Annotated in this window: 51 protein-coding genes and 2 tRNA genes (1 of these 53 only partly in view); 34 read left to right on the forward strand and 19 right to left on the reverse strand. The window is 71.1% G+C overall.

All coding sequences use genetic code 11. The annotated features are described in order from the left end of the window. Positions 1–93 precede the first annotated feature (93 nt). Entirely contained in the window at positions 94–786 is a 693-nt protein-coding gene (gph, locus tag ACFSOX_RS17870; RefSeq protein ID WP_378479175.1) for a phosphoglycolate phosphatase, read from the reverse strand. Between the two features lie 194 nt (positions 787–980). Here gph and rpiA point away from each other — a divergent pair, with 194 nt between their 5' ends. From rpiA to ACFSOX_RS17905, 7 genes are all read left to right on the forward strand, one after another. Continuing rightward, on the forward strand, positions 981–1691 hold the full coding sequence (gene rpiA, locus ACFSOX_RS17875; RefSeq protein WP_378479176.1) for a ribose-5-phosphate isomerase RpiA: 711 nt from the start codon (positions 981–983) through the stop codon (positions 1689–1691). 32 nt (positions 1692–1723) lie between these two features. After that, a complete protein-coding gene (locus ACFSOX_RS17880; protein WP_378479177.1) occupies positions 1724–2263 on the forward strand; it encodes a DUF2059 domain-containing protein in 540 nt (179 codons plus the stop codon). After that, a complete protein-coding gene (gor, locus tag ACFSOX_RS17885) occupies positions 2260–3651 on the forward strand; it encodes a glutathione-disulfide reductase (protein ID WP_378479178.1) in 1392 nt (463 codons plus the stop codon). Before ACFSOX_RS17880 ends, gor begins: the two co-directional genes overlap by 4 nt. Positions 3652–3795: 144 nt before the next feature. Further along, positions 3796–4050: a type II toxin-antitoxin system VapB family antitoxin gene (locus tag ACFSOX_RS17890; RefSeq protein ID WP_378479179.1), complete on the forward strand. Its 255-nt coding sequence runs from the start codon at positions 3796–3798 to the stop codon at positions 4048–4050. Beyond that, the gene (locus ACFSOX_RS17895) at positions 4047–4451 is read left to right on the forward strand and encodes a type II toxin-antitoxin system VapC family toxin (protein ID WP_378479180.1); all 405 of its coding nucleotides are present in this window, start codon (positions 4047–4049) and stop codon (positions 4449–4451) included. Before ACFSOX_RS17890 ends, ACFSOX_RS17895 begins: the two co-directional genes overlap by 4 nt. Before the next feature lie 158 nt (positions 4452–4609). Further along, complete coding sequence (locus ACFSOX_RS17900; protein WP_378479181.1) at positions 4610–5998, forward strand: class II 3-deoxy-7-phosphoheptulonate synthase; 1389 nt, start codon at positions 4610–4612, stop codon at positions 5996–5998. A gap of 740 nt (positions 5999–6738) precedes the next feature. Beyond that, positions 6739–7836, forward strand: a complete 1098-nt coding sequence (locus ACFSOX_RS17905) for a hypothetical protein (protein ID WP_378479182.1) — start codon at positions 6739–6741, stop codon at positions 7834–7836. A gap of 197 nt (positions 7837–8033) precedes the next feature. Here ACFSOX_RS17905 and ACFSOX_RS17910 read toward each other — a convergent pair whose 3' ends face one another. Beyond that, entirely contained in the window at positions 8034–8336 is a 303-nt protein-coding gene (locus ACFSOX_RS17910) for an HU family DNA-binding protein (RefSeq protein WP_378479183.1), read from the reverse strand. A gap of 295 nt (positions 8337–8631) precedes the next feature. On the opposite strand from ACFSOX_RS17910, the gene ACFSOX_RS17915 reads away from it, so the two are divergent. Further along, positions 8632–8708 (forward strand) — tRNA-Asp (locus ACFSOX_RS17915). Positions 8709–8991: 283 nt separating this feature from the next. Then, the gene (locus ACFSOX_RS17920; protein WP_378479184.1) at positions 8992–9228 is read left to right on the forward strand and encodes a hypothetical protein; all 237 of its coding nucleotides are present in this window, start codon (positions 8992–8994) and stop codon (positions 9226–9228) included. A gap of 242 nt (positions 9229–9470) precedes the next feature. On the opposite strand, the gene ACFSOX_RS17925 is transcribed toward ACFSOX_RS17920, so the two are convergent. Together ACFSOX_RS17925 and ACFSOX_RS17930 are read right to left on the reverse strand one after the other, a co-directional pair. Beyond that, positions 9471–10475 (reverse strand): Bug family tripartite tricarboxylate transporter substrate binding protein, encoded by a 1005-nt coding sequence (locus ACFSOX_RS17925; protein ID WP_378479185.1) that lies wholly within the window; start codon positions 10473–10475, stop codon positions 9471–9473. A gap of 65 nt (positions 10476–10540) precedes the next feature. Then, positions 10541–11407 carry an amidohydrolase family protein gene (locus ACFSOX_RS17930; protein ID WP_378479186.1) on the reverse strand — a complete coding sequence of 289 codons (867 nt, stop codon included), beginning with the start codon at positions 11405–11407 and terminating at the stop codon, positions 10541–10543. A 147-nt stretch (positions 11408–11554) separates the two neighbouring features. On the opposite strand from ACFSOX_RS17930, the gene ACFSOX_RS17935 reads away from it, so the two are divergent. Beyond that, positions 11555–12772 carry a LysR family transcriptional regulator gene (locus tag ACFSOX_RS17935; protein ID WP_378479187.1) on the forward strand — a complete coding sequence of 406 codons (1218 nt, stop codon included), beginning with the start codon at positions 11555–11557 and terminating at the stop codon, positions 12770–12772. A gap of 141 nt (positions 12773–12913) precedes the next feature. On the opposite strand, the gene ACFSOX_RS17940 is transcribed toward ACFSOX_RS17935, so the two are convergent. From ACFSOX_RS17940 to ACFSOX_RS17965, 6 genes are all read right to left on the reverse strand, one after another. Beyond that, a complete protein-coding gene (locus tag ACFSOX_RS17940; RefSeq protein ID WP_378479188.1) occupies positions 12914–13450 on the reverse strand; it encodes a hypothetical protein in 537 nt (178 codons plus the stop codon). A gap of 11 nt (positions 13451–13461) precedes the next feature. Continuing rightward, entirely contained in the window at positions 13462–13989 is a 528-nt protein-coding gene (locus ACFSOX_RS17945; protein WP_378479189.1) for a hypothetical protein, read from the reverse strand. A 31-nt stretch (positions 13990–14020) separates the two neighbouring features. Continuing rightward, positions 14021–15214, reverse strand: a complete 1194-nt coding sequence (locus ACFSOX_RS17950) for an NnrS family protein (RefSeq protein ID WP_378479190.1) — start codon at positions 15212–15214, stop codon at positions 14021–14023. Then, on the reverse strand, positions 15211–15933 hold the full coding sequence (locus tag ACFSOX_RS17955) for an ABC transporter ATP-binding protein (RefSeq protein ID WP_378479191.1): 723 nt from the start codon (positions 15931–15933) through the stop codon (positions 15211–15213). Before ACFSOX_RS17955 ends, ACFSOX_RS17950 begins: the two co-directional genes overlap by 4 nt. A gap of 74 nt (positions 15934–16007) precedes the next feature. Continuing rightward, positions 16008–16841: an ABC transporter permease gene (locus tag ACFSOX_RS17960; protein WP_378479192.1), complete on the reverse strand. Its 834-nt coding sequence runs from the start codon at positions 16839–16841 to the stop codon at positions 16008–16010. Beyond that, positions 16838–17863 (reverse strand): ABC transporter substrate-binding protein, encoded by a 1026-nt coding sequence (locus ACFSOX_RS17965; RefSeq protein ID WP_378479193.1) that lies wholly within the window; start codon positions 17861–17863, stop codon positions 16838–16840. The genes ACFSOX_RS17960 and ACFSOX_RS17965 overlap by 4 nt, the downstream gene beginning before the upstream one ends. A 316-nt stretch (positions 17864–18179) precedes the next feature. On the opposite strand from ACFSOX_RS17965, the gene ACFSOX_RS17970 reads away from it, so the two are divergent. Next, on the forward strand, positions 18180–19046 hold the full coding sequence (locus ACFSOX_RS17970) for a DMT family transporter (protein WP_378479194.1): 867 nt from the start codon (positions 18180–18182) through the stop codon (positions 19044–19046). Between the two features lie 517 nt (positions 19047–19563). On the opposite strand, the gene ACFSOX_RS17975 is transcribed toward ACFSOX_RS17970, so the two are convergent. Next, complete coding sequence (locus ACFSOX_RS17975) at positions 19564–21192, reverse strand: UbiD family decarboxylase (RefSeq protein ID WP_378479195.1); 1629 nt, start codon at positions 21190–21192, stop codon at positions 19564–19566. A 221-nt stretch (positions 21193–21413) separates the two neighbouring features. Here ACFSOX_RS17975 and ACFSOX_RS17980 point away from each other — a divergent pair, with 221 nt between their 5' ends. From ACFSOX_RS17980 to ACFSOX_RS17990, 3 genes are all read left to right on the forward strand, one after another. Beyond that, positions 21414–22418 (forward strand): zinc-binding dehydrogenase, encoded by a 1005-nt coding sequence (locus ACFSOX_RS17980; RefSeq protein ID WP_378479260.1) that lies wholly within the window; start codon positions 21414–21416, stop codon positions 22416–22418. 121 nt (positions 22419–22539) lie between these two features. Beyond that, a complete protein-coding gene (locus ACFSOX_RS17985) occupies positions 22540–22965 on the forward strand; it encodes a PaaI family thioesterase (protein ID WP_378479196.1) in 426 nt (141 codons plus the stop codon). Between the two features lie 124 nt (positions 22966–23089). Further along, positions 23090–24637: a class I adenylate-forming enzyme family protein gene (locus ACFSOX_RS17990; RefSeq protein ID WP_378479197.1), complete on the forward strand. Its 1548-nt coding sequence runs from the start codon at positions 23090–23092 to the stop codon at positions 24635–24637. A 144-nt stretch (positions 24638–24781) separates the two neighbouring features. Here the strand turns inward: ACFSOX_RS17990 and ACFSOX_RS17995 are convergent, their stop codons facing one another. From ACFSOX_RS17995 to ACFSOX_RS18010, 4 genes are all read right to left on the reverse strand, one after another. Next, on the reverse strand, positions 24782–25765 hold the full coding sequence (locus tag ACFSOX_RS17995; RefSeq protein WP_378479198.1) for a Bug family tripartite tricarboxylate transporter substrate binding protein: 984 nt from the start codon (positions 25763–25765) through the stop codon (positions 24782–24784). Between the two features lie 177 nt (positions 25766–25942). Next, the gene (locus ACFSOX_RS18000) at positions 25943–26749 is read right to left on the reverse strand and encodes an ABC transporter permease (RefSeq protein WP_378479199.1); all 807 of its coding nucleotides are present in this window, start codon (positions 26747–26749) and stop codon (positions 25943–25945) included. Beyond that, positions 26746–27726 carry an ABC transporter substrate-binding protein gene (locus tag ACFSOX_RS18005; RefSeq protein ID WP_378479200.1) on the reverse strand — a complete coding sequence of 327 codons (981 nt, stop codon included), beginning with the start codon at positions 27724–27726 and terminating at the stop codon, positions 26746–26748. Before ACFSOX_RS18005 ends, ACFSOX_RS18000 begins: the two co-directional genes overlap by 4 nt. A 62-nt stretch (positions 27727–27788) precedes the next feature. Next, a complete protein-coding gene (locus tag ACFSOX_RS18010; RefSeq protein ID WP_378479201.1) occupies positions 27789–28649 on the reverse strand; it encodes an ABC transporter ATP-binding protein in 861 nt (286 codons plus the stop codon). 298 nt (positions 28650–28947) lie between these two features. On the opposite strand from ACFSOX_RS18010, the gene ACFSOX_RS18015 reads away from it, so the two are divergent. Beyond that, the gene (locus ACFSOX_RS18015) at positions 28948–29859 is read left to right on the forward strand and encodes a VOC family protein (RefSeq protein ID WP_378479202.1); all 912 of its coding nucleotides are present in this window, start codon (positions 28948–28950) and stop codon (positions 29857–29859) included. Positions 29860–30296: 437 nt separating this feature from the next. After that, the gene (locus ACFSOX_RS18020) at positions 30297–34214 is read left to right on the forward strand and encodes a tetratricopeptide repeat protein (protein WP_378479203.1); all 3918 of its coding nucleotides are present in this window, start codon (positions 30297–30299) and stop codon (positions 34212–34214) included. A 63-nt stretch (positions 34215–34277) separates the two neighbouring features. Here the strand turns inward: ACFSOX_RS18020 and fliP are convergent, their stop codons facing one another. Both fliP and ACFSOX_RS18030 read right to left on the reverse strand, forming a co-directional pair. Further along, positions 34278–35135 carry a flagellar type III secretion system pore protein FliP gene (fliP, locus tag ACFSOX_RS18025; protein ID WP_378479204.1) on the reverse strand — a complete coding sequence of 286 codons (858 nt, stop codon included), beginning with the start codon at positions 35133–35135 and terminating at the stop codon, positions 34278–34280. Continuing rightward, entirely contained in the window at positions 35132–36499 is a 1368-nt protein-coding gene (locus ACFSOX_RS18030; RefSeq protein WP_378479205.1) for a flagellar biosynthetic protein FliO, read from the reverse strand. Before ACFSOX_RS18030 ends, fliP begins: the two co-directional genes overlap by 4 nt. Positions 36500–36783: 284 nt before the next feature. Here ACFSOX_RS18030 and flgB point away from each other — a divergent pair, with 284 nt between their 5' ends. The 9 genes from flgB to ACFSOX_RS18075 all read left to right on the forward strand — a co-directional run bounded on the left by flgB (position 36784) and on the right by ACFSOX_RS18075 (position 44150). Then, entirely contained in the window at positions 36784–37170 is a 387-nt protein-coding gene (flgB, locus tag ACFSOX_RS18035; RefSeq protein WP_378479261.1) for a flagellar basal body rod protein FlgB, read from the forward strand. 38 nt (positions 37171–37208) lie between these two features. Continuing rightward, positions 37209–37619, forward strand: a complete 411-nt coding sequence (gene flgC, locus ACFSOX_RS18040) for a flagellar basal body rod protein FlgC (RefSeq protein WP_378479206.1) — start codon at positions 37209–37211, stop codon at positions 37617–37619. Positions 37620–37636: 17 nt separating this feature from the next. Further along, positions 37637–37957: a flagellar hook-basal body complex protein FliE gene (fliE, locus tag ACFSOX_RS18045; protein ID WP_378479207.1), complete on the forward strand. Its 321-nt coding sequence runs from the start codon at positions 37637–37639 to the stop codon at positions 37955–37957. Between the two features lie 61 nt (positions 37958–38018). Continuing rightward, entirely contained in the window at positions 38019–38282 is a 264-nt protein-coding gene (gene fliQ / locus ACFSOX_RS18050) for a flagellar biosynthesis protein FliQ (protein ID WP_378479208.1), read from the forward strand. Positions 38283–38360: 78 nt separating this feature from the next. Continuing rightward, complete coding sequence (gene fliR, locus ACFSOX_RS18055) at positions 38361–39131, forward strand: flagellar biosynthetic protein FliR (protein WP_378479209.1); 771 nt, start codon at positions 38361–38363, stop codon at positions 39129–39131. Between the two features lie 15 nt (positions 39132–39146). Further along, entirely contained in the window at positions 39147–40214 is a 1068-nt protein-coding gene (gene flhB, locus ACFSOX_RS18060; protein WP_378479210.1) for a flagellar biosynthesis protein FlhB, read from the forward strand. A 187-nt stretch (positions 40215–40401) separates the two neighbouring features. Next, positions 40402–42969, forward strand: a complete 2568-nt coding sequence (cckA, locus tag ACFSOX_RS18065; RefSeq protein WP_378479211.1) for a cell cycle histidine kinase CckA — start codon at positions 40402–40404, stop codon at positions 42967–42969. Between the two features lie 118 nt (positions 42970–43087). Continuing rightward, positions 43088–43303 carry a hypothetical protein gene (locus ACFSOX_RS18070; RefSeq protein WP_378479212.1) on the forward strand — a complete coding sequence of 72 codons (216 nt, stop codon included), beginning with the start codon at positions 43088–43090 and terminating at the stop codon, positions 43301–43303. An 88-nt stretch (positions 43304–43391) separates the two neighbouring features. After that, positions 43392–44150, forward strand: coding sequence for a GntR family transcriptional regulator (locus ACFSOX_RS18075; RefSeq protein WP_378479262.1), 759 nt, complete (start codon positions 43392–43394; stop codon positions 44148–44150). Positions 44151–44308: 158 nt separating this feature from the next. Here ACFSOX_RS18075 and ACFSOX_RS18080 read toward each other — a convergent pair whose 3' ends face one another. Then, the gene (locus tag ACFSOX_RS18080) at positions 44309–44746 is read right to left on the reverse strand and encodes a nuclear transport factor 2-like protein (RefSeq protein WP_378479213.1); all 438 of its coding nucleotides are present in this window, start codon (positions 44744–44746) and stop codon (positions 44309–44311) included. A 291-nt stretch (positions 44747–45037) separates the two neighbouring features. Between ACFSOX_RS18080 and ACFSOX_RS18085 the strand changes: the two genes are divergently transcribed. Together ACFSOX_RS18085 and ACFSOX_RS18090 are read left to right on the forward strand one after the other, a co-directional pair. Beyond that, complete coding sequence (locus ACFSOX_RS18085) at positions 45038–46297, forward strand: ABC transporter substrate-binding protein (protein WP_378479214.1); 1260 nt, start codon at positions 45038–45040, stop codon at positions 46295–46297. A 195-nt stretch (positions 46298–46492) separates the two neighbouring features. Next, on the forward strand, positions 46493–47365 hold the full coding sequence (locus tag ACFSOX_RS18090; RefSeq protein WP_378479215.1) for a branched-chain amino acid ABC transporter permease: 873 nt from the start codon (positions 46493–46495) through the stop codon (positions 47363–47365). A gap of 231 nt (positions 47366–47596) precedes the next feature. Here the strand turns inward: ACFSOX_RS18090 and ACFSOX_RS18095 are convergent, their stop codons facing one another. Continuing rightward, positions 47597–48553 (reverse strand): IS110 family RNA-guided transposase, encoded by a 957-nt coding sequence (locus ACFSOX_RS18095; RefSeq protein ID WP_378479263.1) that lies wholly within the window; start codon positions 48551–48553, stop codon positions 47597–47599. A 323-nt stretch (positions 48554–48876) separates the two neighbouring features. Here ACFSOX_RS18095 and ACFSOX_RS18100 point away from each other — a divergent pair, with 323 nt between their 5' ends. From ACFSOX_RS18100 to ACFSOX_RS18130, 7 genes are all read left to right on the forward strand, one after another. Further along, positions 48877–51384: a branched-chain amino acid ABC transporter ATP-binding protein/permease gene (locus ACFSOX_RS18100; RefSeq protein WP_378479216.1), complete on the forward strand. Its 2508-nt coding sequence runs from the start codon at positions 48877–48879 to the stop codon at positions 51382–51384. A gap of 183 nt (positions 51385–51567) precedes the next feature. Next, positions 51568–52809: an amidohydrolase family protein gene (locus ACFSOX_RS18105; protein WP_378479217.1), complete on the forward strand. Its 1242-nt coding sequence runs from the start codon at positions 51568–51570 to the stop codon at positions 52807–52809. Between the two features lie 72 nt (positions 52810–52881). Then, positions 52882–53256, forward strand: a complete 375-nt coding sequence (locus ACFSOX_RS18110) for a hypothetical protein (RefSeq protein WP_378479218.1) — start codon at positions 52882–52884, stop codon at positions 53254–53256. Further along, on the forward strand, positions 53247–53861 hold the full coding sequence (locus ACFSOX_RS18115) for an alpha/beta fold hydrolase (protein ID WP_378479219.1): 615 nt from the start codon (positions 53247–53249) through the stop codon (positions 53859–53861). Before ACFSOX_RS18110 ends, ACFSOX_RS18115 begins: the two co-directional genes overlap by 10 nt. A gap of 172 nt (positions 53862–54033) precedes the next feature. Then, positions 54034–54110 (forward strand) — tRNA-Trp (locus tag ACFSOX_RS18120). Between the two features lie 503 nt (positions 54111–54613). Then, complete coding sequence (locus ACFSOX_RS18125; protein WP_378479220.1) at positions 54614–55900, forward strand: hypothetical protein; 1287 nt, start codon at positions 54614–54616, stop codon at positions 55898–55900. Beyond that, positions 55897–56091, forward strand: partial view of a protein-S-isoprenylcysteine O-methyltransferase gene (locus ACFSOX_RS18130; RefSeq protein WP_378479221.1) — the 5' portion only. The gene runs 390 nt beyond the window's last position; the window shows 195 of its 585 coding nt (coding positions 1–195); the start codon lies at positions 55897–55899; its stop codon lies off the right edge, out of view. Before ACFSOX_RS18125 ends, ACFSOX_RS18130 begins: the two co-directional genes overlap by 4 nt.

Consider the following 56091-nt stretch of genomic DNA (forward strand, 5'->3'; position numbering starts at 1 on the left):
TACTGCGCCCAGATCCTCGGACATCGGACGCGTTAACCTGGATTCGGAGCCCTGCTGTTGGTGGTGCGACGGGAAGGCGGGGGCGGTGGACGGTCAGCCGACGCGAAGGCCCAAAATCTCGGCGACGACGGCCGGCAGGTCGTCGTACCGGCCGATCACCCGGTCCGGCGCGAGGGTCTCGACCGGCACCTCGGTGTAGCCGAAGTCGACCGCCACCACGGGCACGCCGGCCGCCTTGGCCGTGACGATGTCGGTCCCCGAGTCGCCGACCATCACGGTCAAGGACGGCGAGCCGGCCGCCGCCGCGATGGTGCCGAGCAGGGCGCGCGGGTCGGGCTTCATGGCCGCGAAGGTGTCCTGGCCGCAGATCGCGGCGAACCGATCGGCGAGGCCGAGCGCCCCGAGCAGCTTCACCGACAGCCGCTCGAGCTTGTTGGTGCACACGGCGAAGCGGCAGCCGGCCGCGTCGAGCCTGTCGAGCGCATCGACGAGGCCGGGAAACGGTCGCGACAGCGCGGCGATGCGCTCCGCATAGTCGTCGACATAGACGGCGTAGAGACGGTCGATCTCGGTCGCACCGCAATCACGCCCGCGGGCGCCGAGGGCGCGCTCGATCAGCAGGCGGGCACCGCCGCCGATGAAGCGGCGCGCCTCGTCGAACGGCACGGCGGCGAGCCCCTCGCGGACCAGGAGACCGTTGAGCGTGTCGATCAGGTCCGGCGCGGTGTCGACCAGGGTGCCGTCGAGGTCGAACACGACGAGCGGGGACGGCGCGGGCTGGTGCATGGCGGTCTCGGCTGGCCCGGCGATCGCGGCACGGGGCCTCCCGTTCCGGTCTAGGCCGGGCCGGGGCGCCGGCGCAAGCGGTCCGGTCGCCGCAGCGCCGTCGCTGGATCGTGCTCTAGGCGAGGCGGCGGAACGGGGCTACATAGCGGGCCGGCACACCACATGCGACCCACGACCCCCGTCCGGGCAAAGCGATGAATCCTGACTCCCTCAAGCGCGAGGCGGCCGCTCGCGCCGTCGATCTCGTCGAGCCCGGCATGCGGCTCGGCCTCGGCACCGGCTCGACCGCCAAGCACTTCGTCGCGCTGCTCGGCGAGCGGGTGCGGGGCGGCCTCGACGTGATCGGCGTGCCGACCTCGGAGGCGACGCGGGCCGACGCCGAGGCGGCCGGCATCCGCCTGTCGACGCTCGAGGAGACCCCGGCCCTCGACCTCACGGTCGACGGCGCCGACGAGATCGCCCCCGACCTTTCCGCCATCAAAGGGGGGGGCGGCGCGCTGCTGCGCGAAAAGATCGTCGCCGCGGCCTCGGCCCGCATGGTGGTCATCGCCGACGAGAGCAAGTGGGTGGAGACGCTCGGCCGCTTTCCGCTGCCCGTCGAGGTGGTGCCGTTCGGGGTCGCGCCGACGACGATCGCGGTCGAGGCGGCGGCCGTCGCGGCCGGCTGCGCCGGGCGGGCGGTGCTGCGGCGCACCCGCGAGGGTCACGCTTTCGTCACGGACGGCGGGCACCTGATCCTCGATCTCGCGCTCGGCCGCATCCCGGATCCGGCGGCGCTCGCCGAACGCCTCGCCGCCGTTCCGGGCGTCGTCGAGCACGGCCTGTTCATCGGGCTGGTGCGCACCGCGATCCTCGCGGGCAGCGCCGGCATCCGCATCGAAACCGCCCGCGTCGTCCGCGGGTAGACGACCCGCAGCGTCGCCAACAGGGGGCTCCCATGCCGTTCGCCAGTTCGCTCGTCACGCTCTTTCGCGCCACCGCCGCGGCCGCGCTGGTCGCCGGCACGGTCGGCCTCGTCCCGGCGCAAGCTCAGGCGCAGGCCCCGCAGCCGGCCGATCCGTCGCCCGCCGCCGTCGCGGCGGCGCGCGAGCTGATCATGGTCAAGGGCGGCAACGCCGTGTTCGACCCGATCGTCAACGGCGTCATCGAGTACGTGAAGAACGCCTTCCTGCCGACCAACCCGCAGCTCGGCAAGGAGCTCGGCGAGGTCGCGCTGCAGCTGCGCAAGGACTACGAGAGCAAGCGCGCCGAGCTGCTCGGCGAGGTCGCCAAGGTCTATGCCCAGAAGTTCTCCGAGGCCGAGCTGAAGGAGCTCGTGACGTTCTACAAGTCGCCGCTCGGCAAGAAGATGGCGACCGAGGAGCCGGGCGTGATCGACCAGGGCCTGAAGAAGGCGCAAGTGTGGGCCGACGCGTTCTCGGAGCAGGTGATGAGCCGGTTCCGCGAGGAGATGAAGAAGAAGGGCCACACCCTGTGACCACGACCGAACGCCGCGTCGACCTGTTCGTCATCGGAGCCGGCTCGGGGGGCGTGCGCGCCGCCCGCATCGCCGCCGGCTACGGCGCCCGCGTGATGGTCGCCGAGGAGTACCGGGTCGGCGGCACCTGCGTGATCCGCGGCTGCGTGCCCAAGAAGCTCCTGGTCTACGCGGCGCGCTTCCGCGAGGCGTTCGAGGACGCGGTCGGCTTCGGCTGGAGCGACACGGCGCCGACCTTCGACTGGGCGCGCCTGATCGCCGGCAAGGACCGCGAGATCGGCCGCCTCGAAGCGGCCTACAAGGCGACCCTCGGCAAGGCCGGGGTCGAGATCGTCGAAAGCCGCGCCGTGCTGCACGACGCAAAGACCGTGCGGCTCGAGCCCTCGGGCGAGCTGATCCGGGCCGAGCACATCCTGATCGCCACCGGCGCGACGCCCTCCCTCGGGCCCTCGATCCCCGGCATCGAGCACGTGATCTCGTCCAACGAGGCGCTGGCGCTCGATCATCTGCCGGCCCGGGTGCTGGTGCAGGGCGGCAGCTACATCGCGGTCGAGTTCGCTTCGATCTTCGCCGGGCTCGGCAGCCAGGTGTCGCTCGTCTATCGCGGCGAGAACATCCTGCGCGGCTTCGACGACGACGTCCGCCAGCAGCTGCGGATGGAGCTGGAGAAGCGCGGCATCCACGTGATCACGGGCGCGACCGTGACGGCCGTGGAGCCGCACGGCAAGCACTACACGGCGCATCTCTCCTGCGACATGCAGGTCGCCGCCGACGCCGTGATGTTCGCCATCGGCCGGCCGCCCAACGTGCGCGGCCTCGGGCTGGAGACGGTCGGCGTGACGATCGCGCCGAACGGCGGCATCGCGGTCGACGAGTTCTCACGGACCTCGGTGCCCGGCATCTACGCGGTCGGCGACGTGACCAACCGCATCAACCTGACGCCGGTCGCGATCCGCGAGGGGCACGCCTTCGCCGACACGGTGTTCGGCAGCAAGCCGACCAAGGTCGATTATCGCTGTGTTCCGACCGCGGTGTTCTCCGAGCCGGAGGTCGGCACGGTGGGCCTTTCCGAGACGCAGGCGATCGCGGAGTTCGGCGACGTCGACGTCTACAAGACCAGCTTCCGCCCGATGAAGGCGACGCTGTCGGGGCGCGACACCACGGTGCTGCTCAAGCTCGTGGTCGACGCCGCGAGCCAGCGTGTGCTCGGCTGCCACATCGTCGGCGAGGGGGCGGGCGAGATGATCCAGCTGGTCGGCATCGCGGTGCGGATGGGCGCGACCAAGGCCGACTTCGACGCCACCATGGCGGTGCACCCGACCGCCGCCGAGGAACTCGTCACCATGCGCCAGCCGACGCTGCGCCACCGCCGCAAGGCGGCCGAGTAGGGCGCTCGCGCAGGGCGAGCGGCCGGCGGAGCAGGGCGCACATCCGCGGCTCCACCACGGGCGTGCAGGCTGTCGGGCGCGCAGCCGTTGATGCGGCGGGGCTGTCGCCTTACACTCGGTCGCTCCGGACCGAGGGAGCCTCGCATGGGCCTCAACATCGACACCGAGGAGGCGTTGCGCCTCGCCGAGGAACTCGCCCGGATCACGGGCGAGAGCCTGCCCGACGCGGTCACGACGGCGTTGAGGGAGCGGCTGGAGCGGGTCCGGCCGCAGGACGGCCGCGGCCTGTCGGAGCGGCTGATGGCGATCGGACGTGATTGTGCGGCTCACATGAGTGAGCCGTGGAAGTCGATGGACCCGGACGAGTTTCTCTACGACGAGAACGGGTTGCCGAAGTGATCATCGACTCTTCGGCTCTGGTCGCGATCCTCCGGGCGGAGCCGGAAGGTCCGCGTTTTGCGGAGGCGATCGCGGCTGCGCCGACCAGGAGGGTTTCGGCGGTGGGCTATCTCGAGACCTCGATCGTCATCGACAGCGCACGTGATCCGGTCGCGAGCCGCCGCGTCGACGAGCTGCTCGCCGAGGCCGCCGTGGTCATCGAGCCGGTCACCGAGCAGCACGCCCGCATCGCCCGGCAGGCCTATCGCGACTTCGGGCGGGGCAGCGGGCATCCGGCGCGGTTGAACTTCGGCGACTGCTTCAGCTATGCGCTCGCCAAGGCGACCGGCGAGCCGCTGCTGTTCAAGGGCGACGACTTCCGTCGCACCGACGTCGCGACGGCGCTCGCCGCCGGGGCGTGACCGCCGCCGGGACGACTGCGCCGACCCGCGAGGGTCCGGCCCGCCGCCTCTGGCCTGCGGCTCTGGCCTGCCGCGGCGTCCCTCGTGTATAAGGCGTCCCGCGCGGAACGAGAGACCTCCGGGACGAGACCCGGCCGGCGCGCGACGAGGACGAGATCATGCCCGAGCGGTGGACCCCCGAGAGCTGGCGCAGGAAGCCGATCCAGCAGGTGCCGGACTTCCCGGACCTGGACGCGCTGTCGGCCGTCGAGAAGCAGCTTTCGACCTTTCCGCCGCTGGTTTTTGCAGGCGAGGCGCGGAGCCTCAAGCGCCAGCTCGCCAAGGTGGCGGCCGGCGAGTGCTTCCTGCTGCAGGGCGGCGACTGCGCCGAGAGCTTCGCCGAGCACGGCGCCAACAACATCCGCGACTTCTTCCGCGTGTTCCTGCAGATGGCGGTGGTGCTCACCTATGCGGCGGCGTCGCCCGTCGTGAAGGTCGGCCGCATCGCCGGCCAATTCGCCAAGCCGCGTTCCTCGCCGACCGAGACGCAAGGTGGCGTGTCGCTGCCGAGCTATCGCGGCGACATCGTCAACGGCAACGACTTCACGGCCGAAGCGCGCATCCCCGATCCGCGCCGCCAGCTGGAAGCCTATCGCCAGTCGGCCGCGACCCTGAACCTCCTGCGCGCCTTCGCGCAGGGCGGCTACGCCAATCTCGCCAGCGTGCATCAGTGGATGCTCGGCTTCGTGAAGGACAGTCCGCAGTCGCGCCGCTACATGGAGCTCGCCGACCGCATCTCCGAGGCGCTCGGCTTCATGCAGGCCTGCGGGCTCGATCTCGAGCGGCATCCGGAGCTGCGCGGCACCGAGCTCTACACCAGCCACGAGGCGCTCCTCCTCGGCTACGAGGAGGCGCTGACCCGCATCGATTCGACCAGCGGCGACTGGTATTGCACGTCCGGCCACATGCTGTGGATCGGCGACCGCACCCGCCAGCTCGATCACGCCCATGTCGAGTACTGCCGCGGCATCAAGAACCCGATCGGGCTGAAATGCGGGCCGTCGATGAAGGCCGACGACCTGATGCGGCTGATCGACGTGCTGGATCCGGAGAACGAGCCGGGCCGCCTCACGCTGATCTGCCGCATGGGCGCCGACCGGGTCGGCGAGCTGCTGACTCCGCTCGTCCGTGCCGTCGCGCGGGAGAAGCGCAACGTGATCTGGTCGTGCGATCCGATGCACGCCAACACGATCTCCTCGGCGTCCGGCTTCAAGACCCGGCCGTTCGACCGCATTCTCCAGGAGGTGAAGGGCTTCTTCGCCGTCCACGCGGCCGAGGGCACGATCGCCGGCGGCGTCCATCTCGAGATGACGGGGCAGAACGTCACCGAGTGCACGGGCGGCGCCCGCGCCATCTCGGACGAGGATCTGAACAACCGCTATCACACCTTCTGTGATCCGCGGCTCAACGCCGAGCAGTCGATCGACCTCGCCTTCCTGCTCGCCGAGCTCCTCAAGAAGGAGCGCCTCGCCCGCCACGTCCCGATGCCGGCCGCCGCGAGCTTGTGATGCTCGGTCTTTCCGGGGCGCGGACCGCAGGTCCGCGAGCCCGGAATCCATGGCCCCGGGGTGGATGGCTCGCGAGAGACAGGGCGTATGGATCCCGGGTTCGGCGCACGGAAGTCGGCTTCAGCCGACTTCGGCACGCGATAAGACGGATCCCGGGCAGGCCCGGGATCCGGCGCGCCGCCCCGGGACGACAGGCGTGGTGCGGTCCGGTTCTCTTCACGCCGCGTTAACCGCGCCGGCGAACTCGCGTCGTCGCGTCGGCGCGTTCGGCAATGAATCGATAACAAACAGGTTCAAATTGTCCCTGTTCACGGTGGCACAGGGAGCCGGGAGTGGCAGGGGACAGGGGTCGCTCGTTTCACGCCGCGACGGCGTTGGCGACCCTGGTGATCTCGATTCCCCTCTCGATCCTCGGTCCCGCTGCCGCCGCCGAATGGCCGCGCCTTCCGTCCGGACCCACGGGCGAGGTCACGGTCTGGGATCCGGGGCCGCGCTGGCCGAGCCTTCCGTCCGACGAGGCGGAAGCGATGCCCGCCGGCTCCACGGTGGACCCGCGACGGGCACAGCCGTCGCCGACCGCCGACGTTTCGGCCACGCAGGAGAGGCGGGCACAGCCGTCGTCTCCTGCGGCCGACCCGGACGTCACCGGATCCATTCCCGCACTCTCGGCACCCGCGACCATTCCGGCGCGTGATACGCGCTCGGCGCCCGACGCGCGTACAGTGCGCGACACGCGCGCGGTGCGTGACACGCGCCCCGCCGGCGCCGCTCCGGCGGAGGCGAACTGGGGGCCGGCCTGGCCGAATGTCTCCGACGGCGCCGACCCGGTGCCGGCCGACCCGGTGCCGGCCGACCCGGCGCCGCGCGCCACCGGCGCGATCTCGTCCGCTTCGGCGCCGGTCACCAAGGCGCCCCCGATGCGGCCCGCCTATGTGGTTCCGATGGCGCCGGCGCCGTTCAAGGTCGACGTCGGGGCCCGCTACTGGTACTCGACCGGCAAGGTCGATTTCGGGTTCCGCAACGGCGTCGCCGGCTACGGCGACCCGACCTCGACGCTCGACTGGACCGGCATGCACGGCCATTCGGGGGAGGCGTTCGCGCGCATCTCCCACCAGCCGACGCGGCTGTTCGTGAAGGGCGTCATCGGCGCCGGCACGCTCGACGGCGGCACCATCGTCGACCGCGACTTCTTCGCCGGCCAATGGAAATTCTCCGACACGACCAGCACCGTGACGGGCGACAGCCTGCGCTACGGCATCGTCGACGTCGGCTGGTCGTTCGACGTGCCGAAGGCCGGCTGGCGGGTCGGCGGCTTCGTCGGCTATCACTACTGGAACGAGAAACTCGGTGCCTCGGGCCTGATCACCAACCCGGACGATTTCGGTGGCGCCTATTGGGGCGTGCCGGCCGGCACCCGGTTCGCGAGCGACGCCACCGCCGTGTTCGTCTACGAGCCGACTTGGCACGCGCTGCGCCTCGGTATCGACGGCCGCTGGGAGTTCCTGCCGGGCTGGTCGGTGTCGGGCGAGGTCGCCTGGGTGCCGATCGCCAGCGTGGAGAACAAGGACAGCCACCTGCTGCGCCAGGGCATGAACGATCTCGGCCCGGCCCCCAACGTGATCTCGCGCTCGTCGCGCGGCTTCGGCGTCGAGGCGGAGCTGTTCGTCCACTACGCCGTCACGCCGTTCCTGGAGATCGGCGTCGGCGGGCGCTACTGGGGGCTCGACGCCGACACCGGCACGGTGACGTTCGGCCCGAGCTTCGCCGGCTCCTACGACCTCACCAAGTTCGAGCAGCAGCGCTACGGCCTGCTGCTGGAGGCCAAGGGCCGATTCTGAGCGGCGAGCGAACAATGCGGCTCGCCCGTCGTGCGCGCCGCTGCAGCCGATCGACACCCCCCGACTCACGACGCGTCATGCCCGCGCCCGTCGCGGGCATCCACGATTCTGCGGCGATGCCGGCAGGACGAACGGGGATGGCCGGGACGAGCCCGGCCATGACGAAAACAAGGGGAGCAGCCCCGTCCTCTCGCGACTCAGATCGAGTCCTTGAGCTCCTTGGCGGGCCGGAAGGCGACCTTCTTGCTGGCCTTGATCTTGATCGCCTCGCCGGTGGCCGGATTGCGGCCCATGCGGGCGGCGCGCTTCTTGACCTGGAGGATGCCGAGGCCGCCGATGCGCAGGCGGTCGCCCTTCTTGAGGTGCTTCACCACGAGACCGACGAAGTCGCCGAGAATCGCCTCGGACTGCTTCTTGGCGATCTCGTGCTCGCCGGCGAGCGTCGCGGCGAGGTGCTTGAGCGTGATGGTCGGGGTCGTCGTGGTCGCTGCCTTGGCCATCTCTTATCCCTCCTCTGCGGATCGATGGACGCCGAAACTGCCCGTCACATAGACGATTCTTCGGCCTTGGCCAGCCGCAATCGACGAAAGTGCCCATGTTTTCTGGGTTTCCGTGAGCTGCAGCCGCGAATCCGCCCGTCTGACGGCACTTTTCGGGATGCTGCGCGGGCGAAATCGTGTCCCGCCGCAGCGCCGTTCCGGCACGCTTCCGGGACGCTTCCGGCGCGCTTTCGACCGTCGCGAAGTGCGCTTGACTTCGATCCGGGAGCGCCCTAGGAGAACGGCTCCGAAGTTCGGGGGCGTAGCTCAGTTGGTTAGAGCGCCGGCCTGTCACGCCGGAGGTCGCGGGTTCGAGCCCCGTCGCTCCCGCCAGCTTGTCGATGCTGGCTCTCCGAACAGCATTCCCTGAAAACAGCGATCTGCCGGAACCCGACCCCCGCACGATGTGGGCGGCGCCGCGGCATGGGCGTGGCCCGGTCGTGTGCCGTGGCTGCCGGCCGGGTCGGCGCGCCGACCTGATCGTCGGTCGCCGACGTGTTCGGCCGGGCGCCGGCGCGCATGGCGGGCCCCGGAAAACCACCGGCTGTCAAACCGCCGCGGCCGATGTTAGTCTTCGCACGGGGAGGGGATGACCACGCTTCGAGGTGTGATCCCCATGCGGAATGCCGTCGGCCTACTCTGCGCGGTCGTCCTCGGCCTCACGGCCGCGGCCTGCACGCGATCGACGTCGCCGGCCGGACAGGTGGTGGCATCGGCCGGTCCCGGCGAGATGCTGCGCGACGAGCTCGCCGCGAGGCGCGAGCGGCGCCCCGCCTGCGAGCAGCAGGCGCGCGAGCTCGCCCTCAGCCCCTCGCAGCGCGCGAGCTTCGTCTGGAGCTGCGTGAACCGCTGAGCGGGGCGTCTCCGGCTCGCTGCCCGGTATTCTCGGCTTCGTGCCCCGGACAAGGCCCGTCGAGCCAGCGACTCGGCGTGCCGCAGAGCCGAACCCAGGGGCCGCAAGGCGAGCACCGGGGCGCAAGACGATCACTCCCGCTCCGTCCGCTCGTCCGGGGGCCGGCTCGCGGTGCGTCGCACCGTGTCCGGCACACGAGTCTGCGGCCGCCGACGCGACGCCGCGCCGGGCGGAGCCTCCGCCTACTTCTTCTCGATGCCGGCGGCTTCCACCACCTTGGCCCACTTCGCCACCTCGCGGGCGATGCGGGCCTTGAAGTCCTCGACCGAGCAGCCCTGCGCCGCCATGCCGTACTTGGTGGCGGCGGCCTGGATGTCGGGCAACGCCAGCACCTCGACCACGGCCTTGTTGAGCGTCGCGACGATGTCGGGCGGCGTCGCCGCCGGGGCCGCGAGGCCGTTCCAGCTCGTCACCTCGTAGCCCGGCAGGCCGCTCTCGGCGACGGTCGGGACGTTCGGCAGCGAGGCGGCGCGCTGCGTCGCGGTCGTCGCCACGGCGACGATCTGGCGCTCCTCCAGCGGCCCCTGCAGGGCGGCCTGGTACTCGAACAGCACGTCGACGTCGCCCTGGATCATCGCGGTGACGAGCTGCGGCGTCGTCTTGAACGGGATCGCCGTGACGGTGATGCCGGCCATCGACTTGAACAGCTCGCCGCCGAGATGCTGGTTGCTGCCCGGATTGATCGAGCCGAAATTGAGCTTGCCGGGCGACGCCTTGGCGGTCGCGATGATGTCCGCGACGGTCTTGAGCGGCGACCCGGCCTTGGTGGCGACGACGAGGCCGTAGGCGGCCGTGGTCGAGATCGGCACCAGGTCGCGCTCGAGGTCGTAGGGCAGCGACTTGAACAGCGACTTCGCCGCCGTGAGCCCGCCACCGATCATCGCCAGCGTGTAGCCGTCCGGGGTCGAGGCGACCACCGAGTTGATGCCGATCACGCCGGCGGCGCCCGGCCGGTTGTCGATGATGAACTGCTGGCCGAACTTGTCGGAGAGCTTTTGCGCGACCATCCGCATCGTCACGTCGGCGATGCCGCCGGCGCCGTAGGGCACGATGATGCGGACCGGCCGGTTCGGGTAGCCGGCCTGCGCCCGTGCGGCCGCCGGCAGCAGCGTGGCGAACGCTCCGGCGAGGCCGCCGAGGAGCAGCCGGCGGCGGTCGGGGTGCAGCAGGGCGAGGGGGGCGGTCATGGTGGTCCTCCGGTCGTTGTTGTTGCCCGGCGACGGCTGCGGCGCCAGGGAGGCGGTCGGGTGGGTCAGGCCGGCACCGGCGCGGCGGCGAGGGCGGGATAGAGCCGGCGCGCCGTCCCGGCGAAGATGTTTGCGCGGTCGGTGTCGGAGAGGCAGGCGAGGGCGGTGCGGGCGGCAGCGACGATGCGGCGCATCGGCCCCGGCTCGGCCGGGAAGTTGGAGCCCCAGGCGATGCGCTCCGCACCGTACACGCGGACCAGTCGCGGGAAGAAGTCCTCCGGCCGCGACGCGCCCGACGACGCCTCGCGCACCGTCCGGCTGGTCAGCTTCAGCACCACGTTGGGCCGCTCGGCGAGACGCCACAGCCAGTCGGCCTTGCGGTAGGGAGCGCCGTCGGAGAGGTCGACGCGGGCGAGATGATCGAGCACCACGGGCACGGTGCGGAAGCGGTCGAGCAGCACGACGAGCTGGTCGACGCCCTCGGGGCGCATCTGCACGCACACCGGCAGGCCGGCCGCCTCGGCCCGCTCCCAGATCGGGAAGGTGCGCGGATCGGCGAGCCAGCCGGCCTGGCCGGGCTGCGTCGTCCCGGTGGTGAACAGGCGCAGGCCCGAAAAACCCTTCGCCACCCAACCGTCGAACACGGCCGCGGCGTCGGGCGCGAACAGGTCCATCGAGAACACGCCGGTGAATCGGTCCGGAAAGGTCGCGATCGCGTGAGCCGCGTAGGAATTGTCGAAGCCGTAGGCCGTGGAGGCTTGCACCACGGCGGCCTTGTCCACGCCGGCCTCGTCGAGCGCCGCGACCAGCGCCTCGGCCGTGCAGGGATGCGCATGCGACCAGTCCGACTGCTTGCCACCGAGCGGTGCCAGCGGATAGCGCGCCGTGTCCGGCGAGATCACATGCGTGTGGGTGTCGATGATGGCGGTCATGGGCGGCTCCTCGGAGCGTCAGTCGAGCATTTTTCGGGCGTGCGACCGGCATTCCAACGCTGCTGCGCTCCATGAATTCATGCTAAGTCGAATTTAAGGAAACGCCCCTCCGGTAGGGCCGGCGGCGGCCGCGACGGGATACGTCGGGTGGACAGGACCAGGATCGGGCGGCTGCGTGCCTTCGATCAGGTGGCGACGACCGGCGGCATGACGGCCGCGGCCGCCGGTTTGCGGCTGACTCAGCCGGCGGTGAGCCGGGCCGTCCGCGCCCTGGAGGTGGAGCTCGGCACGACCCTGCTCGAACGGCGCGGCGACGGCGCCGTGCCGACCGAGGCGGGCCGGCTGCTGGCGCGGCGGACCGCGCGGCTGTTCGCGCAGCTGCGCGCCGCCGTCGGTGCCGCGACCGGCGCCGATCCCGGCGGGGATGCGGCGAGCCGGATCGTGCGGGCGCTCGCCGACGCGCATCTGCGCGCCCTCGCGGCGGTGTGGACGGCGCAGACGTTCCGGCGCGCCGCAGCGGCGCTCGGCATCGCCGAGCCGACCCTGCACCGGGCGGCGCGCGATCTCGAGAAGCTGATCGGGGTCGCCCTCTACCGCCGCACCCGCGACGGCGTCGGCCTGTCGGCCACGGGGGCCGAGCTCGCCCGGCGGTTCGCGCTCGCCGTGGCCGAGGTGAGGGCGGCGCGCGAGGAGCTGGCGCTCCTGCGTGGCAGCGCGGCCGCCACAGTGGTGATCGGCGTGCTGGCGCTCGCCCCGGTGCGGCTCGTGGCGCGGGCCGCCGAGGGCGTGCTGCGCGCGCATCCGGGCGCCCGCGTCACCATTCGCGAGGCGCCGTATGCGAGCCTCGCCGAAAGCCTGCGCAGCGGCGCCCTCGACCTGATCTTCGGCGCGCTGCGGGCGCCGCCGCCGTTCGACGATCTCGCCGAGGCGGCGCTGTTCGACGACCCGTACCGGATCGCCTGCCGGCGCGGCCATCCGCTCGCCGGCCGTCGTGATCTCACGCCCGCCGACCTGCGGCCCTATGGCTGGGTGGTGCCGACCGCGCCGCTGCCGCGCCGCGCCGTGGTCGATCGCGTGCGCGCCACCTGGGATCTGCCGGACCGAGTCGACGTCGAGGCGGACTCGCTCGGCGGCATCGTCGCCGTGCTGGCCGAGACCGATCGGCTCAGCCTGCTGCCGCGGGCCGGCGTCGCCGGTGCGGGCGGCGATGGCGCGGCCGACGCGCTCGCGGTGCTGGACCTGCCGGTCCCGCAACCTCGCCGCGCCGTCGGCGTCACGACCCGCGCCGACTGGCTGCCGACCGCCTTGCAGGCGGAGTTTCTGGAGCAGCTGCGGGAGGCCTCACGCCCTGCGGTCGCGCCGTGATCCGTCATTCCGGGTTCGCGGCTTCGCCGCGCTCCGGAATGACCGGCAACGCGAACGTGCCCCGGACGCAGCGGAGTGCGCCGCGCCCGGGACACGAGGTCACGCACGGGGCCGTGCTCACGGCCCCGCAAAGCAACGATCTCAGGCCACCATCCGCCGGCTCGCGATCGGGCGCAGCTCGAGGATGTCCTCGGGCTTCATCGGGATCATGGCGACACCGACGTCGCGCTTGTAGCCGGTCCAGCGGGCGATCTCGGCCTCGGTGCCGAAGCCGGCCTCGACCTTCTTGCCGGTGGTCGCGAAATCGTCCGGCAGCAGGCCCTCGCGCACCCACAGGGCGACGGCGCCACAGGGGCGGTGGACCTCGAAGCAGAAGCGGCCGAACGGCGAGGCCGGACCGTGCGTCAGCGTCCGGTCGACGACGAGCCGCTTGCGCGACACGGCGCGAAGCATGAACTCGAAACTGTCGATCAGGCCCGGCGGGTCGAGGCCGGCCACGATGGCGACCTCGTCGCGATGCGGGATGCCGGCGCCCGGGAAAGCGGCGAAGGCGCGCTGCAGCACCTTGATCGACAGGACGACGCCGCCGAAGTGGTCCTTGTCGTGGAACGCCTCGAGGTCGTCGAGCGTGATGGTCAGCTCGCCCGCAGAGTCGCGGACCTTGATGGACGGGGTCATGGCGATCCTCCTCAGCTCTTCACCACGGGGCCGATCTCGAACAGCTCGGCGGCGGGCGACGCCAGCACGCGGTCCGCCATCTCGTGGCGCAGCGCGTCGAAGCGCGCCACCTCGGCGTCGCTGGCGAGCCCGCCCGCGGTCTTCGAGGCGAGGGCGAGGAACTCGCTCGTCAGCGTGCCCTCCTTGAGCCACAGGCTCACCGCCGTACCCTTGTGGCGGATCTCGAACCAGAAGTGCTCGCCGCACACCGCCTGGCCCTTCTTGGCGCCGTGATCGAGCACGGCGCGCCGGCGGCTGAAGGCGCGGGTGGCGCATTCGAGCCCGTCGACGACGCCGGGGCCGTCGACCCCGATCGCCACCTGGATGGCGCTGCGCTCGGGCGGGCCGTCCGGCGAAATCAGCGGGAAGGCCGTCTCCAGCACCTTGTAGGCGACCGCGACGCCGCCCGGATGCGGGCCGCCGTGGAACGTGAGCATCTGCTCGTAGCTGATCGCGACGGGGTTCTGCTTCGACCCGCGCATCTTCAAAACGTGCGTCATCGTCTCTCCTTTCAAAACGAGTCAACCGAAGTCATGCCGAGCCGCCGTCGACCCGCGGCGCGACGAGCCAGCGGCCGAACACGGCGAGCCAGGCGAGGAAGCCCGCCGCCCACAGCGCGCTCGGCAGCGCGACGCCGAGCCACGGCATCGCCTCGGGCGCGAGCTCCGGCGTGATCACGCGAAGAAGCGTCGCCGCGACGATCAGGACCGGGGCGATCCACACGGCGCGCGGCAGCGGGAAGCTGCGGCCGGTGTGGCGCAGCGACACGATCGACATCACGGTGGCGACCGTGAGCGAGGCGGCGCCCATGCCGACGAGGTGCCGCAGGCCGGTCGGATCGAAGCCGGCGCCGAGCGCCACGGCGCCGAGCCCGGCGAGGCCCGCCGCCAGAAAACCCTGCGTCACCCAGAACAGCAGCACCTGCGGGCGCAGGAGCGCAGGCCCGCGATGCAGCTCGACCATGCGGTCGAGCTGGGCGCAGGCGGCGGCGAGCGCGATCCAGCCGGTCACCGGGTTCTGCGGCGCGACCGTGTCGGCGATCGCGAAAAGCACCAGCGTCGCGACGGCGAGATGGCGACGTCCCGGCGACAGGCGCGGCGGCCCCTTGCGGCCGGTCTCGCGCAGCGCAGCGCCGAGGGCCACCGGAAGAATGCGTCCGAGCGCCAGCGCGATCGCCACCAGCAGGAGATCGAGGCCGAGGATCACGGCGGCGTCCGGCGTGCCGGGCAGCGCGCCGAGCCGCGTCATGTGGAACCAGATGTTCGCCGCCAGCAGGCCGAGCATCACCAGACCGAGGTCGATCGGCCGGCGGCCGGCCTTCGACAGCGCGGGCAGGGCGCCTCCGAGCACGGCGGGCAGGAAGGCGAGGTCGGCGAGCGCGACCACTTCGGCCGGCAGCACGCCGTCGAGCCAGAAGGCGACGCGGCCGGCGAGCCAGATCAGCACCAGCGCGGCGAGCGGCCGGCCCGCCACGGGCGGCGTGCCGGTCCAGCTCGGAAACGCCGTCAGCGCAAAGCCCGCCATCGCGGCGACGAGGCAGCCGAACACCTGCTCGTGCGCGTGCCAGGCCGCGCTGCCGATCGTTCCCGATCCGACCAGCCCGGTCCAGATCACCGGCATTGGCAGCACGGCCGCGACGGCGGCGAGCGGCACCAGCAGAAAGAACGGCCGGAAGGCCTCGCTCAGCACGGCGTCGCGCGTCGTCTGTGTCGCGGGCCGCGTCATCGTGGCGACTCCGGCTCGACCGAGAGCGCCGTCGCGGTCGCCGGATCGGCGAGCAGACGGCCGACCTCGGCATGGACGAAGCCGTCGTCGCGCGCGGCGTGCGGCACCGTGATGTCGTGTATCGCAGCGACACGGGCCGGGCGCGCCGAGAGCACGACGATGCGGTCGGCCATGCGCACGGCCTCGGCGAGGTCGTGCGTCACCAGCACGGTGGTGAGCCCGCGCGCGCCGATCAGCCGCTGCACCAGCGCCTGCATCTGCCGGCGCAGCCCGACGTCGAGCGCGCTGAACGGCTCGTCGAGCAGCAAGAGATCCGGCTCGATCGCCAGCGCGCGGGCGAGCGCGACGCGCTGGCGCATGCCGCCCGACAGCGCGTGCGGGAACTTGTCGCCGTCGTCCGCGGAAAGGCCGACGACGCGCAACAGCGCGTCGGCCCGCGCCAGCCGCTCGGCGGCGCGCATCGGCAGCGCCTTCAGTCCGAACGCGATGTTCTTTCGCGCGTCGCGCCACGGCAGCAGGCAGGGATCCTGGAACGCGAAGGCCGGGCGCGCAAACCCGTGGACGATGCGGCCCTGGTCGGGGCGCACCAGGCCGCCGATCATCGCGAGCAGCGTGCTCTTGCCGCAGCCCGAAGGGCCGATCAGGCCGCCGACCGTGCCGGCGGGCAGCGCGAAGGAGACGCCCGCCAGCACCGGCTCCGGCCCGAACGCGTGCGTCACAGCCTCGACCCCGAGACCGGGCGATGGTGTCGCGACAGTCGCGAAAGGGCCGTCGGGTGCGAAGGTCATGCGCGTCAGATCCCCGGCATGTCGCGCGCCTCGGCGCCGGGGAGGTCGCGCCGCCAGGTGAGCAGGCGGCGGCGCAGCGGCTCGAGCAGCAGGTACTCGACCGCGAGCAGCAGTGCGACGACGACCAGGATCCAGGCCATCGCCTTGACGGTGTCGACCTGCACGCGGGCGGTGGCGAGCCCGTCGCCGATGCCGCCGGCGCCGCTCAGGAGCTCGGTCATCACGGCGACCTTCCAAGAGAGCGCCAGCGCGGTCGCCACCGCCGGGAACAGGTAGGAGAGCATGTGCGGCAGGTAGACGTCGGTCACCAGCACGTGGCGCGGCACCCGGAAGGCGCGCGCCATCCGGCGCAGCGCGCCGTCGAGGCTGCGCACGCCTTCGGCCGCGCTGGCGAACACGATCGGCGCGCTCGTCACCAGCACGGTGAAGACGACGGCGAGTCCCGAGCCGCCGAACCACAAGAGCGACAGCACCACCCAGGCGATCGCCGGGATGCCGAGCATCAGGGTCGCGATCGGCGCCAGCAGGCGGCGGATCATGTCGGAGAGCCCGGCGAGCGCGCCGAGCACGCCGCCGACCACCACGCCGAAGCCGAATCCGACGAGGGCGTTGCGGCTGGTCTCGATGACGGCCGGCCACACCTTGCCGGCGAGCGTCATCTGCCACAGCGCCGCGAAGGTCTCGCGCGGCGAGGGGAGCACGAGGGTGCCGTAGGCGGCGTGCCCCGCCTCCCACAACGCGACGAGCAGCAAGAGGCTCGCGGCGGCGCCCCAGCCGCCCCAGACATAGTCCAATGCTTGGTCCAATGCTCGGGCGAGGCGGGCGCGAAGCCGGATCATGCGGCGGGGCCCCAGTAGAAGGCGTCGTCGGGCAGCCGGCCGCCGAGGATGTCGGGCGACATCTCCATCAGGGCCGTGAAGTAGTGTTGGAGGTCGGGCTTGGCGTCGGCGGCGGCGACGACGTCGAGTCGGAAATGCGGGATCGACTTCTCCACCACCGGGGCGGCGAGATCGAGCGTCGTCGCGCCGAGCTTGCCGGCCTCGGCCGGGTTGTCGAGCACCCAGCGGGCGCTCTCGACGCAGCCCTGGTGGATCGCCCGCACCAGCTCCGGGTTCGCCTGGAGAAAGTCCTCGCGCACGCCGAGGCCGGCCTGGGCGATGCGCGGCGGCCGGCCGGTCAGGCGGCCGTACACGGCGGTGAGGTCGGCGGCGCGGCGGACCGCGATGCCGGCCTGGGCGCCGCGGATCTGTGCCGCGGTCGCGGCCGGCTCGGAGATCACGGCGAGGGACGCGCGGTCGGCGAGCAGGAGCTGCACGGCCTCGGTGGGCGCGCCCACATAGTGCAGCTTCACGTCGGTGTCGGGATTCATGCCGAGCTTGCGCAGCGTCATGCGGAAGATCAGGTCGGGCGCGTCGTTGCGGAACGCCATCAGCACCGTCTTGCCGGCCATGTCCTCGATCTTCCGGACGCCGTCGTCGCGGCTCATCAGATAGAGAAGTCCCCACGTGACGATGTTCATCAGCCGCACCGGGACGCCACGGTTGCGCATGTTGGCACACGAGTAGGACGGCGTGCCGAACACCGCCATCTCGCCCGAGACGACGCCGGCCCGCATCTGGTCGGGCGTGCGCCACACCTTCAGCTGCGCCTTGTCGGCGAAGCGCGACAGCGTGCCGGTCTCGATCAGCCGCGCCATCACGACCGAGGGCGTCGCCGGCATGCCGTTGATCACGAGGCTCGCGAGCTTCTCTCCGGTCTTCGCCGGGCTCGCGTTCACCGGGGCGACGACGCGCGGAAGAAGGCCGGCGACGCCCGCCGCGGCGAGGCCCGTCAGCGCGTCGCGTCGGTTCGCAGACACCATCCCGCATCCTCCTGCTTCGACGGCCGATCGCGCCTGCCGGCGGCGGTCCGGCCGTGGGTGCTGGGCTGGATAATCGGTCGCCGGTGTGCCCGTCATACGAGAAAGTACCGAGCGGACCTGGAATCCGAGCAGACTTGGACTTCGAGCAGACTTGGAACAAATGGAAAATGCAAACCTTTCCAAACGCGCTTGACGGCGCGGCCGCAGCCGGCGAGTTCTGGCGGGTCCGGCCGCACGCGCCGTCGCGCGCGGCGGCGTTCGGCCGTCCCGCCCGGACCCCTGCGTCCGATCCCCTCCGGCTCCCCCGTCCGTGCCCATGGCCTCGCGGTCCGTCGTTCCCGGAATCCTGTTCATGATCGGCTGCACGATCATGTTCGCCATCGGCAGCGCCGTGTCGAAATGGCAGGTCGCAACCTATCCGGTCGGCGAGATTCTGTTCGTGCGGGCGCTGGTGTCGATCGTCGTCGTGTCGCTCATCGTGCTGCCGAGGACGGGACTCATGGTGTTCCGCACCCGCAGGCTGCGCGATCACGCGACCCGCTCGATCACCCAGGCGGGGGCGCAGACCTGCATCATGATCGCGCTCGGCCTGATGCCGCTCGCCAGCGTGATCGCCGTCAACTTCTCGGCACCGCTGTTCGCGACGCTGTTCTCGGCGCTGATCTTCAGGGAGGTGGCCGGCCCGGCCCGCTGGGCCGCGCTGGTCGTCGGCTTCGGCGGCGTGCTGATCGTCACCCATCCGGGCGCCGACACGTTCCAGATCGGCTTCTTGTTCGCCATCGCCAACGCGGTGCTGTTCGGGCTCGTCACGGCCGGCGTGCGCAGCATGACCAACACCGAGTCGCCCGGCACGCTCACCATGTGGCAGATGGTGATGCTGACCGTGATCTTCGCGGCGGCGCTGCCGTTCGGCTTCGTGATGCCGACCCTCGTCGACGGCGGGCTGATGCTGGTGAACGGCGTGTCGAACGCGATCGGCCAGTACTGGTGGACACGGGCCCTGCATCTCGCCCCGGCCGGCGCGGTCGGGCCGTTCTATTACCTGTCGCTCGTCTGGGCGATGGGGATCGGCTTCATGGTGTGGGGCGACGTGCCGACCGTGCACCTCCTGATCGGCTCCGCCGTCGTCGTCGCCTCCGGCCTCGCGCTGCTCTGGCACGAGACGGGGCGGAAGAAGGGCTGAGGCGGGAAGGGCGGAGCAGAGCAGAGCGATCGTGTGGTGTCGTTCCGGGGTCGTTGCTCCGCGGCGCCCGGCCAAGGTCGTGACCGTCGCGCTCGCCGCCATGACGGCGTGCGTCATCCGGGCGCTGCGCGAGACGGGCGGGCGTCACCGCGCCGAGATCTTCGCTCACGCCGAGACCGCGGCGAGGGGCTCGCCGCGGCCGCCTGAAGCGGTATTCGGCGGATCGCGGTCCGGCGTCCGAAAACGCCGGCCTGCGGAGCAAGGGAGCCCGAGGCTCGACGGTGACCGGTCGGGAACCGGGGGCCGGGCGCTCCTCGTCGTCATCGCACCGCGAACGCGTCGGAACGATCGGAGCCCGATCCGCGAACTCCCTCGGAGTTCACGGTCGTCGACCGCGTTCAAAGGCTGGATCGACGACCGCTCCCGATCCGCCCCGCCGAGCCCACGAAGCCCCCTGGCCAAGCAGAGCCCGTCCACACAGGACGAACTCCTCGCCGATGCTCCTGCGCGGGCCGCCTCAGCGCCCGGTCGGCGGCTTGGCCGCGAAGGCCGAGCCGCGCACGCACATGCGTCCGGTCTTGTCCTGCCACAGCCGCTCGGTCGCGTGCAGGTGCCCCAGAGCGCGCGCCACGGTCTGGAAATTCCAGCCCGCGAACGCCTCGGCGATGTCGGTGTAGTACATCGGCGCGACCGCGATCTTCTCCAGGATGGCGTCGGCGAGCCGCGCCACCGCGTTGTCGCCACCGCTCTCGCCGGCCGGATCGGCCTTGCCGGACACGTAGTCGTCGATCTTCGCCGTCTCGGCATAGGCGTAGGTGATGCGCTCGTAAGCCTCGCGCTGCGCGTACTCGGGAATCGTCGCGTCGATGCCCATCTTGGCGCCGGTCGGTACCGTGCCGGGCGGCATCGGCACCAGGCTCGGATCGAGCGGTTTTGCGCGCGAGTTCGAAATGATCACGACGTCGCGATCGGCCTGCACGCGCGTCGCGATCGCCCATTCGACCTCGGCCGGGTCGTTGACGTCGATGTCGTCGTCGACCACCACGACGTGCTTGAGGTCCATCACCGAGAGCGCGGCGAGCAGCGCGTTCTTGCCTTCGCCGGCCTGCTTCTTGATGGAGATCACGGCGTGCCAGAAGGCACAGCCGCCGAGCGTGACGTTGATGTCCTTCACCGTGACGCCGGCGGTCTTGAGCGCCTGGCGCAGCGCCGCGTAGCGGGTCGGCGCGGCGAGCCAGGTGTTCTCCCACGGCATGTGGAGCGCGTAGTACATGGCGTCGCGCCGCATCGCGACCGCCTTGATGCGCACCAGCGGATTCCAATGCAGGCCGCCCATCAGCCGGGTGAACTCGCCGAACCGGCCCTCCGGCCAGGTCCAGCCGGTCGGCAGAATCTCGGCCTCCAGCACGATCTCGGCGTCGGCGATGTAGGGCACGTCGATGGTCTCGCACGGGGCGAGCGCGACGGGCGCGCCGCGCAAGCCCCCGGCGATCGCCATCTCGTCGACGCCGAGCGGCGCCCGGAACCCCGAGCCGGTGATCTCGAACGGATGCGTGCCGATCGAGATCGAGATCGGGCAGGGGCGGCCCGCTTTGTATGCACGGTCCGCGAACAGTCGCATGTTGTTCGGCGTGACGATGTCGATGCCGGTGAGGTTCTTCTCCTTGACGATGAACCGGTAGATGCCGCTGTTGAAGCCGAGCTCGGGATCGTGCGCGATCACCACGCCGGCCGTGATCATCGGGCCGCCGTCGTAGATCGACGACATCGGGATGGGCAGGCGGAACAGGTCGACCTCGTCGCCGCGCATCACCACCTCGCGGGTCGGCGAGGTCGCGACGCGGGCGGGCGGGATCGGCCGCTCGGTCGCGAGCCGCAGCTTGTCCTCGATGTCGCGATACGTCGTCGCACCGAGCGACATCATGGCGCGCTTCTGGGTGCGGATGATGCCGGAGATCACCGGGACGGAGTAGCCGATCACGTCGTGGAACAGGATCGCCTTGTCGGACTGGTCGACCAGCGTGGCGATGTGCCGGATGTCGACCGGCTGGCGCAGGTCGACGAGCTCGCCGGCCTCGCGCAGCCGGTCGAGGAACTCTCGGAACGTCTCTTGCATCGGGATCTGCTGCACGGGGATCTGCTGCACGGGGTGCTCCGCACTGTCGGGGGACGAACGCGGTCGGCGCCGACGATCGCGAGCCGCGGTCACACGACCGCGGGAGTGCGACGGCGGCTCCTCCGAAAACCGGATCCGTGCCGTGCGCCATGCGCGCGGCAGCACTTTGCATATCAGGCTGACTGGGTTAATCAAGAGGCCCGGAAAGCCCGAACGAGGACGAAGAGGAGACGACGGCTTTGAGCGCGACGATGCGAGCCCTGGTGCTGCGCCAGCACGGCACCCTGGACGACCTGGAGTACGTCACCGATCACCCGCGGCCGACCGTCACGGCCGGTCATGTCGTCATTCGGGTGCGCGCCTCCTCGTTCAATTACCACGACGTCTTCACGGTGCGCGGCATGCCGGGCATCAAGGTGCCGCTGCCGGTCGTCATCGGCCTCGACATGGCCGGCGAGATCGCCGAGGTGGGCGAGGGCGTCTCCGGCTGGAAGCCGGGCGACCGCGTGCTCGTCAACCCGCTCAACAAGAAGAAAGGCCTGATGGGCGAGATGCTCGACGGCGGCATGGCGGAGTACTGCCTGGTCGGCGCCGACCAGCTCATCGCGATGCCGGACGACGTGACGTTCGAGCAGGCGGCGGCCCTGCCGGTCGCCTACGGCACGGCGCACCGCATGCTGATCACCCACGACACCGTGAAGGCCGGCGACAAGGTGATCGTGCTCGGCGCCTCGGGCGGCGTCGGCACCGGCTGCGTGATCCTCGCCAAGATGCTCGGCGCCGAGGTGATCGCGTGCGCGTCGAGCGACGGCAAGCTCAAGCGCCTGAAGGAGATGGGCGCCGACGAGGCGATCGACTACACCAAGGTCGACTTCTCGAAGTGGGCGGTCGAGCGATACGGCAAGCCGCAGCGCCGCACCTACGAGGGCGGGGTCGACGTGGTGATCAACTTCACCGGCGGCGACACCTGGGCGCCGTCGCTGAAATGCGTCAAGCGCGGCGGCAAGATCCTGGTCTGCGGCGCGACCGCCGGCCACGATCCGAAGGAGGATCTGCGCTACATCTGGAGCTTCGAGCTGAAGATCATCGGCTCGAACAGCTTCTACGACGACAACCTCGCCGCCTTGATGTCGCTGATCGCCGAGAAGAAGCTCGCGCCCGTGATCGACACGGTGCTGCCGCTCGATCAGGCCCGCGAAGGCCTGCGCCTGATCCAGGACCGCGAGGTGATCGGCAAGGTCGTGATCACGCCGTGAGGCTCTTGGCGCAGACGCCCGCGTCCCCTCTCCCCGCGTGCGGGGAGAGGTACATACGCCGCTCCCCTGGGATCTCGTCATTGAGACAACGTTACTCGAATCGCTATCCGACAGGACATCCATGAGCCAGACCCTCACCGCCGCTGACGTCGACGCGATGATCACCCAGGGGCCGTTCCACCAGTGGCTCGGTCTCAAGGTGACGGCGCTCGGCGAGGACTCGATCGAGATCCGCGCCACCTGGCGCGAGGAGTGGAAGGTGCATCCGGAGCGCCCCTACACGCACGGCGGCATCCTCGCGACGCTGCTCGACCTCGCCGCCGACTGGGCGTTGGTGAAGCGCACCGGCCGCGGCGTGCCGACCATCGACATGCGGGTCGACTATCATGCGGCCGCGATGCCGGGCGACCTGATCGTCAAGGGTCGGGTGCTCAAGCCGGGCAGCCAGTTCGCCGCCGCGGAGTCGCAGGTGTTCGACCTCGACGGCAAGCTCCTGGCGAGCGGCCGTGCCACGTATTTCACCGGCGCCGCGGCGCCGAAGAAGTGAAGGTCGGTCGTGCGCGGGCTCGGCCCGCGCATCCAACTTCGAAAGGACTCGATCCGAAGCGTGACGGACGGCCGGGTCGAGCCCGGCCACGACGACGCGGCGGTCGGTGTTGGTGACGTCTCCGATGAACTCGCGCTTGCATGATCCCAAGAACCTCGGCGACCTGATCGATCGCCGGCAGAACCCCGAAAAAATCGCCATCGTCGATCTCGGCGGCGAGGAGACGCCGCGCGAGATCACTTACGGGGCGCTCGACGCGGCGGCGAACGGCATCGCCCGTGCCCTGGTGGCCCGCGGGTTTTCGCGCGGGGATCGCGTCGCGATCCTGTCCGCCAACCGGTCGGAATACGTCGCGGCCTATCTCGGCATCATGCGGGCCGGCTTCGTCGCCGTGCCGGTCAACTTCAAGTTCCCGCGCGGCACCATCGACTTCATCCTGAGGGACTGCGGCGCCAGGCTGGTGTTCTGCGACCTGGCACGGCGCGACGACTGCCCGGCCGATCTGCCGGTCGTCTGCTTCGGCGCCCACGGCGCCGAGAGCTTCGAGGGTTTTCTCGATCCGGGGCCGTTCGAGGCGGTGGTGCCGAGCGAGCGCGAGCCCGCCATGTTCCTCTACACGTCGGGCTCGACCGGCACGCCGAAGGGCGTCGTGCTGTCGCATCGGAGCCATCTGTGGGTCGTGAAGACGCGGCTCGCCGGGGCGCCCGGCATGAGCGCACATCGCTTTCTCGTCGCCGCGCCGCTCTATCACATGAACGCGCTGGCGCTGGCGAAGCTCGCCTGCGCGGCGCACGCCACCGTGATCCTGCTGCCGCAATTCACGGCCGCCGCCTATATCGAGGCGATCGGACGCTACAAGGCGACCTGGCTCACCGCGGTGCCGCCCATGATGGCGATGATGCTGCGCGAGCGCGATCTGTTGACGGCGACCGATCTGTCGAGCGTGCAGCTGGTGCGGATGGGCTCGGCGCCGGTCAGCGCCAGCCTGATGGCCGGCATCAAGACCTTGCTGCCGAACGCCGTGATCACCAACGCCTACGGCACGACCGAGGGCGGCCCGGTGGTGTTCGGCCCGCATCCCGACGGGCTGAAGCAGCCCGACACGTCGGTCGGCTTTCCGCATCCGCAGGTCGAGGTCCGGCTCGTCGACGGCGACGACCGCGACGCGGTCGAAGGCGCGCTGGAGATGAGGTCGCCGGCGATCATGAACGGCTACCACAACCGCCCGGACCTTCCGACGCCGATCACACCGGACGGCTTCTACAAGACCGGCGACGTCTTCCGCCGCGACCCGAACGGCTTCTACACCTTCGTCGGCCGCACCGACGACATGTTCGTCTGCGGCGGCGAGAACATCTTCCCGGGTGACGTCGAGCGCATGCTGGAGCGCCATCCCGACGTCGCGCAAGCCGCGGTCGTGCCGGTCGACGACGAGATCAAGGGCCAGAAGCCGGTCGCCTTCGTGATTCCGCGCGCCGGCAGCACGCCGGACGCCGAGGACATCAAGCGCTTCGCGCTCGCCAACGCGCCGGCCTACCAGCACCCGCGCTTCGTCTGGTTCGTCGAGAAGCTGCCGCTCGCCTCGACCAACAAGATCGATCGCGGCGCGCTTCACCGCGACGCCGAGGCGCGGCTGGAGACGGGACGGAAGGGATCTTTACCCTCTCCCTGAGGGAGAGGGTCGACGCGCGAAGCGCGTCGGGGTGAGGGTTTACGGCGCGAATTCTCTGGCCTCGGCACCCCCTCACCCGGATCTCGCGCAGAGGCGCGAGATCCGACCTCTCCCCGTCGGGGAGAGGTGACAGACGGGTCGTCGCTACTGCGTCTTCAGCCCGGACGACATCACCACCGGGGTCCAGCGCTTCTGCTCCGCGCCGATGAACTCGGCCGTCTCGCGGCGGCCGACGCCGAGCACCGGCTCGAACCCGGCCTTCACGAGCTGCGCTCGGAACGCCTCGTCGTCCATGCATTTGCGCGTAACCGCGTCGAGCGTGTCGAGGATCGGCGCCGGTGTCGCGGCGGGCGCGAACAGGCCGAGCGCGAGCTTGGCGATCAGCTCGGGGTAGCCCGCCTCGGCGCTGGTCGGGATCTCGGGCGCGATGGCGAGGCGCTGCTCGGTCGCCACCGCGAGGATGCGCACCTTTCCGTTCCGGTGCAGCGCGACCATCTGGTCGGTGATGTTGGCGGCGAACATCGGCACCTGGCCGGCGATCAGATCCGCATAGCCGCCGGCGGCCCCCTTGTAGGGCACGTGCACGATGTCGGGCGTGCCGGCGAGCGACTTGAACAGCTCGCCCGCGAGGTTCGCCATGGTGCCCGGGCCGGCCGAGCCGTAGGAGAGCTTGTTCGGGTTCGCCTTGGCGTAGGCCGCGAGCTCCTTGAGATCCTTGGCCGGCACGGACGGGTGCACGATGATGGCCGCGACCGAGATCGCCATCGTGGCGATCGGGGCGAAATCCTTCGCCTCGTAGCCGGTCTTGTTGTTGAGCGCAGGGTTGAGGACGAGGTCGCTGGTCGAGCCGAGCAGCAGCGTGTAGCCGTCCGGCGTGCTGCGCGCCGCCATCGCGGTGCCGATGATGCCACCGCCACCGCCCTGGTTCTCGACGATGACGGAGCCGAGCGACGTCTTGACCCACTCCGCGTACTGGCGGGCGACGATGTCGAGCACGCCGCCGGCGCTGCGCGGCACGATCAGGCGGATCGGGCGATCCGGATAGCCCTGCGCGGCCGCCGGGTGGGCGGCGAGGGCCGCCCCTGCGAGCGAACCGAGCGCCAGCTTCAGCACGTCACGTCGTTGCATTCTCGTCTCCCATCGCGGCACGGCCGGGGGCCGCTGCGCTGCACCTCGATCGGCCCGTGTCGGACGGGCCGCACCCACGCTCCGAACGCCACCCGGGCTCGTCCGGGCGACACCTCGCCCCTTCGCCCTTGCAAGATCCCGGCCGCCGTCGTCGTCGTCGCGGCGGCCGGGCGAAGCTCACGTCCTCACGTCGCGCCGCCAGCGGAACAGATGCCGCTCCAGCGGTGCCAGGAGACCGATCTCGATCACCACCATCATGGCGATCTGAGCGATCGTCCAGGCGAACACCTGGTCGGTCTGAATCAGGTCGGAGGCTTGGCGGAGCCGGTAGCCGACCCCGCTCGAGGCGCCGAGCGTCTCGGCCACCAGGCTGACGCGCCAACCGAACCCGAAGGCGAGCCGCGCGCCGGAGAAGAAGTAGGGCAAGATCGACGGAACGTAGATCTTGGTCAACGTCTTCAGCCGCGAGAAGCGCAGCGTCTGGGCCAGCTCCACGTAGTCGGCGTTGACGGCCTGGGTGCCCTGCCAGACGTTGGTGATGATCAGCGGCAGCGCCGTCATCAGCACGACGAAGATCGGGGTGAGCGGCGACAGGCCGAACCACAGGATCGCGAAGATCGCCCAGATCGCCGACGACACCGTGTTCATCACCGGCAGCACCGGCTCGAAGAACGCTCCCAGCGCCCGGTTGGAGCCGAGCAGGATGCCGCCCGGCACGCCGATCACGACCGCGACCGCGAAGCCGGCGAGCACCCGCCACAGCGTGGTGAACAGGTTCGAGAACAGGTCGCCGCTCTCGGCCAGCGTCACCAGGCGCTGGGCGACGCGGGCCGGGCTCGGCAGCACGTAGGGCGGCATGGCGAGCGAGGCCGCCCACCAGATCGCGATCAGCAGCAGCAGAAGCGCGGTGCGCCGCAGCGCGAGCCCGCCGCGTCCGGTTCCGCGGGCCGCCGCGGCGGCCGTCGTTTCGCTCGGGGCTCTCACTTCTTCGCCTGCTCGTAGTAGCTGGAGACGAACAGCGAATCCGGCACCGGCTTCTCGATCGTGCCGGCGCCGCGGAACACCTCGGCCATGGTCTTGAGCGTCGTGACGTCGGCGGGCTCGAGCGAGGCGACGTAGAACTGGTCCCACAGCTTGGCGTAGGCGGTGGCGTCGCGGGCGTCGAGATTGGCGCTCTTGCGCAGGATCTCGGAGGCCTTCTCGGTCTCCTTGGCTCCGAAGCGCGTGGCCTCGATCACGGCCTTCACGTATTTTACCACGGCCTGCGGGCTCTGGCGGGCGAAGTCCTTGTGGACGATGGCGACGCCGAGGATCGGCGGGGCCGAGGTCTTGGTCATCGCCTTCCACTCGTCGACGACGTTGCCGAGGGATTTGAGCTTCACGTCGGTGACGGAGGCGAGCGTGACGGCGCGCAGCGCCGCCGCGTCGATGTCGCCCTGGGAGAGGAACTGCAGGAGCCGCCCCTCGTTGCCCGGCACGGCCGTGAAGTCGCTGCGCTTGAGGCCCTGGTTCTTCTCCAGGAGCGACGTCGTGATGGCGTACATGGCGCTGCCGGCGGGCGACATGCCGACCTTCTTGCCCTTCAGATCGGCGAGCGAGGCGATCGGCGAGCCGTCCTTGGTGACGAAGGTCGCCTCGGCGATCTGGGTCACCAGCACCACCTCCAGCGGCGCGCCTTCGCCGCCGAGCGTGAAGGCGCCGGTCGCCGGCGCCCCGAAGGCGACGTCGATCGAGTGCGTCATCAGCGCCTTGGTCGGGCCGTTGACGTCAGAGAACTTGATGTACTCCGGCACCAGGCCCTGCGCCTCGAGGAACTTGCCGGCCTCCAGCACGGCGCCGAAGCCGACGCTGAAGCCGGAGGTCCAGTAGCCGACCTTGATCTTCTCCTGCGCCGAGGCGGCGACGGGCGCGAGGGTGGCGGCGGCGACGGCCACGGCGAGGGCGAGCTTTCGCACGGACATGGTCTCTCCAGGGACGGGGGTTCGGGACCGGGGGTGGTTCTGGGACGCGACGAGGAACGGGATCAGATCACCCAATCGGCCGACATGCCGGCGATCGCGGCACGCAGCTCCGCGACCAGGGCCTGGGCCTCCGGGGTGCCCAAGCGGGGATGCGGCAGGTCGACGGCGAGCTCGGTGTGCACGCGGCCCGGCCGCGGCGAGAACATCACGATGTGATCGGCCAGGATCACGGCCTCCTCGACGTCGTGGGTGACGAACACGATCGACATGTTGCGTTCGCGATGGATGCGCAGCAACTCTGTATGCATAGTGGTGCGCGTTTGGGCATCGAGCCGCGAAAACGGCTCGTCCATGAGCAGGATGTCCGGCTCGGTGACGAGGCTGCGGGCCAGCGCGACGCGGCTGCGCATGCCGCCGGAGAGCTGATGCGGGTAGGCGGACGCGAAGTCGCCGAGGCCGACCAACGCGAGCTGGGCCTGCGCGCGCTCGCGCCACGCGCGCCGGCCGATCGGGCCGCTCTCGAGCGCGAGCCCGACATTGGCGAGCGCCGAGCGCCAGGGCAGCAGGCGATCGTCCTGGAACATGTAGCCGAGCCGCGACCAGTCGACCGCATCCGTCGTCTTGCCCGTCGTCTCGTGACCGAGCACGAGGACGCGCCCCTGATCCGGCGCGAGCAGGCCCGCCGCCATGTTCAGCAGCGTCGACTTGCCCGAGCCCGACGGGCCGAGGATCGACACGACCGAGCCGGCCGGCACGTCGAAGCTGATGTCGCGCAGCACCTCGAGCGACGCGCCGTCGGCGCGGCCGAACTGCTTCGAGACGTGGCGGAAGGCGAGCGCCTGGCGTCGATCCGGTGTCGTGGCGAGTGTCGCCGGTGAAGTCGCCGTCGAAGTCATGGCATCCATGGTGGTGACGGGGGTCAATCGAGATCCGATCTCGACCACTGGGGGCCGTATTATGCTGTTGCGGGCCGTGCACCCGAGCAAATTCTGTGCCGATCACGAGAAGATGACGCCCGGCTGCGGCAACGAGGTGCGGCAACCGGGTGAACGTCTCGGGTCGGATCGGCGGCGTCGAGCGTTCGCGAGGCGGTGCGGTACCGCCTTGCGCGACGCTCGACCGCCGCGACGCCTCGTATATAAGGCGGACGGCGCGGCCGCGGCATCAACCGCCGCGCGAGACGGTGAAAAAACGACGATGGGATCAGGAGTTCGGGGTTCCATGGAAGAATGCGCGCGTCAGCTTCCCGCCGGGGAGCAGATTTTTCTGGACCATGTCGGCCATTTCGCCGCCGACCGGGTCGCGGCCGGCGCGGCGCTCGCGCAGGCCGGGTTCGCGCCGACGCCGCCCTCCGTCCAGGTCAATCCGGCGCCGGACGGCACCGCGACACCGACCGGCACCGGTAACGTCACGGCGATGTTCTCACGCGGCTACGTGGAGGTGCTGTTCAAGACCGCCGACACGCCGCTCGGCCGTCAGCTCGACACGGCGCGTGAGCGCTACCCGGGCGTGCATCTGATCGCCTTCGCGGTCGCGGACGCGGCGGCGCATCACGAGCGCGTCGCGCAGGCCGGCATGCCGATGCAGCCGCTCGTCTCGATGCAGCGGCCGGTCGACACCGCCGACGGTCCGGACGTCGCCGCGTTCACGGTGGCCCGGCTGTCGCCCGGCGTCATGCCGGAGGGCCGCATCCAGATGCTGACGCACCATACCGAGCACACCGTCTGGCAACCGCGCTGGCTCACCCACCCGAACGGCGCCACGGCGCTGCTCGACGCCGTGATCGCGGTCGGCGACACGGCCGAGGCGGCGGCGCGCTTCTCGCGATTTCTCGGTCGTCCGGTGCGCGACACGCCGGCCGGCCCCGCGATCGCGCTCGATCGCGGTCGTGTGCAGATCACCACGCCCGACACGTTGCGCGACCTGATCGGCCGCGTGCCGCCGAGCCTGCCGTTCATCGGCGCCTATGCGCTGGTGGTGACGTCGCTCGCGGTCTTGAAGGGCGTTCTGACGCAAGCCGGCCTGTCCTTCGTCGAGCGCGACGGCGTCGTCACGGCGGCGTTCCCGGAGCCGCTGGGGCAGGGCGCCTGGGTGTTCGTCGAGGATGCGGCCGCGCTGCCGTGGCGGCGGTGAGGCTGTGTCTTGATCGCCTGACGTGACGGCTCATGTGACGTGCGGCGGCCTCACCGGCGGCCGCACGATCGTCCCTCGCGTCGATCCGACCGCCCGCGGCGGCCGAGCGGGATCGTCACCGGAGCGCCGCGCCGGCGTCGCGGATGCGGATCGCCGGGGGAGGGGGCGCAGGAGTCCCGCAGACGCTTTTGAAATCGAACGTATAGCGTTAAGCGCGCGTTAAATGCGGCGGCTTATGGTGAACCGCATCCCGAGTGTAGTCGTAGCGCGTTCGCGCGGGACCGGTCATGTCGTTGTTCTCAGTTGCGTCGTGCGCCGCGTATCGTGGCACTGCGAATCGTCGGGCCACGTTCGATCCTGCCGGGCGGAGCGGCGTCGCCGCTCCGCTCGGGCATCTCGGGGCGCGCCTGGCCGGGCTGGTCGCCGCCGCGGCTCTGATGGCCGCGCTGCTCGGCGTCGCCGTCGCCCAGAACGCGCCGATCCGCGGCGAGCTCTCGGTCTCGACCAACGACGGCTACGCCCGCCTCGTCTTCCACTTCGCCGACGACGTCGAGAGCCAGGTGCGGATGGCGAACGGCATCGTCATCATCGCCTTCCGCCAGCCCGTCGCCGTCAATGTCGAGCGCCTGACCGGCATGGCGAGCGGCTGGGTCGGTGCGGCCCGCCGCGATCCCGACGGGCGCGGCATCCGCATCGCCCTGTCGCGCGCCGCCAAGCTCAACACGCTGACGGCGGGCGAGCGCCTCTATGTCGATCTCCTGCCGGAAAACTGGAAGGGGGCGCCTCCCGGGCTGCCGCAGGAGGTGGTCGAGGAGCTCGCGCGCCGCGCCCGCGAGGCCGAGCGCAAGATCAAGAAGCAGCAGCAGCTCGTCCGCCAGAAGCAGATGCCGCTGACGCGCGTGCGCGTGTCGCACCAGCCGACCTTCTCGCGCTACGTCTTCGATCTGCCCGACCTGATTCCGGTGGCGACCTCGCGCGAGAAGGACGCGCTCGTCCTCACCTTCGACGCGCCCCTCAAGTTCGATCTCGCCGACGCCAAGGGCAACATGCCGCCGATGGTCGGCGGCGTCGACACCGAGATCCTGGAGCAGGCGACGACGGTGCGCTTCGGCTTCATCGGCAATGTCGACGTGCGCACCTTCCGCGAGGACGAGAGCTTCGTGGTCGATGTCGGGGTGGTCGACGCGCAGAAGCGGCGCGGAGCCGGCGACGTGGCCGGGCGTGCCGCCGAGCTCGCCGCCATCCTGGCCGACAGCCGCGACCGCCGGCGCGGCGCCGGGCTCGGCCTCGAGCCGCCGCAGACGACGCCGGCTCAGCCCGCGCCGACCCAACCGACGTCCGGCCCGGCGGCGACGGTCCAGCCGGCACCGGCGCCGGCATCCGCGCCGGCAGCGGCTCCGCCCGCCGCGGCACCCACGGCACCGGCGGCCGTCGCCCCTCCGCCGCCGCGTCCGCCTCTGTCGCCCGCCGCCCTGACGCCGCCGACCCCCGGTGCTCCGCCGCCGGCGCCGCGCCCGGTTCCGCAGGCCGCTGCTCCGGCTCCCGCTCCGGCACCTGCTCCGCCCGCCGCCGCGGCGGCGCCGCCGGCCGACCTCGCCGACCTGCCGGTGGCGCCGCCGGCGCCGAAGCCGGTCGCCGCTCCGGCAGCGGCTCCGGTGGCCGCCACGCCTCCCGCCGAGCCCGCAGCGCGGCCCGCCGCCCCGGCCGTGGTCGCCGCCCCGGTGCCGGTGCCCGCCGCCGAGGTCGCCGCGACGCCGCCGAAGCCCGCGACACCGCAGGTGCCCGCCGCGCCGGCGCCCGCCGCCGCGGCGGCACCGGGCGCCGAGCCGCCGCTCCCGGTCATCGACGCGCCGAAGCCGTCCGCCGATTCGACCGGTGCCGTGCAGATGCAGGTCGGACGCCAGGCCGACAACCTGATCCTCAGCTTCCCGTTCTCGGTCGCCACGCCGGCCGCGGTCTTCAATCGGGCCGATGCGCTGTGGGTCGTGTTCGACACGCGGGCCAAGCTCGACATCGCGGCGCTGGGCCGCGACCGCAGCGGCACCGTGCAGAGCGCCTCGCTGGTGGCGCTGCGCGACGGCCAGGCGCTGCGCCTGAAGCTCGAGCGACCGCGGCTCGCGACGGTGCGCATCGACGGCGCGACCGTGTCGCTCGTCGTCGGCGATCAGGTGATGGAGGCGCCGCGCCCCCTCGCGCTGGTCCGCAATCCGTCGAGCCAGAGCAAGATCACCGCGGCCGTGCCGTTCGACGACCCCCGCGCCGTGCACCGCATCGTCGATCCGGAGGCGGGCGACACCCTGGTGGTCGTCACCGCGCTGGGGCCGCCGCGCGGCTTCCTGCAGCCGCAGGACTATGTCGAGTTCGGCGTGCTGCCCTCCAGCCACGGCGTCGTCCTGCAGCCGGTCGCCGACGACCTGACCGTCGAGCTCGGCACCGACCGCATCACCATCGGGCGGCCCGGCGGTCTCGCCGTCTCGGCGAGCGACATGGTGGGACGCCGCACCGGCCTGTTCCGGCCGGCCGTGTTCGATCCGCAGCTGTGGGGCTTCGACCGCGAGGCCGAGTACGAGCCGCGCCGCAGGCTTCTGACCAACGCCGCCGCGGAGGCCCTGGAGACCCGGCGCGCCGGCGCCCGGATGGATCTCGCCCGCTTCTATCTGGCCCGCGAGATGTACGCCGAGGCCAAGGGCGTCATCGACGTCGCGCTCGCCGACGAACGGCCGGGCGCCGACGATCCGGCCGGGCTGTTCATGCGGGCGCTCGCCAACATCATGCTCGACCGCGTCCCCGAGGCGCTCAAGGATCTGTCGAACCCGATCGTCGCGAGCCACCCCGACGCCCAGATCTGGCGCGGCTTCGCGGCCGCCAAGCAGGGCAACTGGGCGGACGCGAACGAGAAGCTGCGCGCGGTCGAGTCGTCGGTCGCGACGCTGCCGCTCCAGCTGCAGCGGCTGATCCTCGCCGAGGCGGTGCGGGCCGCCGTCGAGGTGAAGAACTTCGCCGTCGCCCAGAATCTTCTGCACGCCTTCGAGACGCTCGGCATCGACAAGGACATGGAGGCGCGGATCGCGGTGCTGGCCGGCCAGGTGGCCGAGGGCCTCGGCCGCAGCGGCGACGCGCTCGCCGACTACCGGCTCGCCGTCGCGACCGTCACCGGCCCGAACGCCGCCAAGGGGCGGCTGCGCGAGACGGTGCTGCGCTATCATCTCGGCGACCTCAAGCGCACCGAGGTCATCTCCGATCTCGAGGAGCTCACCACGGTCTGGCGCGGCGACGAGACCGAGATCGAGGCGCTGCAGCTGCTCGCCCGGCTCTACACGCAGGAGGGGCGCTATCGCGACGCCTTCCACGTGATGCGCACGGCCCTGTCGGCGCATCCGAACTCCGACCTCACCCGGCGCATCCAGGAGGAGGCGGCGACGACGTTCGATTCGCTGTTCCTGGCCGGCAAGGGCGACGCCATGCCGGCCGTCGACGCGCTGGGGCTGTTCTACGACTTCCGCGAGCTCACCCCGATCGGCCGGCGCGGCGACGAGATGATCCGCCGGCTCGCCGACCGGCTGGTCTCGGTCGATCTGCTCGACCAGGCGGCCGAGCTCCTGCAGCATCAGGTCGACCATCGTCTGCAGGGCGCGGCGCGAGCCCAGGTCGCGACGCGGCTCGCCATCGTCTATCTGATGAACCGCAAGCCGGACCGTGCGCTCGCCACGCTGCGCGCGACCCAGACCACCAACATCGCGACCGAGCTGCGCAACCAGCGCCTGCTGATCGAGGGGCGGGCGCTCTCCGACGTCGGCCGGCCCGACCTCGCCATCGAGGTGATCGCCAATCTCGACGGTCGCGAGGCGCAGCGCTTGCGCGCCGACATCCTGTGGTCGGCCAAGCGGTGGCAGGCGGCGGCCGAGCAGATCGAGATGATGTACGGCGATCGCTGGCGCGACTGGCAGCCGCTCTCCGAGCCGGAGCGCGCCGACCTCCTGCGCGCGGCGATCGGCTACGCGCTCGCCGAGGACATGCTCGGCCTCGACCGCTTCCGCGAGAAATACGTGGCCAAGATGGCCGACGGGCCCGATCGTCGCGCCTTCGAGGTGGCGACCGCGCCGCGCGCCGCCAACGCGCCCGAGTTCGCCGCCGTCTCGCGCATGGTCGCGTCCACCGACACGCTCGACGCGTTCCTGCGCGAGTTGCGGGTGCGCTATCCGGAGACCGGTTCGTTCAGCGCCGATCCGCTGCCGTCGGCGCCGCCCGCCGCGACGCCGGGAGCGGCCCCCGGCAACCAGAGCCGTGCGCCGCTGGCGGACCCCGACCCGACCGCCTCGATCCGCTCGCGCAAGGTGACGGCGGTGCGCCGCTAGGCGTCGGTTCGCGACAGGCGTGCGCGGCAGACGTCGGTGCGGCGCCGTGCCGCGCTCGCCGGCTCAGCTTCCGAAGCTCTGCACCAAGCTGCCGGCGACGAGATTCCAGCCGTCGACCAGGACGAAGAAGATCAGCTTGAACGGCAGCGAGATGGTCGCCGGCGGCAGCATCATCATGCCCATCGACATCAGGACCGAGGCGACGACGAGGTCGATGATCAGGAACGGCAGGAACAACAGGAAGCCGATCTCGAAGGCGCGCTTGAGCTCGGAGATCATGAAGGCCGGCACCAGGATGCGCAGCGACACGTTCTCCGGGCTCGCCGGCGGGGCCTCGCGCGCCATGTCGAGGAACAGCTTGAGATCCTTCTCGCGCACGTTCTTGAGCATGAAGGCGCGGAACGGCTCGCTCGACCGCTCGAACGCCTGCTCGATCGAGATCTCGTTGTTGATCAGCGGCCGGATGCCGGTGTCGTAGGCGCGCTCGAAGGCCGGCCCCATCACGAAGGCGGTGAGGAACAGGGCGAGCGCGATCAGCACGCTGTTGGGCGGTGCCGTGGCGGTGCCGAGCGCGGTGCGCAGGAGCGACAGGACGACGACGATCCGGGTGAACGAGGTCACCATCACGAGGATCGACGGCGCCAGCGACAGCACCGTGATCAGCGCGATGAGCTGGAACACGCGCTCGGTCAGGGCGCCGCCCTGGCCGAGATTGAGGCTGAGATCCTGGGCGGCCGCCGGCCCGACGAACAGCGGACCGAGGAGGATCGCGCCGACGATAATCGCACCGACGAGAGGCGCACCGACGAGAGGCGCACCGACCGGCAGCGCGCGCGCCGCCGTCGCGCCGGCGCGGGCCGTTCCTGGTCCGGCCGCCATCGTCGCGAGACGAACGCGGCGGCCGCCGACGCTGCGGATCACGGCTTGCCGGGCGTGCGGCCGAGCAGATTCGCCATTTCCTCTTCGAGGCTCTCGTAGGCGGTCTTGCCGGACGGTGCGGGGTCGTGGTGGGGAGCGGGAGCCGGCTCGGCGGCCGCGGCGGGAGCCGGCGGAGCCGGGGGCTCCGGCGTCGCATGCGCCGGCTCGGGCGCGCCGTCGGGCGGCGGCGATGCCGCGTGCGGCGGCGCGGGCGGCGCCGGCTCGGCGGCCGGCGGGGGCGACGGCGGGCGGCTCGCCAGGGTGCGGCCGGCGAGCGGGGCGCGCGGCTCCAGCGGCGGGCGCAGCGCCGGGCGGGAACGGGCCGCCGGCGGCGCCGGCGCGGGCGGCGGGGCGAGGGGCTCGCCGCCGGTGGGCTCCGCCCCGGTCGGCCGGCGCAGGGCCGCCTCGAGCTGCTCGGCCATGGCGGCGAGCTGGCGGTCGCCCGCTTGCGCGTCCTCGGCCGGGGAGGCGGCCGGCACGGCCGGCGGGGCGCGCCGCGGCTCCGGCGGACGCCGCAAATCGGGGACGGGGCGACGTGTCTCGGCGGGCCTCGGCTCGGGCGCTCGCGGCTCCGGCAGCCGGGGTTCCGGCATCCGGGGCTCGGTCATGCGCGGCTCGGTCATGCGGGCCTCGGTCAAGCGGGCCTCGGTCAAGCGGGCCTCGGTCAAGCGGGCCTCGGAGCCCCGCATCTCCGGCATGCGCGCCTCCGGCATCCGCGGTTCCGGCAACCGCGGCTCGGGCATCCGCGGCTCGGGCATCCGGGTCTCCGGGGCGCGCGGCTCGCCGGTCCGCGGCTCCGGCATGCGCGGGTCGAGAATCCGCGGCTCGGGCATGCGCGGCTCGACGATCGGCGGCGGAGCGTTGCGGGCGAGCTCGGCGGCGAGCCCGGCGAGGCGGTCGACCGTCTCGCGGCGGCCCGGCTCCGCCTGCGGTTGCAGCGGCAGCTCCTCGGCGATCGGCGGGATCATGGCACCGCGAGCGGCGCGGAAAGGAGGCTCGGGCGCGACCGGCACGGCCGGCGCCCACAGGCCGTTCTCGGGAGCGGGGCGACCGGCCGGCTCCATCCGGGGCGGTGCGGCCTCGCGCATCGGGGCGGCCGGCTGGCCGCGGACGATGTTGGCCTCGACCACCACGTCGGTCGGCCCGCCCAGCATGATCAGATGCTCGACATTGTCGCGGCGGACCAGCACGAGCCGCCGCCGGCTGTCCACCGCGGTCGCCTCGATCACGCCGAGCCGGGCTTGGCGGCCGCGCGCCGAGGCGGCGCCGAGCCCGCCGGCGCCGAACCGCCGCACCAGCCACGCGACGCCGCCGATCAAGGCGAGGACGATCACGAAGGCGATGAAGAACTTCGCGGGAAGCGGCATGTCGCCGACCATGGCCGTTAATCCTTTCTCCGCTCCTCGCCGCGCGTGCCGAGCCGATTCGTCGAAGCGTTAACGATGACGGCAAAAGCTGCCGCCCCGGATGTCGACGATTCCTTAACACGAAAGCGCAGGGGAGCCCACCCGATACGCATCATCTACGGTTTTCCGGACCGGCAGAACGTGGCGATCCGATGGCGCCGCGCCGGATTAACGGGTCGTTAACCATAAGCCCGGCAATGTTTGCCGGGTGGTGGACTCAGGTGTCCTCCCGACGGCAGGCGACCATGGCGATCTCCGACATCCCGATCTTCTCGATGCTGCGCACCAAGATGCAATGGCACCAGGAGCGCCAGCGCCTGCTCGCCGAGAACGTGTCGAACGCCGACACGCCCAAGTTCAGGCCGCGCGACCTCGAGCCCCTGTCGTTCGATCGTGCGCCGCCGCCGCCGGTCCGGCTGGCCCAGACCGCCCCCGGGCACATCGCGGCCCTGCCGGGCACCACGCATTTCCGCGACAAGCCGGAGAATTTCGCGGTCCGGCCGGGCGGCAACGCCGTCCATCTCGAGGACGAGATGCTGAAGGTGGCGAGCAACCAGATGGACTACCAGGCGGCGACGCAGCTCTATTCCCGCAGCCTCGCGCTGCTCAAGGCCGCGGTCGGCAAGGGCTGATCGTGACGTCCGTGGACCGTGACGAGTGAGGTGATGCCATGGATTTCGTCAAGTCGCTCGCCATCGCGGCGTCCGGCCTGCGGGCCCAGGCCGGCCGGATGAAGGTGCTGTCGGAGAATATCGCCAACGCCGATTCGACCGCGCAGAAGCCCGGCGGCGATCCCTATCGGCGCCGCATCCCGACCTTCCGGTCCGAACTCGATCGCGAGCTCGACGCCCGCACGGTCCAGCTCGGCCCGACCCGTCCCGACCAGAGCAACTTCCGCACCAAGTACGAGCCCGGCCACCCCATGGCCGACGCCAACGGCAACGTGCGCTATCCGAACGTCAACTCGATCGTCGAGATGACCGACATGCGCGAGGCCCAGCGCTCCTACGAGGCCAACGTGAACGTGATCGGCGCGACGCGCCGGATGATCCAGCGCACGCTCGATATTCTGCGCGCCTGAACCAGAGGGGAAGACAGATGGCCATTCCGGGCATCGCCGCAAACGCCTATGCGACCACGGCCCGTCTCGGCTCGCCGGGTGCCGGACTGAGCAAGACCATCGGCGACGTCGCCGGGGGCAAGCAGGACTTCGGCGCGATGCTGCGCGACGCCGTGCAGGACATCGCCGCCGCCGGTCACAAGGCGGACGTGAACAGCCACGCGCTCGCCAACGGCAAGGCCAACATCGTCGACGTGGTCACGGCCGTCGCCGAGACCGAGACGGCGATCGCGAGCCTCGTGTCGGTGCGCGACAAGGTCATCCAGGCCTACGAAGAGATCATGCGGATGACGATCTGACCATGCGGCGGCGCACGGGGGGACGGGACGTGGTGCGGGCGGGACGCGAAGGGGGAGCGGGATGACCGGACCGGAGGTCGTCGACGTCGCGCGCGACTCGATCGTCACGCTCGTCCTGGTGGCGAGCCCGCTGATGCTGGTCGGCCTGGTGGTCGGCGTGGTCGTCTCGCTGTTCCAGGCGCTGACCCAGATTCAGGAGGCGACACTCGTCTTCGTTCCGAAGATACTCGCGATGTTCGCCGCCATGATTCTCGCGCTGCCGTTCATGGCGGATCAGCTCTACGGCCACATGATGCGGCTGGCGACGCGGATTTCGGGCGGCTGAGCCGGCCGGGGGCACGGCACCCGGCCGCGAAGGCGCCGGACAGGCACGCCCGAAACGGCACGCCCAGGAGGGGCGGGGATGCGCATCGACCTCTCGTTCCTGCCCCCCCTCGCGGTCGCCTTCATGCTCATGTTCGCCCGCACCGGCACCATGATCATGCTGCTGCCGGGGTTCGGCGAGCGCAGCGTGCCGGTGCGCATGCGGCTGACCGCGGCGCTCGTCCTCGCGGCCGTGGTGATGCCGCTCTATCGCGACGCCTACCAGATCGACCTCAAGAGCTTCGGTCCGGTGGTCCGGATGCTGTTCAGCGAGCTCGCCGTCGGCTTCCTGCTCGGCATGACGGCGCGGCTGTGCATCTCGGCCCTGCAGGTGACCGGCTCGATCGTCGCCCAGCAGCTCGGCTTCGGCTTCGTCTCGACGATCGACCCGACGCAGGGCCAGCAGGGCGTCATCGTCGCGAACTTCCTCACGCTCCTCGGCATCGTGCTGATCTTCGCCACCGACACCCACCACCTCGCGATCGCGGCGCTGGCCGACAGCTACGTGCTGTTCCGCCCCGGCGAGGTGCCGGCGACCGGCGACATGGCGGCGCTCGCCGCCAAGCTGGTCGGCGGCGCGTTCCTGATCGGCGTCCAGATCTCGGCGCCGTTCCTGGTCTTCGGCATCCTGTTCAATGTCGGGCTCGGCGTCCTGTCGCGGCTGATGCCGCAGATGCAGGTGTTCTTCGTCGCGATGCCGCTGTCGATCTTCGGCGGCCTGTTGATCTTCGCCTTCGTCATCGCCGCCATGATGGCGACGTTCCTGGGGTTCTTCGAGGGCGTGATGCACGACATCGCGCCGCGTGGCTGAGGACGACGCTCCGCCATGGCCGAAGAGCAGGACAAGTCGGACAAGACAGAAGACCCGACACAACGACGCCTCGACGAAGCCCTCAAGCGCGGCGACGTCGTCAAGAGCCAGGAGGTCTCGACCTGGTTCGTCATCGGCGGCGGCACCCTGGCGCTCACCATGTTCGCCGGCTCGTCGGGCGCGTCGCTGACCAACACCATGAAGGGGCTGATCGCCAAGTCGTGGGCGATCCCGAGCGACGGCCGCATGCTGGTGCGGCTGACCGAGACCATCACGATCGAGGTGCTGGCCGCCATCGGCCTGCCGTTTCTCGTGCTCGTCGTCGCGGCGCTCGCGGGAACCGCCATCCAGCACCGGCTCGTGTGGACGACCGAGACGCTGTCCCCGAAGCTCTCGAAAATATCCCCGATCGCGGGCTTCAAGCGGTTGTTCTCGGCGCAGGCGCTGGCCAACTTCGTGAAAGGCCTGCTCAAGCTCGCGCTGGTCGGCACCGTCCTGGTCATGCTGCTGTGGCCCGAGCGCAACCTGCTCGAGTCCCTGGTGTCGACCGATCCGACCTCGATCCTGCCGGTGTCGATGACGCTGATGCTGAAGCTGCTCGGCAGCGTCGTCGCCATCATGGCGGTGATCGCCGCCGCCGACTACCTGTTCCAGTACCAGCAGTGGTACCAGCGTCAGAAAATGTCGCTGAAGGAGATCAAGGACGAGTTCAAGGAGACCGAGGGCGACCCCAAGATCAAGGCCAAGATCCGGCAGCTCCGGGTCAGTCGGATGCGCAAGCGCATGATGGCGGCGGTGCCGGGCGCCACCGTGGTGATCACCAACCCGACCCACTACGCCGTCGCTCTCAAATACGAGCGCGGCATGAACGCGCCGGTCTGCCTCGCCAAGGGCACGGATCGCATCGCCCTCAAGATTCGCGAGGTCGCGACCGAGAACGCCGTCCCGATCGTCGAGAACCCGCCGCTCGCCCGCACCCTCTACGCGACCGTCGAGATCGATCGCGAGATCCCGCCCGAGCACTACAAGGCGGTCGCCGAGGTCGTCGGCTACGTCATGCGGCTGAAGAAGGCGTGGCGGTAGGCGGTCGCGCCTGTCGCATCCGCGGCGCCGGCCGGCCGGGCCGCGCCGGTGCATGGTTGCGGGCCTTCTCCGCACGGGTCGGCCGTCGCCGGGCGGGGCGCGGCCCGGCGCCCCCGGGCGCCCTTGTTCGAAGCTGGGGACTCGGGCACAGATTGATTCGCGCGGCCGGGCGACGGAGCCGATATCGATGACGACGCAGGACCTGAGCAGGGGAGGCGGCGCGACCGGCGGAGGCTTGGACGTGTTCCCGGGCGGCGAGCGGCGTGGAAGCATCAGGTTCGTGCTGGTCATCGCGCTCGCGCTGATCGCCGCGGCCGCCGGCCTCCTGTTCCTCGGCCGGACCGAGGCGGAGCCCTATGTGCTCGGCCTGCTCGCCCTGCTCGGCATGATCGGCGTGTTCTCGCTGCTCGCCACCGCGACCGGCATCCTGCGCTTCGCCGGCGGCGCCGAGGCGAACCCGATGTTCCGTCGGGTGCTCGACGACGCCTTCGACGGCATCGTGGTCACCGACGCCAACGGGCGGGTCGTCTACGCCAACCCGGCCTACTGTCAGCTCGTCGACGCCACGGATCTCTCCGACGTGCGGCCGGTCGAGCGGGTGTTCATCGGCGATCCCGACGTGTCGGAGGCCGTCTACCGGCTCCTCAAGGCGGCCCGGGAGGGGCGGCGCCTGCAGGAGGAGGTGCGGGTCGCGGGCGTGCCCGGCGAGCCCGCCCGCTGGCTGCAGATGCGGGTCCGGCCGCTCGGCCGCAGCGGCGCCGACGCGCGCCTCACGGTGTGGACGGTCGCCGACGTGTCGCGCGAGCGCGAGCGCCAGGAGAACGTCTTCCAGGAGCTGCAGCACGCCATCGACTATCTCGACCATGCGCCGGCGGGCTTCTTCTCGATCGACGGCGCCGGCGCCGTCGGCTACATCAACGCGACGCTGGCCGAATGGCTCGACTACGACCTCGCCGAGGTCGGCTCCGGAGGGCTGCAGCTCGAGGACATCGTGCCGGCCAACGGCGCCGCGCTGCTGACCGCCAGCGCCTCGCATCCCGGCGAGGTGAAGACCGACGTCGTCGACCTCGACCTCAAGACCCGCAGCGGCAAGAGCCTCCCGGTGCGGCTCTACCACAAGGTGGCGTTCGGGGCGGACGGCGCGCCGGGCGCGTCCCGCACCCTGGTGCTCAACCGCGCCCGCAACGAGGGCACCGATCCGCAGCGCGCCGCTGAGGTGCGGTTCATGCGGTTCTTCATCAACACCCCGATGTCGATCGCGACCGTCGACCGCGCCGGCCGCATCGCCCGCACCAACGGGCTGCTCGCCAAGCTCTTCCAGGATCTCGCCCCCGGCGACGGCCGGCCGGAGGGCCGCTCGATCCTCGACGTCGTCGCCGAGCGCGACCGGCTGGCGCTAGAGACGGCGATCGCCAAGGCGGCGCGCGGCCAGGGCGACATCCCGCCCGTCGAGGCGGCGCTGGCCGGCGCCGGCGAGCGCTGGGCGCGCTTCTGGGCGACCGCCGTCGAGGAGGAGGGCGACCAGGAGGCGGCGATCGTCTACGCGCTCGAGACCACCGAGCAGCGCGCCCTGCAGAAGCAGGTCGACCAGGCGCAGAAGATGGACTCGGTCGGCAAGCTCGCCGGCGGCATCGCGCACGACTTCAACAACGTGCTCTCGGCCATCATGATGGCCACCGACTTCCTGCTCAACGCCCACAAGCCGACCGACCCGTCCTTCCAGGACATCATGCAGATCAAGCAGAACGCCAACCGGGCGGCCGCCTTGGTGCGGCAGCTCCTGGCGTTCTCGCGTCGCCAGACACTGCGGCCGCAGGTGCTCGACCTGTCCGAGGCGCTGTCCGACATCTCGATGCTGCTGCGCCGGCTGATCGGCGAGAAGGTCGCCCTCGACGTCCGCCACGGCCGCGACCTGTGGCCCGTGAAGGCGGATCTGTCGCAGTTCGAGCAGGTGATCGTGAACCTCGCCGTGAACGCGCGCGACGCCATGCCGGACGGTGGGCGCCTCACGCTGCGCACCCGCAACGCCGGCGAGGACGAGACGCGCCGCGCCGCCCACAAGGGCATGCCGGCCGGCGAGTACGTTCTGATCGAGGTGTCGGACACCGGCTCGGGCATCCCGCCCGAGATCATCGACCGAATCTTCGAGCCGTTCTTCTCCACCAAGGAGGTCGGCAAGGGCACCGGGCTCGGCCTCTCGACGGTCTACGGCATCATCAAGCAGACCGGCGGCTACGTGTTCGTCGAGTCGGAGATGGGACGCGGCACCACGTTCCGCATCTACCTGCCGCGCCATGTGCCGACCCTGGAGGAGACCGAGGCGGCCGCCGCGTCGCTGGCGCCGGTCCAGGCGGCGACTCCCGAGCAGGCGCGCGCCGCCGACCATACCGGGCAGGGCACCATCCTGCTGGTCGAGGACGAGGAGGGCCTGCGCGGCCTCAACGCGCGCGGTCTCTCCTCGCGCGGCTACACGGTGTGCGAGGCCGGCAACGGTCAGGAGGCGATCGAGCTGATCGACGCCGGCCAGAAGGTCGATCTCGTCGTCTCCGACGTGGTGATGCCCGAGATGGACGGCCCGACGCTCCTGAAGGAGTTGCGCAAGCGCGACCCGGAGCTGAAGATCATCTTCGTCTCGGGCTATGCCGAGGAGGCGTTCGCCAAGAACCTGCCCGAGGGCGGGCAGTTCGCCTTCCTGGCCAAGCCCTTCACCCTCAAGCAGCTGGTCGCCGCCGTGAAGGAGACGATGGGCGGGTGACTGCGGCCGGAGGACGAGCGTCGCGACCCGTGGACCGGCTGGAGTGCAGCGACAGCCGGGACCGGCGTCACCGATGTCGCCGCGCTCCATCCGGACGACGACGTCAGGCCGACCGCAGATGACCGCACCGCCGCCCCGCGACGACGACGATGACGACGACGACGAGGGCGGCCGTCGCAGCACCAACATCATGCTGGTGGTCTTCTTTCTCGCCGTCGTCGCGGCCGGCTACTGGCTGGTCGAGGCGATGCTGGAGCAGCGCCGGGCCGACGATTGCGCCGCGCAAGGCCGCCGCAACTGCGGCGCCCCCGTGATCGTGCCGCCGGCGAGGTGATCGTGCCGCCGGCAGGGTGAATCTCGACTGGCACGCGATGTGCTCCGACGGACCGGCACGGTGGAGCGAGGGCGTGGCGAAGCGCAGCATGGCGAAGGACACGGAGACGAAGCCGACCAAGCGGCCGGGCGACCGGGCCGAGGCGATCTACCGGGCGCTGCGGCACGCCATCATCGAGCAGGCGCTGGAGCCCGGCGCCAAGCTGCCCGAGGACGCCATCGGCGAGCGGTTCGGGGCGAGCCGCACCATCGTGCGCCACGCGCTCGGCCGGCTCGCCGCCGAGGGGTTGGTCGAGCTGCGCCGCAACCGCGGCGCCGCGGTCGCGACGCCCGGCTGGGACCAGGCCGGCGACCTGTTCGACATCCGGCTCGGGCTCGAGCGGCTGGTCGTCAATCGGCTCGCCGGACGCCTGACGCCGGCCCAGGTCGCCGCGCTCGACGCCCATGTCGCCGAGGAGGAGGCCGCCCGCGGCACCGACGAGCGGCGCTCGATCCGCCTCGCCACCGAGTTCCACATCGTGCTGGCCGAGATGACCGGCAGTGCCGTGCTGGTCCGCTATCTCTCCGAGGTGGCGCTGCGCTGCGGCCTGATCCTCGCCCTCTACGCGCGGCCGCACTCCTCCGAATGCGCCGTGAGCGAGCACCGCGCCGTCATCGCGGCGCTGGCGAAGGGCGACGCGGCCGCCGCCGTCGCCGTGATGGACCAGCATCTCGGCGCCGTGATGGACCGCGCCCTGATCGTCCCGCGTCCGCCCAAGGAGCGCGACATCGGGGCGATCCTCGCCCCCTACGCCGAGGACGCCGCGCCGGCCGGCGCGAAGCGCGCGCGGGCTGGACGGAAGCGGTGAGGGGGGCGGCCGCGGCCCCGCACTCTGCTTCGTCATGCCCGCGCCTGTCGCGGGCATCCACGACCTTGCTGCGCCGGTCGAGTGGAAGGCGTGGATGGCCGGGACGAGCCCGGCCATGACGCCGATGGAGAGGCAGCGCGAGCTCGCCGCAGCGCGGCCTACGCCACGATCCCGTTCTTGGTCAGCAGGCGCTCGGCCGAGTCGTTCCACACGTCCATCTGGACGATCTTGCCGCCGCGGACGACGAAGCGGTCGATGTAGCGGTTGCCCTCGAACGGCGTGCCGTCCGGCCACTCGCCGTAGAGATGGCCGAGATTGTAGCAGATGGTCTCGCCGGCGCCCGGCACCACGTCGGTGCGCAGCATCCGCTTCTTCACCCATTTGTAGCGGCCGGCATTGAAGGCGGCGCTCTCGCGCGGGTGCGAGAACTGTCGCCCGCCCGTGAAGGTGATCACCAGATCGTCGGCGATGTAGGTCGCGGCCTTGACCGGATCCGGCACCATCGAGGCCTCCAGGAACGCCTCGACGATGGCGGCGGCGGCCTGCGTCTCGGACGGGCTGTCGAGCGGGGCGGGGGCGGAAGTCGCGACGGACATGGGATCCTCCGGCTGTCGTTCGAATCGATGATCGGGGCGAGGTCGGGAAGCTCGGAATGCATTTTCTCGGCCAGCCCGGCCGCGACCCGGCTCACGCGGAATCGTATGCGAATACGGTAATTATTGTATACACTTTTGCATGCGATTTGGGCGCGGCAGGAATGCTGATGCCCATCGGATGGGCGTTTCCATGAGTTCTGCGGGCGCGTTTCGGAGCGAATCCCGGAGAACGCGGCTGGCATGCGGCTTGCGAGGAGCGGGCCGGTCCACCCACCCCCGTGAGGTACGCCCATGTCCAGCAACCGCCTGTCCCGGAACCGCCTGTCCAGGATCGTCCTGCCCAGGCTGTCGTTCGCCCGCCCGACCCGGCGGCTCACCCTCGCCGGCGCGACTGCGCTCGTCGCCGGCGCGTTGGTCGGCCCGCTCGCCGGTCTGGTCGCCGCGCCGGCGCAGGCCCAGGAGACCATCAAGCTCGGTCTCGTCGCGGCGATGTCGGGGCAGTCGGCGAAGTCGGGCGAAGCGATCGTGCGCGGCCTCACGCTCGCCATCGACGAGATGAACGCGAAGGGTGGGCTCCTCGGCAAGAAGGTCGAGCTGGTGGTGCGCGACGACGAGAGCAACCCGGCCAAGGGCGTCGTGGCGGCCCGCGAGCTCGTGCAGCGCGAGAAGGTCGCGGCGTTCTTCGGCGGGCTCGACACGCCGGTGTCGATCGCCATCGTGCCGTTCGCCAACCAGTCCAAGGTGCCGTTCATGGGCGTGTGGGCGGCCGGCACGCCGATCACCAAGAACGGAGCGCCCGACAACTACGTGTTCCGCGTCTCCGCCGTCGACGAGCTGGTCGACGTCGCGCTCGTCGACTACGCCGTGAAGACATACGGCGCCAAGAAGCCGGGCATGATCCTCATCAACAACCCGTGGGGCGAGTCGAACGAGAAGGGCCTCAAGGCCGCGCTCGAGGCCAAGGGCATCCCGTTCGCCGGCGTCGAGAAGTTCGAGACCAACGACGTCGACGTGGTGCCGCAGCTCACGCGCCTGAAGCAGGCCGGCGCCGACGTGCTGTTCCTGGTCGCCAACGTGGCGCCCTCGGCCCAGGTGGTGAAGTCGCTCGACCGCATGGGCTGGTCGGTGCCGATCGTCTCCCATTGGGGGCCGGCGGGCGGCCGCTTCGGCGAACTCGCCGGCGCCAGCGCCGACAAGGTCCACTTCATCCAGACCTTCACGTTCTCGGGCAACGACGCGCCCAAGGCCACGGCCGTGCTGACGGCGCTGAAGGCCAAGTATCCGGCCGTCAAGTCGCTCGCCGACGTCACGCCGGCGGTCGGCATCGCCAACGCCTACGATGCCGCCCATCTGGTCGGCCTCGCCATCGCCAAGGCGGGCGCGACCGACGGCACCAAGATCCGCGACGCCCTCTACACGATCGACTCCTACGACGGCCTGATCAAGACCTACAAGACGCCGTTCACCAAGCAGAACCACGACGCGCTCGCGGCGTCCGACTACATCTTCACCCAGTTCAAGGGCGACGAGATCGTCCCGCTGAAGAACTGAGAACGGCCTCTGTTGCACCTCTCCCCAGCGGGGAGAGGTCGGATCTCGCGCATTGGCGCGAGATCCGGGTGAGGGGGTGCCATACTCTCCAACTGGCGCCGTAAACCCTCACCCCGGTGCGCGCTGACGCGCGCCCCGACCCTCTCCCTCAGGGAGAGGGTAAGACTGGACGTGCCGCAGTTTCTGGAGCCACACATGCTGATCACCTCCGCGATCGTCTCCGGGCTCGGGCTCGGCAGCATGTACGGGCTGATCGCGCTTGGCTTCCACGTGACCTACGTGGTGTCGAGCACGGTGAACTTCGCGCAGGGCTCGGCCATGATGCTGGGCGCCGTGCTCGGCTACGTGTTCGCCGTGAGGCTCGGCTGGCCGTGGGTGCCGGCCGCGATCCTGGCGCTGTTCCTGTGCGCCGCCTTCGGGCTCGTCATCGAGCGCGTGCTGGTGCGGCCCTTCGTCGACCGCCGCTCCGACGCCTGGCTGATGGCGACGGTCGCGGGCGGCATCGTGCTCGACAACGCCGTGCTGTTCACGTTCGGCAAGGAGCCGCGCAGCTTCCCCTCGACGCTCGCCGTCGAGCCGGTGGAGATCTTCGGCGCCGGCGTCTATCCGCTGCAGATCGTCATCCCGGTCGTCGGCCTCGGCATCGCGGTCCTGCTGCACCTCGCGCTGAGGAAGACCCGGCGTGGCAAGGCGCTGCTCGCCGTGGTGCAGAACCCCGACGCGGCGCGGCTGATGGGCATCGACGTGCGGCGCGTCGTCGCCGTCGCCTTCATGCTCTCGACCGCGCTCGCGGGTCTCGCGGGCCTCCTGATCGCGCCCCTGTTCAGCGTGCAGTCCGAGATGGGCACGCTGTTCGGCATCAAGGCCTTCGCGGTGGCGATCTTAGGGGGCATCGGCTCGGCCTGGGGCGTGATGCTGGCCGGCCTGATCTACGGGCTCACCGAGGCGCTGGTGACGGCCTATCTCGGCTCGACCTACACCCAGATCGTCGTCTTCTCGGTGGTGATCGCCGCGCTCGCCCTGATGCCCCACGGCCTCCTCGGCCGCGCCGCCGTGAGCAAGGTCTGATGACCCGTCCCCGCTCCCTGAGCTCTGGCGTGCCCTTGTCACCTCTCCCCGGCGGGGAGAGGTCGCCGCGCGCAGCGCGGCGGGTGAGCGACTGTGTTGGCTGTCAAGGGTGATCTGATGTCGGCATGGTCGTCCACCGACGTCGTCCGCGTCAAGGCGAGCGCTGGCGCGCTCCCGCTGGCGCGGCTGACGGCCTTGACACGGTCGCCCCCGGTGAACGGTTTGCGGCCGTCAGATCGACGCGCTGGCATGGGCCTGCCCTCCGTCCCACGGGCGGCCGTCGCGAACCATCGCGTCGAGGATGGTGAGGAGCTTGCGGGCGACGGCGACGAGAGCGACGAGCTTCGGCTTGCCGGCGGCGACCAGGCGGTCGCGGAACGCCTTCAGCTCCGGATTGAAGCGGGCCGCGGTCATCGCCCCCATGAACACAACCGCGCGGACGCTGCTGCGGCCGCCGCCGATGAAGCTCTTGCCCCGCCACTGGCCGGACTGGCGCGTGTCGGGGGCGAGCCCGACCAAGGCGGCGATCTGCCGCCGGTCGAGCCGACCGAGCTCGGGGAGCTCGGCGATCAGGGTGCGGGCGATGATCGGCCCGACCCCTGGGACGGAGGCGAGCAGATCCTCCTTCTCCCGCCACGCCGGCGAGCCGCGCACCGTCTCGTCGATGTCCTGGTCGAGACTGGCGAGTTCCTTCTCCAGGGCCTTCAGCAACCGCGTGATGCTCTTCTGCAGCCGCGGCGCGGTGATGCGCATGGCGCGCTGGCGCTCGGCGCCGATCATGGCGACGATCTCCCGCCGGCGGGCCACCAGGTCGGCCAGCATCCGAGTCTGGTCGTCGGGCAGAGGGCGAACCGCCGGGGCGGTCGCCTCGACGAAGTGGGCGATCACCGCCGCATCGATCGGATCGGTCTTGGCCCGCTTGCCGAGCGCCACCGCGAAGGATCGCACCTGGGCCGGGTTCACCACCACAACCGGCAGCTTCGCGGCCGCCAGGCTCGCCACCACAACCTGCTCGAAGCCGCCGGTCGCCTCCACCGCCACCAGGGCGGGGCTGAGCGGGGCGACCCGTTTGATCAGCGAATCCAGGCCGGCGGCATCGCGCGACACCTGAAACGCCTCTCCGGTCGGCCGAACCGCGACATCCAGCCGATCCTTCGACACATCGATTCCAACCGAGATCCGCTCCATCCTGTCCCGTCCTTGCAAAATCGGGCTTCGTTGCCGGCCCAAGCGACTGTTCGGGCTCGATGGAACAACGGGCGGGGGCGCTCGCTCACCCACGGGCTTGGTGTCCCTCGGGGATCTCGGCCTCCCGCCCGCCACCACGACCTCTTCCTCGGACATCAGGGTGGAGATCAAGTTACAAGGGGGGGCCGAGCCCTCCATCGGCGCCGTAAACCCTCACCCCGTGCGCGAGCAGATGCTCGCGCCCGACCCTCTCCCTCAGGGAGAGGGTCCAGCGGCCCGTCGTTACGCTTTGCGACGTCGAGGATGACGGAGGGCAAGTCGTAATGAAAAGGCCTATGTCGCTTCCTAACTCCCTGCGCGCGTCCGCGACCCCGGCCGCCATCGCGCTGCTCACCGCGGCCGCGCTCGGCTTCGCGCTGCGCGCGGAAGGGTACGCGCCCTTCGTGCTGGCACTCGTCGCGCTCACCGTCGTCGTCTGTGTCGGGCTCAACATCCTGCTCGGGCTCACCGGGCAGGTGTCGCTCGGTCATGTCGGCTTCTACGCGATCGGTGCCTATGCGGTGGCGATCCTGACGCTGGCCGGCGTCGACTTCTGGCTCGCGCTGCCGGCGGCCGGGGTGATCGCCGCCGTGGTCGGATTGCTTCTCTCGCTGCCGGCGCTCCGGGTCGCAGGTCCGACGCTCGCGATGCTCACCATCGCGTTCGCCTTCATCGTCCAGCACGGCACCATCGAATGGCGGGCGCTGACCGGCGGCGCCAACGGCCTGATGGGCCTGCCGCCGCCGGCGATCGGGACACTCGTCTTCACCGAGCGCGAGATGGCGGCGCTCGCCGTGCTGCTCGCCGGCGTCGCGCTGTGGCTCTATCACCGCATCGCGCGGAGCGCCTGGGGCAAGAGCATGGTCGCGGTGCGCGATGCCGAGATCGCGGCCCGCTCGATCGGGCTCGATCCGGTGATCGTCAAGGCGGCCGCCTTCACGCTGTCGGCCGGCTTCGCCGGGGTCGCGGGCGGCCTGTTCGCACCGCTGATGATGTTCGTCGCGCCGGACTCGTTTCCCTTCTCGCAGTCGATTCTGTTCCTGCTCGCCGTCGTGGTCGGCGGCGCCGGCGCCGTGTTCGGCCCGGTCATCGGCGCCGCGATCTGCGTCGTGCTGCCCGAGCTGTTGTCCGGCTTGGCCGAGTACCGGCTCCTGTTCTTCGGCGCGCTGCTGCTCGGCGTGCTGTGGCTCGCGCCGGAAGGCGTCATCGGCACGGTGTCGCGGTTCTGGCGGCGCGTCGATTCTCGCACCGCGGATGGCGCGGGCACCGATCTCACGGCGCTGCTGACGCCGGCCGAGCCGCAGGCGCTGCGCGTCGAGGGGCTGACGCTCGCCTTCGGCGGCATCAAGGCGGCGACCGACGTCGCCGTGACGGCCGAGCCCGGCCGAGTCACCACCATCATCGGGCCGAACGGGGCGGGCAAGACGACGGTACTGAACATGATCGGCGGCTTCTACCGCCCCGATTCCGGCAGCATCCGGCTCGGCGACCAAGATCTCGCCGGGGCGGCGAGCCACATGGTGGCGCGCTCGGGAATCGCCCGCACCTATCAGACGACGCGGCTGTTCGGCTCGCTCTCGGTCCGCGACAACATTCTGGTGGCGCTCCGTCGCGGCAGGCTCGGCGGGCTTCTGGGCCGCTTCGCCGGGCCGGACGACGAGCGGGCCGCCGAGGCGCTGCTCGGCTTCGTCGGCTATCGCGGCGCGCTGGCGACGCCCGCGGCCGATCTCGCCCATGTCGATCGTCGTCTGGTCGAGATCGCCCGGGCGCTCGCCATGCGGCCGCGCGTGCTGCTGCTCGACGAGCCGGCCGCCGGCCTGATGCGGGCCGACAAGGACACGCTCGCCGTGCTGCTGCGCCGCATCGCCGATCTCGGCATCGCCGTGATCCTGGTCGAGCACGACATGCAGCTCGTGATGGGCATCTCCGACTCGATCGTGGTGCTCGACGCCGGCGTTCCGATCGCCACCGGCACGCCCGCCGAGATCCGGCGCGACCCCAAGGTGATCAAGGCGTATCTCGGCGGCGAGACGACGGCCGGGCGCGGCCGCACCGCGCCCTGGGAGGCGCCCGTCGACGCGATCCTGACCGTGATGCGGCTGACCGCCGGCTACGGCGCGGCGCCGGTGCTGGAGAGCGTCGACCTCGATGTCCGCCCGGGTGAGACCGTGGCGCTGATCGGCGCCAACGGGGCCGGCAAGTCGACCACCATGCGGGCGCTCGCCGGCCTGCTGCGGCCGGTCGACGGCGAAGTCGTCTTCAACGACCTGCGTATCGATCATCTCGACGCGCCCGAGATCGCCGCGGCCCGGCTCGTGCTGGTGCCCGAGGGCCGGCAGGTGTTCCCGGACCTCACGGTGCGCGACAACATTCTGCTCGGCGCCCACACCCGCAGCGATCGGGACATCGACGCCGACGCCGAGCGTCTGCTCGATCTGTTCCCGCGATTGCGAGAAAGGATCGACAATCCGGCCGGTCTCCTCTCCGGCGGCGAGCAGCAGATGCTGGCGATCGTCCGCGGCCTGATGGCGCGCCCGAGAACCCTGATGCTCGACGAGCCCTCGCTCGGTCTCGCGCCGGCCGTGATCGAGGGGCTGTTCGACGTGCTGGCGCGGCTGCGCGACGAGGGCGTCACCCTCCTGCTGGTCGATCAGATGGCGCAGCTCGCCCTCGACGTCGCCGACCGCGCCTATGTGCTCGAGTCCGGCCGCGTGGTGCGGGCCGACACGGCCGCGGCGCTACGCGGCGACCCCGCCATCGAGGCGGCCTATCTCGGGCACGCGGCGGAGTGAGTTGCTTGGTGTTTGATTCACGCCGTCATCCTGAGGCGCCCGGCGAAGCCGGGCCTCGAAGGATGCCGGCCCCCGAAATCGCCGACTCTCGGGCCGTCGTCCTTCGAGGCCCGCGCGATGCGCGGGCACCTCAGGGTGACGGGGAGAGGTTGTTCCGAGCTTCGTGTTGGATCCCCTGAAAACATGCCCCTCGACCTCGTCTTCAAGAACGTCCGCCTGGTCGGCCGCGAGGCCTCGTGCGACATCGGTGTCGCCGACGGCCGCATCGTCGCGATCGAGCCCCGGATCGTGGCCGACGCGCCCGTTCAGGATCTCGCCGGCCGGCTCGCGGTCGCCGGCTTCGTCGAGACCCACATCCATCTCGACAAGTCGTGCATCCTCGACCGCTGTCGGAGCGAGCAGGGGACGCTCGCCGAGGCGATCGCCCAGGTCGCGGCCGCCAAACGCGCCTTCACCGAGGAGGACGTCCATGCGCGGGCGAAACGGACGCTGGAGAAGGCGATCCTCCACGGCACCACCCGCATGCGCACCCATGTCGAGGTCGACCCGCGCATCGGGCTGACGAGCTTCCGGGCGATCGAGCGGCTGAAATACGACTATGCCTTCGCGATCGATCTCGACGTCTGCGTGTTCCCGCAGGAGGGGCTGCTCAACGATCCGGGTGCCGAGGCGCTGCTGGTCCGATGCTGCGAGGCGGGCGCCGACACGATCGGCGGCTGCCCCTACACGGACACCGACCCGCACGGCCAGATCGAGCGCATCTTCGCGATCGCTCGAGACTACGATCTCGATGTCGACTTCCATCTCGACTTCGATCTCGATCCGACCTGGACCCATCTCGACGAAGTGTGCCGCCAGACCGACCGCTTCGGCTGGGGCGGCCGCGTCGCCATCGGCCACGTGACCAAGCTCTCGGCGATGCCGGAGGCCGCGCGGGCGGCGGCCGCCCGAAAGCTCGCCGACGCCGGCGTGGCGCTGACCGTGCTGCCGGCGACCGACCTGTTCCTCATGGGCCGCGGCCACGACCACGATGTTCCGCGCGGCGTCACCCCGGCGCATCGCCTCGCGGCCGAGGGCGTCACCTGCTCGATCGCCACCAACAACGTGCTCAACCCGTTCACGCCGTTCGGCGACTGCTCGATGGTGCGGATCGCCAATCTCTACGCCAACGTCGCCCAGCTCGGCCGCCCGGCCGAGCTGGAGACCTGCCTCGACCTGATCACCGCCGCGCCGGCGCGGCTGATGAACCTTCCCGACTACGGCATCGCGGTCGGCAACCCGGCCGATCTCGTGGTGCTCGACGCGCGCGATCCGGCCGGCGCGATCGCCGAGCTCGCCGTGCCGCTCGCCGGCTGGAAGCGCGGCCGCCGCACCTTCACGCGCGCGCCCGCCGTGCTGCATCGAGAGCTCGTTCCGGCCGGGTGAGCCGGCGCCGCTTGCGCGAGGCCGGCCGCGCCCGATACCTTCGGTCAGCCCCCCGGTCGAGGCGTGGTCGCAATGCTGGTCGTCGGTTTCCTGCTGCTCGTCGCCGTGGTCGTTCTCGCGGCGTCGGCGCTGCTCACCTGGCGGCTCGCCCGCACGATCGAGAAGGAGAACCCGCCGGTCGGCCGCCTGATCGAGGCGGGGACAGCGCGCCTTCATCTCGTCGACCTGACGCCGGAGCATCCTCCGGCTGGGGCCTCCGGTGCGCGGGATCGGCCGGCCGTGCTGCTGCTGCACGGTGCCAATGTCCAGCACACCGACATGCGCGTCGCGCTCGGCGACCGGCTCGCGCGCCGGCTGCGCGTCCTGCTGCCGGACCGGCCGGGGCAGGGCTGGTCTCGGGGGAGGGCGGCCCCGAGGTCTCCGATCCCGGCCATCAGGTGGCGCTGATTCGCATCGCCGTGGAGAAGGTCGGGGCCGGCCCGCTGATCGTCGTCGGCCACTCGCTCGGTGGCCTGATCGCGCTGCGCTACGCGCTCGACGAGCCCGGCGCCGTGAAGGGCCTGGTGCTGATCAACCCGACGACCCACCCGCGTCCGGGCGGGCTACCGTGGTTCCAGCGCGTCGCCGAGGTGGTGTTCGTCGGCCCGCTGATCTGGACCGTGCTGTTGCCGGCGACCCTGCCGATGCTGGACCGCCTGATCACCCGGCTGTTCCGGCCGGAGCCGCCGGTTCGCGACTACGCCGGTCGCACCGCGCTGGCGCTGGCGCTGACGCCGCGGCGCTTCCGCAACAGCATGAAGGAATATTCGGATCTGCGCGACCATCTCGTCGCGGTCGCCCCGCGCTACCCCGACGTGACGGTGCCGACCGTGGTGGTCGTCGCCGAGGCCGACCCGATCGTGCCGGCCGCCGTCCATGGCGACGTGCTGGCCAAGGTGCTGCCGCACGGCCGTCTCGTGCGCATTCCCGGCGCCGGTCACATGGCCCACCACCGCCACGCCGAGATCATCGCGGCCGAGATCGAGCGCCTCGCCGGTCTGCCGCCGGCCTGAGCCGCCGGACGCCGGATCGGAGCCGCACCGTCCCGGCACGGCGTCGTCCGCGCGGTTTCGCGTGACGGCCGAATTCCCCGAAGGTCCGCGGTGCCGGCCTTGCCAAGGGGCCGGGGATCATGCATCTAGAGCCCGTGGCGACCCGGTTACGGGCTGCCGCGTCCTCGTCCGGAGGAGTGTAGCTCAATTGGTCAGAGCACCGGTCTCCAAAACCGGGGGTTGGGGGTTCGAGTCCCTCCACTCCTGCCAGCCGGGGCCGACGACCTCCCTCTCTCCTTCCTGACAGTTCCCTCCTGACAGTTCCCTCCTGACAGCCTTTCCGCGGCCGACACGCGGGCCACCGCGTTCGTCCGAAAGCTGTCTCTCGAACGCGTTCTATCGAAAGCTTCCTCACGACGGCCACGCTCGACCGCAGCGGTCGCCGGTGACGGGTGGTGCGGGGCCTTGCGGCGTCGCCCGGCGCCACGGCTTTCCGGTCCACGACGGCCGGCCGGCGCCAGGGGAATCGTGGAAAGTTTCTCGGTCTTTCGACTTACGGCGCGCCGGCACAGCCGCGTGGACGGATCGTCCGCTTGGGCTATGCTGTTGCAAACAATGTGGTATTTTTTTCCTTCCGAATGGCATGCGCAATTTGTCGGGGTTGTGCTAAACGCGGTCTAGTCAACTCAGGGTATTGCGGGCGGCCGCCTTTGCGGGAGACCGTGCCGGTTCAACCTTGAAGTCGGGGCGAGGCGATGGCCGCGGAAGCCGCAATGCTTCGGGGAGGTGACGCGGATCGCGACGCGCAGGCGCCGAACCGCGAGGCGCCGACCGGCCGCATCGCGCGTCGGCTTTTCATCCATATCGGCGGTTTCGATCCGGCGCCTCCGGAGCAGGTGTATCGCCTCTTCGCCCGCGAGACGGGGCGCTTTCGCCGGGTATGGTCGGCGCTCACCACGATGACCGAGCCGGAGCATCGGCCGGACGGCGCCGACTGGACGATCGAGACCACCGGCCGCAACTGGCGGGTATCGACCCGGATCCGGCTCGTGCGCTGGGACGATCTGATGGAGGCCTACGCGGCCGCCCCGTGGTGGCGACGCATCGGGCGTGGGGTGCTGGCCTGTCTCGACTTCGTGGTCGGCGGCGCCCTCCACCGCTATGTCCGGACCGCCTGGCGCTACGCGCTGTTCTTCCTCTACCCGCCGCTCACGGTCCTCGCCTTCGCCGTCGCGGCCGGCCTCGGCGGCGCGGCGCTGAGCCGCGCGACCGGTTCGGCGCTCGCCGGCGCGCTCCTCGGCGCGGCCGCCTTCACGGCGCTTCTCTCCGGGCCTGGCCGGTGGTTCAAGCTTCCGCTGGCGTTCGATGACTGGACCTTCGCCAGCGCCTATGTCCGGGTTCCGCCGAAAATCCTGGCGGACCGGCTCGACCGGCTCGCGGCCGACATCGTCGCCGCCGCGCGCGACGGCGAGGTCGACGAGATCGTCCTGCTCGGCCACAGCCTCGGCGCGGTGCTCGCCGTCGACGCGATCGACCGGGCGCTGGCGCTGGAGCCGGACCTCGGGCGCACCGGACCTCCGGTGGCGCTGGTCACGGTCGGCTCGTCGGTCCTCAAGATCGCGCTGCACGGGCGGGCCGCCCGCTTCCGCGCGGCGCTCGCCCGGGTCGCGGTCGCGGACGGACCCTTCTGGGTCGAGTATCAGGCGTTGAGCGACGTGATGAACTTCTACAAGACCGACCCGGTCGGCGATGCGGGGCTGGTGCCGAGCGGCCGGCCGCTGGTGCGCGTCGTTCGGATCAGCCGGATGCTGGACCCCGATTACTATCGACGCATCTGGGGCCGGTTCTTTCGCCTGCATTGCCAGTTCGTTCGGGGCAACGATCGGCGCACCGCCTACGACTATTTCATGCTGGCCTGCGGACCGCTCGCCGTGCGAGAGACGGCCTGTCTGCCGGATGGCCCGGCTTCGGCGTTCGCGACCGACGGATCGTTGATCGAGCGGGCGCCGGCGAACGTCGCGGCCGAGAGGGCCGGCTCGGAGATCGTGTTGGCGCAATGACCCCGCTCATCGCGAAGCTCGCCTACGGCGCGCTCGTCGTCGGCTGGTTCGTCATTCGCTATCCGTATGCGCGGCGGGCCCGGCGGACGCCGGTGGCGTCCAGCCGCCGCGGCGTCCGGGAAAACCTCCTTCTCGGCATCTCGTTGACCGGCCTCGGACTGCTTCCGATCTTGTATGTCGTCACCGGGATG

This window comes from Rhodoplanes azumiensis (genome assembly GCF_042682915.1).
In the GTDB taxonomy this organism is placed as follows: Bacteria; Pseudomonadota; Alphaproteobacteria; order Rhizobiales; family Xanthobacteraceae; genus Rhodoplanes; species Rhodoplanes azumiensis.

Coding starts and splice junctions, on each gene's coding strand:
- ACFSOX_RS17900 (WP_378479181.1), top strand. CDS start 4,610: ATGCCCGAGCGGTGGACCCCCGAGAGCTGGCGCAGGAAGCCGATCCAG.
- ACFSOX_RS18105 (WP_378479217.1), top strand. CDS start 51,568: ATGCCCCTCGACCTCGTCTTCAAGAACGTCCGCCTGGTCGGCCGCGAG.
- ACFSOX_RS18075 (WP_378479262.1), top strand. CDS start 43,392: ATGGCGAAGGACACGGAGACGAAGCCGACCAAGCGGCCGGGCGACCGG.
- ACFSOX_RS18070 (WP_378479212.1), top strand. CDS start 43,088: ATGACCGCACCGCCGCCCCGCGACGACGACGATGACGACGACGACGAG.
- ACFSOX_RS17995 (WP_378479198.1), bottom strand. CDS start 25,765: ATGCAACGACGTGACGTGCTGAAGCTGGCGCTCGGTTCGCTCGCAGGG.
- fliQ (WP_378479208.1), top strand. CDS start 38,019: ATGACCGGACCGGAGGTCGTCGACGTCGCGCGCGACTCGATCGTCACG.
- ACFSOX_RS18125 (WP_378479220.1), top strand. CDS start 54,614: ATGCTTCGGGGAGGTGACGCGGATCGCGACGCGCAGGCGCCGAACCGC.
- ACFSOX_RS18085 (WP_378479214.1), top strand. CDS start 45,038: ATGTCCAGCAACCGCCTGTCCCGGAACCGCCTGTCCAGGATCGTCCTG.
- ACFSOX_RS18005 (WP_378479200.1), bottom strand. CDS start 27,726: ATGTCCGTGCGAAAGCTCGCCCTCGCCGTGGCCGTCGCCGCCGCCACC.
- ACFSOX_RS17880 (WP_378479177.1), top strand. CDS start 1,724: ATGCCGTTCGCCAGTTCGCTCGTCACGCTCTTTCGCGCCACCGCCGCG.
- ACFSOX_RS18015 (WP_378479202.1), top strand. CDS start 28,948: ATGGAAGAATGCGCGCGTCAGCTTCCCGCCGGGGAGCAGATTTTTCTG.
- ACFSOX_RS18090 (WP_378479215.1), top strand. CDS start 46,493: ATGCTGATCACCTCCGCGATCGTCTCCGGGCTCGGGCTCGGCAGCATG.
- flgC (WP_378479206.1), top strand. CDS start 37,209: ATGGATTTCGTCAAGTCGCTCGCCATCGCGGCGTCCGGCCTGCGGGCC.
- ACFSOX_RS18110 (WP_378479218.1), top strand. CDS start 52,882: ATGCTGGTCGTCGGTTTCCTGCTGCTCGTCGCCGTGGTCGTTCTCGCG.
- ACFSOX_RS17985 (WP_378479196.1), top strand. CDS start 22,540: ATGAGCCAGACCCTCACCGCCGCTGACGTCGACGCGATGATCACCCAG.
- flhB (WP_378479210.1), top strand. CDS start 39,147: ATGGCCGAAGAGCAGGACAAGTCGGACAAGACAGAAGACCCGACACAA.
- ACFSOX_RS17965 (WP_378479193.1), bottom strand. CDS start 17,863: ATGGTGTCTGCGAACCGACGCGACGCGCTGACGGGCCTCGCCGCGGCG.
- ACFSOX_RS17940 (WP_378479188.1), bottom strand. CDS start 13,450: ATGACCCCGTCCATCAAGGTCCGCGACTCTGCGGGCGAGCTGACCATC.
- ACFSOX_RS17980 (WP_378479260.1), top strand. CDS start 21,414: ATGCGAGCCCTGGTGCTGCGCCAGCACGGCACCCTGGACGACCTGGAG.
- ACFSOX_RS17920 (WP_378479184.1), top strand. CDS start 8,992: ATGCGGAATGCCGTCGGCCTACTCTGCGCGGTCGTCCTCGGCCTCACG.
- ACFSOX_RS18095 (WP_378479263.1), bottom strand. CDS start 48,553: ATGGAGCGGATCTCGGTTGGAATCGATGTGTCGAAGGATCGGCTGGAT.
- ACFSOX_RS18030 (WP_378479205.1), bottom strand. CDS start 36,499: ATGCCGCTTCCCGCGAAGTTCTTCATCGCCTTCGTGATCGTCCTCGCC.
- ACFSOX_RS18080 (WP_378479213.1), bottom strand. CDS start 44,746: ATGTCCGTCGCGACTTCCGCCCCCGCCCCGCTCGACAGCCCGTCCGAG.
- ACFSOX_RS17960 (WP_378479192.1), bottom strand. CDS start 16,841: ATGATCCGGCTTCGCGCCCGCCTCGCCCGAGCATTGGACCAAGCATTG.
- ACFSOX_RS17930 (WP_378479186.1), bottom strand. CDS start 11,407: ATGACCGCCATCATCGACACCCACACGCATGTGATCTCGCCGGACACG.
- ACFSOX_RS17970 (WP_378479194.1), top strand. CDS start 18,180: ATGGCCTCGCGGTCCGTCGTTCCCGGAATCCTGTTCATGATCGGCTGC.
- rpiA (WP_378479176.1), top strand. CDS start 981: ATGAATCCTGACTCCCTCAAGCGCGAGGCGGCCGCTCGCGCCGTCGAT.
- flgB (WP_378479261.1), top strand. CDS start 36,784: ATGGCGATCTCCGACATCCCGATCTTCTCGATGCTGCGCACCAAGATG.
- ACFSOX_RS17890 (WP_378479179.1), top strand. CDS start 3,796: ATGGGCCTCAACATCGACACCGAGGAGGCGTTGCGCCTCGCCGAGGAA.
- ACFSOX_RS17950 (WP_378479190.1), bottom strand. CDS start 15,214: ATGACGCGGCCCGCGACACAGACGACGCGCGACGCCGTGCTGAGCGAG.
- fliE (WP_378479207.1), top strand. CDS start 37,637: ATGGCCATTCCGGGCATCGCCGCAAACGCCTATGCGACCACGGCCCGT.
- ACFSOX_RS17925 (WP_378479185.1), bottom strand. CDS start 10,475: ATGACCGCCCCCCTCGCCCTGCTGCACCCCGACCGCCGCCGGCTGCTC.
- fliR (WP_378479209.1), top strand. CDS start 38,361: ATGCGCATCGACCTCTCGTTCCTGCCCCCCCTCGCGGTCGCCTTCATG.
- ACFSOX_RS18100 (WP_378479216.1), top strand. CDS start 48,877: ATGAAAAGGCCTATGTCGCTTCCTAACTCCCTGCGCGCGTCCGCGACC.
- ACFSOX_RS17990 (WP_378479197.1), top strand. CDS start 23,090: ATGAACTCGCGCTTGCATGATCCCAAGAACCTCGGCGACCTGATCGAT.
- ACFSOX_RS17910 (WP_378479183.1), bottom strand. CDS start 8,336: ATGGCCAAGGCAGCGACCACGACGACCCCGACCATCACGCTCAAGCAC.
- ACFSOX_RS18020 (WP_378479203.1), top strand. CDS start 30,297: ATGGCCGCGCTGCTCGGCGTCGCCGTCGCCCAGAACGCGCCGATCCGC.
- cckA (WP_378479211.1), top strand. CDS start 40,402: ATGACGACGCAGGACCTGAGCAGGGGAGGCGGCGCGACCGGCGGAGGC.
- ACFSOX_RS17945 (WP_378479189.1), bottom strand. CDS start 13,989: ATGACGCACGTTTTGAAGATGCGCGGGTCGAAGCAGAACCCCGTCGCG.
- gph (WP_378479175.1), bottom strand. CDS start 786: ATGCACCAGCCCGCGCCGTCCCCGCTCGTCGTGTTCGACCTCGACGGC.